Origin of the sequence: Kribbella alba, from assembly GCF_039529635.1 — a bacterium.
In the GTDB taxonomy this organism is placed as follows: domain Bacteria; phylum Actinomycetota; class Actinomycetes; order Propionibacteriales; family Kribbellaceae; genus Kribbella; species Kribbella alba.
This window is the reverse complement of the sequence record NZ_BAAANE010000004.1, coordinates 835,604-892,288: the sequence shown is the minus strand read 5'-3', so window position 1 is coordinate 892,288 and position 56,685 is coordinate 835,604. Positions and strand designations below refer to the sequence as shown.

Below are 56,685 nucleotides of genomic sequence, written 5' to 3'. Positions count from 1 at the left end.
AAGAAGTTCAACTCCACCATCGATGTCGCGATGCGCCTCGGGGTCGACCCCCGCAAGGCCGACCAGATGGTGCGCGGCACCGTTCTCCTTCCGCACGGCACCGGCAAGACGGCACGGGTCCTCGTCTTCGCCACCGGTGAGAAGGCCGAGGCCGCCAAGGCCGCCGGCGCCGACTTCGTCGGCGACGACGACATGATCAAGAAGGTGACCGACGGCTGGCTCGACTTCGACGCCGTCGTCGCCACCCCCGACCTGATGGGCAAGGTCGGCCGGCTGGGCCGCGTGCTCGGCCCGCGTGGTCTGATGCCGAACCCGAAGACCGGAACGGTCACCCCGGACGTGACGAAGGCCGTCACCGACATCAAGGGCGGCAAGATCGAGTTCCGGGTCGACCGGCACGCGAACCTGCACTTCATCATCGGCAAGGCCTCCTTCGACGAGGCCCAGCTGGTGGAGAACTACAGCGCCGCACTGGAGGAGATTCTCCGGCTGAAGCCCTCCAGCTCGAAGGGTCGCTACATCAAGAAGACCGTGTTCTCGACCACGATGGGTCCGGGCGTCCAGGTGGACCCCAACCTCACCCGCAACCTGCTCGAGGAGCCGGTCGAGGCCTGAGCCTCACCCCTCCGGCGGCTGCCCGGCCGCCCGCACGATCCGGCGGCTCCCAGCCGCCTGAACGATCCGGCGGCCCCCGTGCCGCCGGCAGGACAGACGAAGAGCCCCGGTCGGCGGACCGGGGCTCTTCGCGTTTCCGCGTCCCCAGCGCAAAGGCACGGCCACGCGGTAGCGGCGCCCGTGGTCAACGATACGACCGTCCCGGTCAGCCGGGCCCAGGTCTGCCCAGCGCCCGATCGGGCCAGCGGGTCCACAGACCGGCCAGCGGATCAGCGCGTGATGAGGTCCGGGGAAAGGTCGGCCACGCGGGGGCAGCCGACGAGCCGGATGGCGTGCTCGAGCTCGTCACCGAGGTCGCGGATCAGCCGCGTCACGCCTGCCGAACCGGCTACGCTCAGCGCCCAGAGCGCCGGCCGGCCGACGAACACCGCGCGGGCACCGAGAGCCAGTGCCGCCAGCACATGCTCCCCGCGCCGGATCCCGCCGTCGACGTACAGCTCGACGTCGGTCCCGACCAGTGCCTCGGCAACCTCCGGCAGGGCTCGCGCGGTCGAGATCGAGCCGTCGAGCTGCCGACCGCCGTGGTTGGAGACGATCACCCCGGCCGCACCCGCATCCGCACAGCGCTTGGCGTCGTCGCCGCGCAGTACACCCTTCACCACGACAGGCAGACCTGTGCGCTCGGACAGCCAGCCGATCACGTCAGGTGTGAGGTCATCCGCCTTCGCAAGATCCTCCGGCAAATAGTCGTCCTCCTCCAGATTCGCCAGCAGGTGACCCGGCTGAACTGCCTCCCACACCGTCGGCCCGTCGTCCTCTTTGCGGCCCACCACAGGAGTGTCTGCAGTCAGGACAATGGCCCGCGCTCCTGCCGCGACCGCCGCGTCCAGCATGTGCAGGGTCACGTTCCGGTTCTTGACCACGTAGATCTGCAGCCACCAGGGGGCACCGGCCGCGCCGATGTCGGCGAACGTAGTACCGGCGTTGCTGGAGACTCCAAGCAGGGAGTTGGCCGCGGCGACTCCGGCGGCCATCGCGGCCTCGCCGCCCGGATCCGCCTGCCGCTGCAAGGTCGAGGGAGCCACCAGAACCGGTACGTCGACCGGCGTACCGAGCACGGTGGTTCGCAGGTCGACAGTCGACACATCCGTCAGGATGCGCGGCCGGAACCGGTACGAACTCCAGGCCGCGGTGGCTTCGCCGACGCTGATCCCGCCGGCGGAACCCTGCTTGAAGTAGCGGTGCAGGGGCTCCGGCAGCTTATCGGCTGCCGCGTCTTCCAAGGTGTCGATCCATCGCATGGGCCTGATCGTGCCATTGAGCGCGCTGCCCGAATTCACCAGGCGTGTCTTGGTGGGCGCCCGGTACAGTGGACGACGTGAAGCAGCACGCGCAGCGATTTCCGCGCCCCGGCCGGCACAGTGGTGCCGACGGGGTGAGCTGCTGCTGCGCTCTCTCCTGAGGTGACCGCGGCCGGTCGGGGTGTCTGTCCCCTAGACCGCTGCTCACCTGAGAGAGAAGCACCTCATGTCTGTCCTGACGTCTGAAGAACTGCACGCCGCCCTGTCCCTGCGCGACCTCGCCGACCCGGCCCAAGGTCCGCACGCGATCCAGCTGATCGTCGACTCCATCCGTACTGCGCTGGGCCAGGCCTGGCCGTACACCGAGATCTGGACCAGACGGGACCATCCGGTCGTCCCGCTGGCCGACAACTACGACAACCTCGGTTATGCCGCGGGGGCTGTCACCCGTGAGGCTCGGTACACCCGGTACGCCTCGGCCGGGGAAGTCCTGCGGAGCCACACGTCCGCGATGATCCCGCCGGCGCTGCGCGAGCTGGCCGCGTCCGACTCGTCCGACGTGCTGATGGTGTGCGCCGGGATCTGCCACCGCCGGGATTCCGTCGACTGGCAGCACACGGGCACCCCGCAGCAGCTCGATCTTTGGCGGATCAGCCGCAATGTCACCCTCGGGGAGCCCGAGCTGGAGGAGCTGATCGCCCGGCTGGTCGAGACCGTCCTGCCCGGCCAGACCTATCGGACCGTGCCGGCGGTCCATCCGTACACGACGCATGGCCGGCAGATCGACGTACTCCTGGACGACCAGTGGATCGAGATCGGCGAGTGCGGGGTCGCGGCGCCGCACGTGCTCCGCAAGGCCGGGCTCGATGAGAGGTGGACGGGCCTTGCGATGGGGCCTGGCCTCGACCGGTTGCTGATGCTGCGCAAGGGGATCCGGGACATCCGGTTGCTCCGCTCGCCGGATCCCCGGGTGGCGGAGCAGATGCTGGACCTTTCGGCGTACAAGCCCGTATCGGCGATGCCGGCGGTTCGGCGTGATCTGTCGGTCGTGGTCGGGCCCGAGGTCGACGTGTCGGCGGAGGTGCTCGGTGACCGGGTCCGCCAGGCGCTCGGCCAGGACGCGGATGCCGCTGAGTCCGTCGAGGTCCGCGGCGAGACCTCGTACGACGAGCTGCCCGAAGCCGCGCGGGCCCGTCTCCAGCTGCGCCCGGGCCAACGAAACGTGCTCATCAGGTTGATCCTCCGCCCGCTCGACCGAACCCTCACCGACGCCGAGGCGAACCAGCTCCGAGACCTGGTCTACACCGCTCTCCACGAAGGACCGGTCCTCGAACTGATCGGCATCAACGCCTCGTGAGTGCTCGGCCGGCGACGACGAAGGCGCAGATCGCCAGCGGGACTTCGAGGAGCAAAGCCTCCGCCAGGGAGAGCGCGTGGCCCCCGCCGGGGTCCGACGTGCTGACGTCGAACCACGCGTCGGCCAACAACAGGGTGCCGGTAGCGACCGCGGTCAACGAAGCCCGCGCGTCCTTCCTGTGCAGCAGGTAGGCAGTGAGGCCAGATGTGGTGGCGATGCCACAGTCGAGGCCGACCCAGGCGAGGTTCCAATGGGTCGCGTCGTACGACGAGGGCAGCGTCGCAGCCAGGACCACGGACCACGGGAGCAGGACAGTTGCGACTCCCGCGGCGACCAGGATGGCGATACCACCGGGGGAGCGGCGTGGACGGATCTTGCCATCCAGCCGTTCCTCCGCGCGGAAGTCGTCGGCGATCCGCTGGTCGACGGCATCGCCCTGCCCGACGGGGATGGGGTCGCCATGGCCGGGCCGGTTGGTACGGAGATCGCGGGTCGCCGGTCGATCCGGCACGGTTGCCGTCATAGTTCCAGCGTTCCGGCAGCCGACCATCGGCACGATCCCGCTAGCCCGTCAATCGAGTGGGGGATAACCCCCGCTGCTGGGGGATCAGCGCAGGGCGGCGCAGAAGGTGGTGGCCTTGGCGGTGATGTCGGCCCAGCGGCCGGCTGCCACGTCGGCCGGGGAGACCACGTCGGTTCCGGCACTGACCGCCAGGGCGCCGGCGTCGAGGAACTGACGTGCGTTGCCGGCGTTCACACCGCCGGAGGGGACCAGCGGTACGCCGGGGAACGGACCACTGAGGTCTTTCAGGTACTTCGGCCCCAACTGGTGGGCCGGGAAGATCTTCACCGCATCCGAGCCGAGCGCCGTCGCGGTCATCACCTCGGACGGGGTGAACGCGCCGAGCACGATCGGGATCCCCGCGTCGTGCGCGGCCGCCACGATCTCCGCCGCTTCCAGTCCCTGGCCTGGCGTCACCAGGAACTGCGCGCCCGCCTCGACCGCCTGCTTCGCCTGCGCGGCGGTCTGCACGGTCCCCGCGCCCACCACTGCTCCGGTTTCGGCCGCGGTCGACGCGGCCCGCTCCAGATGCCGCGGCAGGTCCGGGGTGGTGAAGGTCAGCTCGATCACATGGATGCCGCCCGCAACCAACGCCGCGCACAGGTCCTTCGCGTCGTCGATCGCCGGCGCTCGCACGACACTCAGCACACGGTCGCTCCGGAGCAGCTCCAGGGTGGTCATTCGGTTTCCTCTCTCGGTACGTCGGTTCGCGGCCCGGCGGCCGGTTCGGTCCTCCGGATCGCTCGCCCGGGCAGTGCGTCGGTACGCCGGCCATCAGCGATCACAGGGACGCCACCGACCAGCACCCAGGGGATGCCCTCGGCCTGCTGACGAGGGTTGTCGAAGGTCGCTGCGTCCCGCACCCCGTCCGGGTCGAAGAGCACCAGGTCCGCGTGGTATCCCGCCCGGACCAGTCCACGCTCGGTCAGCCGTAGCCGTTTCGCCGGACGACCGGTCAGGTGATGGATGCAGTCGGCCAGTTCGAGGACGCCGAGCTCGCGGACGTAGTGCGCGAGGTAGCGGGGGAAGGTGCCCCAGGCCCGGGGATGGGGCTTGCCGCCGACCAGGATCGCGTCCGAACCGCCCGTGTGGGTCGGGTGTTTCATGATCGCCTGAACGTTCTCCTCATGGCCGACGTGCTGCAGGATCGTGGTCGCCAGGTTGTCGCGGATCAGCAGGTCGAAGAACACCTCGGCGGGCGGCTTCTCGATCCCGGCCGCGATCGCCGCGACGGTGTTGCCGACCGCGCCGCTGAGCGTCTCGTTCTTCACGCCGGCGATCTCGATCGTGTTCCAGTCCGTGACGCAGCCGTGGCAGCCGTCGGTGCCGACCTGCTCCAGCTCGTAGCTGATCCGCTCGCGGTCCGCGGGGTCCGCGAGCCGGGCCAGCAGGGCGTCGGGTCCGCCCTCGGCGGTCCAGTTCGGCAGGATCGCCGCCAGAGTCGTTGCCCCCGGCAAATAGGGATAGGTGTCGATGGTGATGTCGACGCCGTCGGCCAGACCCTGGTCGATCATCGCGAGCAGGTCGACGCCGCGGCCGCGGTTCGGCTCGAAGTTCATCACGGCGTGGGTGAGGTGCAGCGCGCAGCCGGCCTGCCGGGCCACCTCGATCATCTCGCCGTACGCCTCCAGTGCGCCTTTGCCGTAGGAACGCTGGTGCGGGCCGTAGTAGCCGCCGTACCGGGCGACCACGCGGCACAGCTCGACCAGTTCAGCCGTGTCCGCGAACATGCCAGGCGTGTAAGTGAGCCCGCTGCTCATCCCCGCGGCACCTTGCTCCAGACCCTCGGCGAGCAACCGCTTCATCTCGGCGAGCTCGGAAGGCGTGGCCGGGCGGTTCGCAGTACCGACGACCATCATCCGCAGCGTGCCCTGCGGGACCAGGTACGCCGCGTTGCAGGCGATGCCCTGGTCGAGCCGGTCCAGATATCCGGCGACGGAGTCCCAGGAGAAGTCGAAATCGTCGGGTTCGCCGTTCCAGCCGGCGATCTGGCGGCGGACCGTTGCCCGGGTGGGGTCGTCGATCGGCGCGAACGACAGCCCGTCCTGGCCGAGCACCTCCAGCGTCACACCCTGGCTCACCTTGGCCGTGTGGTCCGGATTCGCCAGGAGCTGCAGGTCGGAGTGCGCGTGCATGTCGATGAACCCCGGGCACAACACCAGCCCGGCGGCATCGATCACCTGCGCGGTCGCGGACAGGTCGGAGCCGATGCTCGTGATCCGGCCACCCTCGACCAGGACGTCGGCTGCGAAACCGGGAGCGCCCGCGCCGTCCAGGACGGTGGCGCCCTTGATCAGCAGGTCGGTCATGGCGGTCATCAGAAGAAGGTGCGGATCAGGTCCACCACGACGGGGTCGTCGGCATCCGGGTCGTCGATGACCGGGATCAGCCCCCATTTGTCGAACGCCGTACACGGGTGCGACAGCCCGACCCGCAGCTCGTCCCCGATCACCAGCGGCGCGACCCCGTCGGCCTCGAAAGCGAGGAATCCGTGCTGGTCGTTCACCTTGGTCACCGTCATGCCCCCGAGTTTGGAGACCGCCTCCCCGGCCGATCGCGGCCGGAGCAGTTGCGGCTCGGGCAGACCCTCGTCGAACGGCAGGTCCCGCTTGCCCGCATCGAAGATGGCCAGTCCCGGTTCGGGCTGGGACGTGATCCGGATCCATCCGTGCATCGCCGGGACCAGCCGGTCGCCGTCGGTCCGCGGCGTCGCGCCGAGTGGTGAGACCTCCCGGTAGTAGCCGTCGTCGTGGGCGATGTAGGCGCCCGACCGCAGCACCACCCGCGCACCGGACTTGCCGAGCGGGCCGAGCACCTCCGCGACCTGCTCGAAGTACGCGCTGCCGCCAGCGCTGACCACAGGCACCACGTCAGCGTCGTACAGGTTGTCCGCCTGCAGCCTGGTGTGGACCTCAGCGAGATCGCGGAGGTACGCCCGCACGTGTTCGAGCCCGGCCTCGTCCGCCCCGTGCGCGATCGCCCCTTCGTAGCCGGCGACTCCGGCGAGCCGAAGGGTCGAGGAGTCGGCGATGGCCCGTCCGACGGCCAACGCGGTCCCGGCATCCCGTGCACCGGTCCGACCGCCCTTGCCCCCGACCTCGACCAGTACGTCGAGTTGCCGGGCGCCGGGTTCGACGTACGCGGCTCGGGCGGCCTCGAGGAGTTCGACCGTGCGGACTGAGTCGGCCCAGACCGTCACCTCGAACGCCTCGTCCGCCGCGAGCTCGTCCGCGATCCACCGGAGCTGGAGCGGGGAGATCACCGAGTTCGCGATCATCACCCGGCTCACCCCGTAGGCGCGGGCGACGCCGAGCTGGAAGACGTTCGCGAGCGTGATCGCCCAGGCGCCCGCCTCCAGTTGGCTCGCCCAGAGCGCGGGGGCCATCGTGGTCTTGCCGTGCGGGGCCAGCTCGACACCGTGCTCCGCACACCACCGGGCCATCGTCGCGACGTTGTGCTCCAGGCCGGGCGCGGACAGGGTGAGCAGAGGAGTCGGCAGGCCGGACAGGCGAGGCTTGTCGGCCAGCACCTCGGCAACGGTCCGCCCCCAGAACGCGGGCGGTAGCGCCTTGTCCTGCCAGCTCACCTGCTGGTCCGCTAGAGCTGCGACGGCGGCGGCATCGTACGAGGCTGTCATGACGACCTTTCTGGGTCCGGTTCGCGCCTGCTGGTCCGGCTGCCTGTTAGCGATCATTGTTAGTGATTGCTGTTAGCAATTGCGCATGCTGCAACGCGCGTTGCGCATTCTGACTAGTCGGTTGTAGCATCGCGCCAGAACTCCCGTCAACGCAGCTGCCCGAGAGGACTCGCCGAATGGTCGATCCAGTACCGCGGGCGGTCTGCCTGGGCGAGGCGATGATCATGCTCGCCGGCGAGACCGGTGCCCCCTTGGAGGATGTCGAGACGTTCCGTCGTTCGGTCGGGGGCGCGGAGTGCAACGTGGCCGGCGGTCTCGCGGCGCTCGGCATCCCGACCGGATGGATCTCGCGGCTCGGCGCCGACGGCTTCGGCCGGCACGTACTGTCCGACCTCGAGGCCCGCGGGGTCGAGGTCGGCGGAGTCGAGGACGATCCACTCCGGCCGACCGGTTTGTATGTGAAGCACACCATCGGCGGCCGGAGCCGGATGCACTACTACCGCTCCGGCTCGGCCGCTGCCGCCATGGATCCGGCCTTCCTCGACCGGCCCGCGGTGCGGAGCCGACTGGTGGGCGCCGAGCTCGTGCACACCACTGGCATCACCGCAGCGATCTCGACGACCGCGGCCGAAATGCTGGACCGCCTTGCCGGCTTACGGGACACCCTGGGTTTCACACTGAGCGTCGACCTCAACTGGCGGCCGGCCCTGTGGCGTGACCGTGACCGTGACACTGACACTGACACTGGGCCGCTCTGGCGCCTGCTGCGTGCGGCCGACGTCGTGCTGATCGGGGCGGACGAGGCGATGCTCTTCGCTGGCACCAGTGACCCGCTTGAGCTGCGGGAACTGCTCGGGCCGCGCTCCACGCTGGTGGTCAAGTCCGATGCACACGCTGCGCTCGCGCTGGAGCCGGACGGGCGTCGTACGGAGGTTCCGGCGCTCGCTGTCGACGTGGTGGAACCAGTCGGAGCCGGCGACGCCTTTGCGGCCGGCTACCTGGCCGGGACGCTGCAGGCCTTGCCGATGGAGCAGCGGCTCAGGCTGGGTCACCTCAGCGCTGCGGCTGTCCTGGCTGTGCCGGAGGATCATGCGGCTCCACCCGAACCTGCTGTCCGGCAAGCCCTGCTCGGCTGCTCGCAGGATGACTGGGCCGGGACACAGGTAGGCCCGGCCGGCATCAGCTCGCCGGCCTTGGTCGGAGGTGTCGTGTGAGTCAGAGTCTGGGCAGAGCCCTGCAGATCCTGGTGAGCCTGGGGGAGGGCGACCGCTCCCTGGACCAGCTCGCGACCGAGCTGGACGTGCACAAGACGACCGTCTTGCGGCTGCTGAGGACGATGGAGGGTGAGCGGTTCGTCCGGCGCGATGACGCCCACCGGTACACGTTGGGCTCGCGCTTGTTCTCGTTGGCGGATGTCGCACGCGAGCAACACGTAGTACGGGCCGTGGCTGCGCCGCATCTACACCAGCTGAACCAGCGGACCGGGCAGACGGTCCACCTCGCGGCGTACGAGAACGGGCAGGTCATCTACATCGACAAGCTCGACAGCGTGCAGTCGGTCCGGATGTACTCGCAGGTCGGTGTCCCGGCGGCATTGCACTGCACGGCCGTCGGCAAGGTGCTGCTGGCGGCCCAACCCAAGCGGCAGCGCGAGGCTCTCCTGAACTCGATCGAGTATCACCAGTTCACGCCGAACACGATCACCGGTCCGGACGACCTGCGCGACGAGCTGGACCGGGTCCGGTCGCAGGGCTGGGCCCACGACCGTGCCGAGCACGAGTCGTTCATCAACTGCATCGCTGCGCCGATCGCGGAACGCTCCGGCCGGGTGGTCGGGGCCGTCTCGATCTCGGTGCCGGACGTTCTGCTCAACTATGAGCAGGTGCTCGAACTGCTGCCAGACCTGCTCAGCACCGCGGCAGCCATCGGTGCCGACTACAACTAGATCCGAACCGACCGAGAGGAAGCCCGAATGTCCGACAAGACCGTCGTGTCCACACCCGAGGCGCCCACGCCGATGCCCGTGTTCTCCCAGGGTGTGCGCAAGGGCAACATCCTGCAGGTGTCGGGCCAGGGCTCGGTCGACCCGGGGAGCAACGAGTTCGTCTTCACCGGAGACGTGAAGGCGCAGACCACGCGGGTACTGCAGAACATCGAGGCGATCCTCACCGCCGGTGGAGCGACCTTCGACGACGTGGTGATGTTGCGGGTCTACCTGACCACCCGGGACCACTTCGCTGCGATGAACGAGGCTTATGCCGAGTTCGTCGGCCCGAAGACGCCGAGCGGCGTGCTGCCGTCGCGTACGACCGTCTTCACCGGCCTCCCGCTCGAGCCGATGCTCGTCGAGATCGACGCACTCGCCGTCCTGGGCTGAGCCGTCCGGCCCGCCGCTCCCACGGCATCAGCAGTGGCAGTACGAGCAGACGCCGGAGTCGTCGGTGTAGTAGCCGCAGTCGTGGGACGGCCGGCGGGGTGGCCCGACCCATTGCTGGGCGGCCTTGGTCTGGTTGCAGTCGCGGCACGACGTCCGCGAGACGATGGTCCCGGAGTCGGGGGTCTCCCAGTACGCGATGGTCTTGGCGTCGTGCTCGGTCTCGCGACCGTCACATTCGGCCGAGTCGCACACCATCAGCACCTGATCGTCGACTGAGGTCTCGATGTTCACCGAGATCACCTGTTCTCTCACCTGCCGAGGGGAGGCAGGTCGCTGGTTTCAGGTCCGGCCGCGGGGGTTCGGCCGGATTGGTCTCCTGGGCCCAGAAGTTCGGGGGCCGGTCGGGGGAGCCGGGGGGCCTCCTGGGCCCAGGAGTGTTGCAGTCCTAATTTCACCCGGTGAAGGACGGGCGTCGTGTCTCACATTCGGACACGATCGTTTCGACCAGTGGTCGCCCCGGCAGACCCCTTCACAGCGCCGATCCCGAGCGCGATCATCGGGAAGGAAGGGGCGGCGGAACCGTGGACCCAACCGACCAGCGACGACGTACTGCGAACGCCCGTGCCGACTTCCTGTCGGCAGGCGCGTCGGTGTCCGGTGCCGTCCCGGAGATCGTGGCCGCGTCCTGGCAACGCTCCCTGCAGGCGGGGGTGGACACCGACGAGGTGCGCGCGCAGTACTTCCAGGACCTCGACACCTCGTCCCGCCTGGTCCGCTCGGCCCAGCCGATCATCGACCGGCTCAGCGGCGAGGCCGCGGACATCCCGCTGAGCATCGCGCTCACCGACAGCAAGGCCCGTGTCCTCAGCAGACTCGACACCAGTTCGGCGGTCGGGGCGCGCCTGGACGGCATCTCGTTCGCCTCCGGCTTCCAGTACGCCGAGGGGAACGTCGGGACGAACGGCGTGGGGACCGTCTTCGAGGCAGGCCAGCCGGTCCATGTCGTCGGCGCCCAGCATTTCCACGAGAGGCTCCAGCCGTTCGCGTGTGCCGGTGCGCCGATCCGGGACCCGCTGACCGGACATATCGAAGGCGTGCTGGACATCAGTTGTCTGGCCGAGGACTCCAACCCGCTGATGCGATCCCTCGTCCGTACGGCGGCCCAGAACATCGAGCGGAGCCTGCTGCTCGACCGCAGCGTGCTCCAGCAGGCGCTGTTCGAGACGTTCGTGAAGACCGATTCACGGACCCGGGGCGCGGTGCTTGCGGTCGGTGGCAGCGTCGTGATGGGGAACTCCGTCGCGCAGGCTCTGTTCGACCCCGCGGAACAGCGCACGATCCAGGAGCACCTGCGATATCTCGGCACTCGCAAGGGGCACGTGGTCGACGAGATCGAGCTCCCCACCGGCAACGTCGTCCGGTTGCACGGCACTCGGGTGATCGTCGGCGACACCGTCGCAGGCGTCGTGGTCGAGGTCGTCCTGCGACATGAGGAGCCCGCAGCCTCCGCGAGGCGACGTTCGGTCGAGGCTGCCCCCGTGACGAGCGTGGACCGGCCAGCGGTCCGCCACCGCTCGGCCGCTACGAGGCCGGTGAGTCAGTCGCCGCTCTGGAAGCGGGCGTGCGCTGAGATCCTGGCCGCACTGGCGCAGCACCAGGCGCTGCTCGTCGTCGGTGAGACCGGCGCCGGGAAGTTCTCGCTCGTGGTCGACCTGTACAAGCGGGCCACGCCGGCCGGCCGGAGCAGGCTCGTCGACGCCGCCGAGCTGGGAAAGGACTCCTTCGGCAGCGAACCGCTGGAGGCGGTCTCCGAGCCGACACTGTGGATCTTCCGCAACATCGACGGGCTGTCCTCCGACGGCACCAAACGGTTGAACGCCATCCTGTTGGCCGTCGCCGACGGTGAGAGCCCTGCGTACATCGCAGCCACGTTGTCGGACGCGAATGTCGACTCGGAACTTCCCTTCCGTGCCGCGCTGGTTCACTTCGAGCACTCGGTCACCGTGCCACCGCTGCGCCACCGGACCGAGGACATCCCGATGGTGGTGGCGCAGGTGCTCAGGAAGCTGTCCGCCCTGCGGGAACGCCGCGTCAGTCCGGCCGCGATGCGAGTGATCTGCGGCTACTCCTGGCCAGGCAATATCCGCCAGTTGGAGGAGGCGCTTCGCGCGGCCCTCGGTAAACGTCCGGTCGGGGAGATCCGGCCGGAGGACCTTCCCGGCTACTGCCACCAGTCGGCGCGGCGGCAGCTCACCGGCCTCGAGGCCATCGAGCGCGACGCTATCGTCCGGGCGCTGCACGATGCGGACGGCAACAGGGTCCAGGCCGCGGCGGCTCTGGGCATCGCCCGGTCGTCGCTCTACCGCAAGCTGAGGACGTTCGGCATCGAGACGATCTGATCGGCAGGGCCCTTCCTGCGGCACGGGCTTCCCGCATCGTGGGAAGGTACTTCGCGCTGTGGGATGGCGCAGGTATTCTGCAGCGGCTCGGTCGGCTGATCTCTTTTGTCCGGAGGACCTCTGCATGTCGGGTGATCCAGCGGCCCCGCGCCGCGTCGCGGTCCAGTCCATCGACCGGGCGGTGGCGATCCTGCGCTGCTTCGACGTCCGGCAGCCGGACCTCGGAATCAGTGATCTGGCCAGGGCGACCGGCCTGTCCACCAGCACCGTGCATCGGCTCCTGCTGGCCATGCAGGCGAACGGCCTGATCCGTCAGACCGCCGATCGCAGATATGCCCTCGGCCCGCTCGTCGCCCAACTGGCCCGCAGCGGTGGCATCCCCGACACCTTGCGCGAGGCAGCCATGCCCGTACTACGGGCGCTGCGTGACGAAACTGAAGAGACCGCCGCGGTGCACGAGTTGCTGCCTTCGGGTGAGCGCGTGGTGGTCGATCAGGTCGAGAGCCACCACCAGTTGCGCCGTACCTATACGGAGTTCGGCATTCCGGTGCCCTTGCCTCAGGGGGCGCCCGGCAAGGTGCTGCTCGCCTTCGCGCCGTGGGAGCAGCAGGTCGCAGTACTGACCGTGCCGCTGGAGCAGGTCCTTCCGCAGACGATCACCGATCCCGAAGTACTGGCAGCACAGCTGGCCGAAGCTCGCCGAAGAGGTTTTGCCAGGTCGATGTCCGAGCGCACGCCGGGCATCCGCAGTGTCGCCGCGGCGGTCTTCGACTTCTCTGGCCAGGCGGTGGGCTGCATCAGCCTCTCTGGACCGGAGCTGCGGATGGCGCCAGAGCGGATGGATCAGCTCGGCAAGCGCGTCGCGCAGGTCGCTTGGTCGGTTTCCGAGGTGCTCGGCGCCACCGCGGCAGCGCGCGACCTTTGCACGATGCGTGCGTCGGCGCCGGATCCTGTTCCAGCCGGCGCGCCGGGCTCGAAGCGGGCTCGGTAGAACGCAGATGGAGAATCAGGTGAGTCTCTGGAAGATAGCGCCCACGGTGTACCTTCCGGCACTGCTCTACGGCATCGGCCAGGGGGCGATCGCTCCCGTCGTCGCGCTGTCCGCCCGAGATCTCGGCGCCTCCGTCGCGATGGCCGGCCTGGTGGTCGCGGCCGCGGGTCTCGGCCAGGTCCTCGGCGACATCCCGGCAGGAGCGATCACCACCCGGATCGGCGAACGCCGCGCGATGCTGCTCGCGACCGTTCTGGTCTCGTTCGCGCTGGTCGCCTGTCTGGTTGTCCCGACCGTCTGGGGTCTGGCCCTCGCCATCACCGCGACCGGGCTCGCCGCGGCCGTCTGGGGCCTGGCCCGACAGGCCTACCTCAGCGAGGCCGTCCCGCTGCAACTGAGGGCGCGGGCCCTGTCCACTCTGGGCGGTGTCCAGCGGATCGGCTCCTTCATCGGGCCGTTCCTGGGCGCCTTCGCGATGAAGTTCCTCGGCACCGACGGCGCGTACTGGGTCCACCTGGTCGCGGCCCTGATGGCCTGCGCAGTCCTGGTGAGCCTGCCGGACATCGAGTCCGTACGCCGGAGTCGCGTGGGCCGGCCGGTCGTCATGCAGTCGACCCGCGCGGTGATCCGGGAACACCTTCCAGTACTGCGAACGCTGGGATTCGGCGCGCTGCTCGTCGGCGCGGTACGGGCGTCCCGACAGGTGGTGATCCCGCTCTGGGCCGAGCACATCGGGCTGGATCCGCAGACCACGAGCCTGATCTTCGGGGTGTCCGGCGCGGTGGACATGCTGCTCTTCTACCCGGCCGGCTCGGTGATGGACCGGTTCGGGCGGAAGTGGGTCGCGGTGCCGTCGATGTTCGTGCTGGGACTGGCTCACTTGCTGCTGCCGCTGACCCACTCGGTCCACTCGCTGACCGCTGTGGCGCTACTGATGGGCATCGGCAACGGGCTCGGCGCCGGGGTGATCATGACGCTCGGCGCCGACGCCTCGCCGCCGGTCGGTCGTGCTCAGTTCCTCGGCGCGTTCCGGCTCTTCGCGGACACAGGCAACGGCGCCGGCCCACTCCTGATCGCTGCCGTGACGGCGCTGTCAGGCCTAGGCCCCGCAGTACTGGTCATGGGCCTCGCAGGCTGGGCCGCCGCCACCGCGATGAACCGCTGGATCCCACCTCATCCCACTCACCCCGACTGAGGCTCGTGACGCAAGGTCCATCGGCCGCGGGCTCATCTCGACTCCTCCCTATCCTGTAGGAGTTGATATCGCGTCGGGACGACCGGATTTGGTCAGGGTCGGTTCTGATGTAACAATGTGTGTTGCCGAAGACCGCTGGTTGTCGCTCCCGGAGTGACTGAAGGTCCCACAAGATCGTGGGCGCCCGCGTAGGTGACTTGGAAGTGACAGCAGTTTGTTCACGCCCTTGCGCCTGCGCAGGGGCGTTTTCGATGTTCGGGGTCCTGACCGGCGTGGCAAGGCGGTATGGCATTTGAGGCCAAACCCTGTGTGAACAGGGCGGAAGGAGACCCATGGCGAGGCCGGACAAGGCAGCCGCCGTCGCAGAGCTCACTGAGAACTTCAAGAGCTCCGCCGGCGCCGTGCTGACCGAGTACCGCGGACTCACTGTGGCGCAGTTGCGGCAGTTGCGCACTACGCTCGGTGACGACGTGAACTACGCCGTGGTGAAGAACACGCTGACCAAGATCGCGGCCAAGGACGCCGGAGTGGAGTCGTTCGACTCGCTGCTGGAGGGTCCGTCGGCCATCGCCTTCATCAAGGGCGACCCGGTGGTCGCGGCCAAGGGGCTGCGTGACTTCGCCAAGGCCAATCCCCTTCTCGTCATCAAGGGTGGTGTGCTGGACGGCAAGGCACTCGGCTCTGACGAGATCAACAGACTCGCTGACCTGGAGTCGCGTGAGGTTCTCCTCTCGAAGCTCGCAGGTGCGATGAAGGCGGCTCCGCAGCAAGCGGTGTCCCTGTTCGCTGCTCCGCTCGCACAGGCCGCGCGCCTGTTCGCGGCGCTGCAGGACAAGCTGCCGGCCCAGGACGCCCCCGTGGCGGACGAGGCTCCGGCCGCGGAGGCCGTGCAGGACGCACCGGCCGAAGCACCTGCCGAGGCGAGCACCGAGGAGACCGCGTCGGCTGACAGCTGACACGTTCGACTCACGCAACACCACATTCAGTGATCCCTAGCAACACACTTACGGAAGGACCGCCACCATGGCGAAGCTCAGCACCGAAGAGCTGCTCGACCAGTTCAAGGAACTCACCCTGCTCGAGCTCTCTGAGTTCGTGAAGGCCTTCGAGGAGGAGTTCGGCGTGACCGCCGCTGCTCCCGTCGCCGTTGCCGCCGCCCCGGGCGCGCCGGCTGCCGCCGCCGAAGAGGCCGCGGAGCAGGACGAGTTCGACGTCGTCCTCGAGGCGGCCGGCGACAAGAAGATCCAGGTCATCAAGGAGGTGCGTGGCCTCACGAGCCTCGGCCTGAAGGAGGCCAAGGACCTCGTCGAGAGCGCGCCGAAGGCCATCCTCGAGAAGGTCGACAAGGCCTCCGCGGAGAAGGCCAAGGAGGCCCTCGAGGGCGCCGGCGCCACCGTCACCCTGAAGTGACCCGTGCGGCTCAGCCGCACACGCAGTACCAGCAGTAAGCGAAGGGCGGTCCACCACGGACCGCCCTTCGGCACGTCCGGGACCGCACAGGGCCCCTGACTCGCACCCCTTGCGATGCCGGCACGCGTGGTCCCGGACGGACGAGCGGCATCGAAGAGTCAGGTATGGAGAGTCGCCGGCCGATGACATAAGCAGACGGCAGCTGGTTATGTCACCTGTTCATGAAGTCTGGATGGATCAGGCGAGCGACACGACGAGGCGTGCGTCGGCGAAGGGGTTAGGTGGGTGCACCCCTTAGGTCTTGGCTGAGGCGGTGCGGCGCTGTTCTAGGCGGCGGGCGATGTTCAGCAGCCGTTGGCGGCCGGGGGCGCCTATGTATCTGTGGGCCCCTTCGCCGATGAGCACGGCGAATCCGATCCAGCCGAGGGCGAGCAGGGCGTTGGAGATCGACCCCGAGCGGACCGGGCCGAATCCGTTCATCACGATCGCGCGGAACAGGAACAGGGCGAAGCCGATCACGCCGAGCCGGACCATCACCTGCGTCGAGAGCAGAGACGACGTCCACGTGACGGTGAGGACGCTGAGGATCACCAGGGCGAGCGGCACGGACCACACTGCGCCGTACCGCACCGCAGTACTGGAGCCGAACGCAACAACCATTGCCAAGGCATAGACGACAGCAACGCCCTGCACTAGGTACGCCGTACGCCGGGACAGCCGCCAACCTCCAGCCACGAGGTAAGACAGCGCCATCCCCAAAACCAGGTCCGGGATCCACGCCAGAGGATTGCGGTAGAGCCAAGCGTCCGAGCCCGTGATGAGCCGCAGGCCGAGCACGATCGCCTGGACGGCAAGAGCGCAAACCACAGCCACGCCAGGTTTGGATGCGACCAACTGCGCCAGCAGTGGGAACACGGCATACAGGACGACCGTAGTACCGACGAACCAGGCGGCGTCGCCGTAGACGTCATCGATCCAGCCGCCGCCGTTGAGCGCGCCGAGCACCAGCACGCCGGCACCCACGCTCAGGAACAACGGCCCGAGCCGTGCGACCCGCGCCATTGCGTAGCGCCCGAGTGCGCGGCGCCCGGCTGACAAGCTGAGCGTCGGATAGTTGTAGGCGAGTACGAACCCGGACAGCAGGAAGAAGAACGGCACCCCCAGCGCCCCGGCGGCCACCAAGTGGTGCAGGACCGGATGAGCGGTCCGCCAGACTCCGACCTGGGACGCGACAACGCCGAGTGCAGCCAGCCCGCGCAAGCCCGTCAGGGCAAGGATTTCCGGGCGCGGGTGGGACAGCGCCGCGCCCTGCTCGATTGATGTGAGTCCTGTCACGCCGACACCTCGGTCGGTCTACGGTCCGTGACCAACTCGGGGGCCGGCCGCCGCTGGACAAACCGCAGCACAGCCCGCCGAGCCGGTACTTCGACCAGTCGGTGCGCGCCTTCCCCGATCAACAGGCAGAACCCGATGATCACCAGCACGGCCACGTAAGGCGCCAAGCCGGCCGGATCCGCCAATGCGTCGACTCTGTCCTTCCCCAGGTAGGGCAGGAGCGGTCGATGCGTCAGGTAGACGGCATAGCTCGCAGTACCGAGTGTCACCAAAGCACGCGTGGCGAAGAAGCGTGACAGCCAGGCAGTAGGCGCGGCAGCCAGCGACAGCAGCAGCACGGCGAACGGCACGGTCCACATCGCGCCATAAAAGGCCGGGAGTTCCCACCTGGCATGACCAGGTCCGGCCGCCGCGACAACCAGCACAACCGCTACGCAAGCAACCTGCAGCCAGCCGGCCACCCGAGCACGCAGGCGGAATCCCCGCAATAGCAGGAAAGCGAGTGACATCCCGATCACGAACTCGGACAACCGGGGCAGCGGATTGCGGTAGAGCCACCGATGCCCGGACGACGGGTCTTTCGCCGACAGGAACGCCCAACCTTCAGCCGTGAACACCGCGACGAGGACTACCTGTACTGCGAACGCGAGTGCCATCAACGCGACCAGCCCGGTGACGCCGAATCGCCTGGAAACAAAGGCGATCACGGGCACCAGCAAGGGAAACAACGCGTACAGGAAGATCTCGACGCAGATCGACCAGCCGGGCGGGTTGTAGCTGCCCTGGCCGATCGCGTAGTCGCCGGACCAGCTCTGGATCGCCAGCAGGTGCCGCCACAACGAGTCCTGCGGCACCCCTCGGGCGGCTCGCTGCACCACCAGGAACAGCAGCACGGCCCAGTAGAGCGGCATCACCCGCGCGATCCGCGCCAGGTAGAACCGCCATAAGCGGGCCCCGGACAGCACGGTCAGCGTCGAGTAGTTCCAGGCCAGGACAACCCCCGACAGCATGAAGAACAGCGGTACGCCGATGTAGCCCGAGGCAGCAAGGTTTCGTAACGGCGCTGGTGCCGAAGTTGGTAACCCGATGTGATGCACCACCACGGCGAGGGCTGCCGCAGCTCGGACCCCGGTCAACGCTAGGATCTCCGAGCGCGGATGTGGGAGCTGGTCTCCGTGCTGCGGCGAGGCGATACCTTGCGGCACGCGGGGCCGCAGTCGGTTCAACCAAGTAGCTGGCCGCGGCACGGTTCCTCCGGCAGAACTGGGGCTCTTCGCCACCTCGAAGGGCGACGCGCAGGACTGTACCCGACCGGTCCGGTCCAGACCGCCGGCGGCGCTCGCACTGTCGGACCGAGCGTGACCGGAGCGTGACTCATCGGTCGCCAACACTTGACACACAGGGGTTACGCAAAAAGGTACTCGTGCGTAACCTAGGGCACCGCCCCTCGTTGAACCGTCGTAAAGTCGTCGGTCGGGGCTGAACGACAAGACCCGTGAGGCAGAGCCGATGAGGAGGGCCAGGTGGGCGTCGAAGTCCGCGTCGAGGGCCTGACGAAATCCTTCGGAAACCAGCTGATCTGGGGCGACGTCTCGCTGACCCTGCCGGCCGGCGAGATCTGCGTGATGCTGGGCCCTTCCGGAACCGGCAAGTCCGTTTTTCTGAAGACCTTGATCGGCCTGCTCAAGCCCGACAAGGGCCACGTGCACATCGAAGGCACGGACATCGCGACCTGCTCCGAGCGCAACCTCTACGAGATCCGCAAGCTGTTCGGCGTGCTGTTCCAGGACGGCGCGATGTTCGGCTCGATGAACCTCTACGACAACGTCGCCTTCCCGCTGCGTGAGCACACCCGCAAGTCGGAGTCCGAGATCCGCTCCATCGTGATGGAGAAGATGGAGATGGTCGGTCTCGTCGGCGCGGAGAAGAAGCTGCCGGCCGAGATCTCCGGCGGGATGCGCAAGCGGGCCGGCCTGGCCCGCGCGCTGGTGCTGGAGCCCGAGATCCTGCTCTTCGACGAGCCGGACTCCGGGCTGGACCCGGTCCGGACGGCGTTCCTGAACCAGCTGATCATCGACCTGAACGAGATGACCCAGGCGACGTGCCTGATCGTCACTCATGACATCAACACCGCGCGCACGGTGCCGGACAACATCGGCCTGCTGTATCACCGGCACCTGGCGATGTTCGGCCCGCGGGAGATGCTGCTGTCCAGCGAGGAGCCGGTGGTCCGCCAGTTCCTGAACGCGCAGCGGGTCGGCCCGATCGGCATGTCGGAGGAGAAGGACGCCGACGAGCTGGCTCGCGAGGCCGACCAGGAACTGCCCCCGCTGCCGCCGATCCCGCTGCAGCAGCTGCCGAGCAGCGGCATGATCCGCCCGACCCAACGTCCGCCGGGGGAGTGGTGTGCGGTCAACGGCGTGACACCCCCGCCAGGCTCCTTCGCCTCTGATGTGGTGGGGGCCACGTGACCGTTTCCGCGACCGCCCCGCTGAAGCACGCAGGATCCCTCTTCGCTTTCGCGCTCGACACCGCCCGGGCCTCGGTCCGGCGGCCGTTCCAGGTGCGCGAGTTCCTGCAGCAGGCGTGGTTCGTCGCCAGCGTGACGATCATCCCGACCGCGCTGGTCGCGATCCCGTTCGGTGCGGTGATCGCGCTCCAGGTCGGCGGGCTGATCAAGCAGTTCGGCGCGCAGGCGTTCACCGGGTCGGCCGCGGTGCTGGCGGTGGTCCGCGAGGCCTCGCCGATCGCGACCGCGCTGTTGATCGCCGGAGCCGGTGGTTCGGCGATCTGTGCGGATCTGGGCGCGCGCAAGATCCGCGAGGAGCTCGACGCGATGATGGTGCTCGGGATCGACCCGATCCAGCGACTGGTGGTGCCCCGGGTGCTGGCCACCATGCTGGTCGCGTTCTTCCTGAACGGGTTCGTCAGCGTGGTCGGCGTGATGGGCGGCTACGTGTTCAACGTGGTCCTGCAGGACGGCACCCCGGGCAGCTACATCGCTTCGTTCACCGCGCTCGCGCATCTACCCGACCTGTGGCAGGGCCAGGTGAAGGCGCTGGTGTTCGGGTTCATCGCCGCAGTGGTCGCGTCGTACAAGGGAGTCAACGCGGGCGGCGGCCCGAAGGGTGTGGGTGACGCCGTGAACCAGTCCGTCGTCATCACCTTCATGCTGCTGTTCGTCGCGAACTTCTCGATGACGGCGATCTACTTCCAGCTCGTCCCGCCGAAGGGGGCCTGACTGTGTCGTCCGCGTCAGCCCTCCAATCACTGGTGAAGAAGCCGCTGAACTCCCTCGACCGGCTCGGTGAGCAGCTCACCTTCTACATCAAGGCGCTCGCCTGGTCCGGCAAGTCGATCACCCGCTACCGCAAGGAGATCCTGCGGCTGCTGGCCGAGGTGACGCTGGGCACCGGCGCGCTCGCGGTGATCGGCGGCACGGTCGGCGTGATCACCTTCCTGGCCTTCTTCACCGGCACCGAGGTCGGCCTGCAGGGGTACTCGGCGCTGAACCAGATCGGCACCTCCGCGTTCGCCGGCTTCGTCTCGGCGTACATCAACACCCGCGAGATCGGCCCGCTGATCGCCGGCATCGCGCTGGCCGCGACGGTCGGCTGCGGCTTCACCGCGCAGCTCGGCGCGATGCGGATCAGCGAGGAGATCGACGCGCTCGAGGTGATGGCGATCCCGTCGTTGCCGTTCCTGGTCACCACCCGGATCATCGCGGGCCTGGTCGCAGTCATCCCCCTGTACGTCGTCGGCCTGCTCGCCTCGTACTTCGCCACCCGGCTGACGGTGACAACGTTCTACGGCCAGAGCACCGGCACGTACGACCACTACTTCCACCTGTTCCTACCTCCCGGGGATGTGCTCTGGTCCTTCGGGAAGGTGCTGGTCTTCTCCGTCCTGGTGATCCTGGTGCACTGCTACCACGGCTACCACGCGTCGGGCGGTCCGGCGGGAGTCGGCGTCGCGGTCGGCCGCGCGGTACGGACCTCCATCGTCGTCATCAACGTGGTCGACCTGCTGCTGTCGATGGCGATCTGGGGTACGACGACCACCGTCAGGCTGGCGGGGTAGCCGATGATCAGACGAGTGCTCGGAACCGCCTTCATCGGGTTGCTCTGCTTCCTGTTGTGGCTCACCTACGCCTTCTACGCCAAGATCTTCGTCGACACGGTGGACGTGCAGCTCAAGACGAGCCACATCGGCCTGCAGTTGAACCGGCACGCGGATGTGAAGCTGCGCGGCATCATCGTGGGCGAGGTCCGCAACGTCTCCACCAACGGCGACGAGGCGACGGTCGACCTGGCGCTGAAGCCGGACCAGGTTCAGGAGATCTCCAGCCAGGTCAGTGCCCGGATCCTGCCGAAGACGCTGTTCGGCGAGAAGTACGTCGCGCTGGTCCCCCCGTCGGGTCAGGAGGGCCGGCCCATCAAGGCCGGCGACGTGATCAGCCGGGACAAGACGGCGGTCGGCATCGAGATCGAGAAGGTCCTGAACGACGCGCTGCCGCTGCTGCAGGCCGTCGACCCGGCGGACCTGAACGCCACCCTGAACACCTTGGCGACAGCGCTGGAGGGTCGCGGCACCGAGATCGCCGCGACGCTGACCCAGCTCGACGGCTACCTGAAGAAGCTCAACCCGAACGTGCCGAACCTGATCGCGGCGTTGAACAAGCTGACCCAGGTCTCGAAGCTCTACGGCGACGTGACGCCGGACCTGGCGCGGGCGCTGCGCAACCTGACCATCACCGGCAACACCGTGGTGGAGAAGGAGCAGCAGTTGCAGAAGTTCTTCACCGACGTGACCACGCTGTCGAACACCGCGGACGGATTCCTGAAGGAGAACGAGGACCGGGTGATCCGCCTCGGCGAGGTCAGCCGGCCGGTGCTCGACCTGCTCGAGCGGTACTCGCCGGAGTTCCCCTGTTTCCTCAAGGTGATGACGGACACCGCGCCGATCCTGAACGACACGTTCCGCGACGGCGCCCTGCACATCAACCTCGAGCTGATCACGAACCAGCCGACGCCGTACACGCCGCCCGAACTGCCGAAATACCTGGATCACAGGGGCCCGGTCTGTGTCGGCAAGAACTACAGCCACCCGGGCTCGAAGCCGGGTCCCTACACCCAGGACAACCCCGCGCCGTACATCACTGGTGCTGACGGTGTGATCGGTGACCACAACAAGGAGACGCGCTTCCCGCTGAACCTGACCCTGAACCGGTCGGCGCCCGGGTTCGCGATGGACACCGGCGGCGCCGGGACCCCCGCGGAGCAGAAGGTGATCGACTCGTTCGCCGGTCCCGCGATGGGCGTGCCCGCCGGCGAGGTCCCGGATCTGACCACCCTGATGATCGGCCCGCTGGTCCGCGGAGGGCAGGTGAACCTCAAGTGAAACTGCTGGACAAGAAGACCTCGATCGACACCGTGCGGCTGGCGATCTTCGTGGTCGTCACCACCATCGCGACCGCGCTGCTGGCCGTCACCATCGGCAACATCAGCTTCAACGCGACCACGAAGTACCGGGCCGTGTTCACCGACGTGGTCGGGCTGAACAAGGGCGACGACATCCGGATCGCGGGTGTGCGTGTCGGCCAGGTCGACAAGATCGCGATCTACCAGGACAAGCTGGCGATGGTCACCTTCAGCGTCGACTCCGACCAGGTGGTCGACACCTCGACGCGGGCGACGATGCGCTACCGGAACCTGGTCGGCAACCGCTACATCGCGCTCACCGAAGGCGTCGGCGGCGGCACCCGGATGAAGAAGAACGGCATCATCGACAAGGACCGGACCGCGCCGGCGCTCGACCTGTCGGTGCTGTTCAACGGGTTCAAGCCGCTGTTCACCGCGCTCACCCCGGCGGACGTGAACCAGTTCGCCTTCGAGGTGATCAAGGTGCTGCAGGGCGAGGGCGGCACGATCGAGAGCCTGCTGGCCCGGACCGCTTCGCTGACCAGCACGCTGGCCGACTCCGACCAGGTGATCGGCGAACTGATCACCAACCTGACTTCGACCCTGCAGATCGTCTCGCAGCGGCAGCAGAACTTCTCCCAGTTGCTGGTGAACCTGCAGCAGTTCATCACCGGGCTGAGCAAGGACATCAACCCGATCCTCGACTCGCTCGGCTCCATCAACTCGCTGAACAACAAGACAGCCGGGCTCCTGCAGCAGACCCGGGTGCCGCTGAAGGCAGACCTGGACCGGCTGCGCACGACGGCCACCACGCTCGACGACACCCAGGCGATCTGGGTCAAGACGCTGCAGAACATGCCCGACAAGCTGAACACGATGACCCGCACCGCGTCGTACGGGTCCTGGTTCAACTTCTTCCTCTGCGGCTTCGACGGCAACGTCACCCTGCCGCTGGGAGCCCGCATCCCCGTCTCCTACGACAACAACTCGGCGAGGTGCGCCAGGTGAAGCCGTTCAGGGAGCAGAACCAGGTCACCATCGGAGTCGTCGGGCTGACGATCATCGGGCTGATCATGCTGGCCGCGTTCAAGGCGCAGGACCTGCCGCTGATCGGCGGCGGGACCAAGTACTCCGCGCAGTTCTCCGAGGCCGGCGGGCTCAAGCCGAACGACGAGATCAGGGTCGCGGGGGTGCGGGTCGGCCAGGTCCGCAAGGTGGAGCTCGAGGGCACCCACGTGCGGGTCGACTTCGTGGTGGACCGCGGCGTGAACCTCGGCGACAAGACCGGCGCCGAGATGAAGATCAAGACCCTGCTCGGGCAGAAGTACCTGAAGCTGAACCCGGCGGGCTCGGGTCGGCTCAAGGAGGGTTCGGAGATCCCGCTGGACCGCACCATCTCGGCGTACGACGTGGTCGACGCGTTCACGGATCTCGCCAACACGGCCGAGCGGATCGACACGGCCCAGCTGGCGAAGGCCCTCGACACCCTTTCCTCGACCTTCAAGAACACGCCAGAGGAGGTCCGGGCGTCGCTCGACGGACTGTCCCGGCTGTCCCGGAACGTGGCCAAGCGCGACGACGAGCTGAAGACGCTGCTGCAGCACTCCAACGTCGTCACCAAGATCCTCGCCGACCGCAACCAGGAGCTGGTCAAGCTGCTGAAGGACGGCAACTCGGTGTTCCAGGCGGTGCAGGCCCGGCGGGCGCTGGTCCACGAGTTGCTCGTGTCCACGCAGAAGCTGGCCGCGCAGGTCAGCGCGCTGGTCCGGGAGAACCGCAAGGACCTCACCCCGACCCTGCAGAAGGTGAATGCCGTGCTGGCGACCCTGCTGGCGAACCAGAACGCGCTGGACGCGAGCATCCGCGGGCTCGCCCCGTTCGCCCGGGTGTTCACGAACACTCTCGGCACCGGCCCGTGGTTCGACACGTATGTGCAGAACCTCGTCCCGGTGCCGGAGGTCCCGCTGCCGGCGGTGCCGATCCCCGGTCTGCCGATCCTGGGAGGTGGCCGATGAAGGTGGCCGCGTTGTCCCGGCTGGTCGCGATCGGCGTCGTGCTGGTGGTGCTCGCCGTCAGTGTCGTCTCGCTGTGGCCGCATCCCCAGCGGGTGACCGCCACGGCCTACTTCCCGCGCGCGGTCTCGGTCTACCCGGGTTCGGACGTGCGGATCCTGGGGATCAAGGTCGGCGAGATCGAAAGTGTCACCCCGGCCGGTCGCGCAGTACGGGTGAAGTTCTGGTGGGAGGCCAAGCACAAGGTTCCGGCCGACGCGAAGGCGGTGATCGCGTCCCCTTCGATCGTTGCCGACCGCTACCTCCAGCTCACCCCGGCCTACTCCAAGGGCGACGTGATGGCCAGCGGGGCGGAGATCCCGCTGGACCGGACCGCCGTACCGCTGGAGCTGGACCAGATCTACCAGAGCCTGAACGACCTGTCCGTCGCGCTCGGCCCCAGGGGGGCGAACGACCAGGGTGCGTTGTCGCGCCTGCTGGATGTCTCGGCCGCGAACCTGAACGGTCAGGGCGCCAAGCTGAACCAGACCATTACCGATGTGTCGACCCTGACCCAGACACTCGCGGGCAACTCCAAGAGCCTGTTCAGCACGATCCGGCAGTTGCAGACGTTCGTGTCCGCGCTGGCCGCCAACGACACGCTGGTGAAGCAGTTCAACACCAACTTCTCCGCGGTCTCCACCACGCTGGCCGGCGAGCGCAAGGATCTGTCGGCGGCCCTGTCGACCCTCGCGGCGGCTCTCGGTGAGGTCGCGTCGTTCGTGAAGGACAACCGCGCGGTGCTGAAGACGACGATCTCCGGCGCCACCGACGTCTCGCAGATCCTGGTCAAGGAGAAGGCCGCGCTTGCGGAGGTCATCGACACCGCGCCGCTTGGCCTGGGCAACCTGGCCCGGGTCTACAACCCGCAGTTCGGCACGCTGGACCAGCGGATCAACCTGGCCCAGCTGGACAAGCCGGCGAACTTCATCTGTTCCCTGCTGCTCCAGGCGAACCAGCCGCTGTCCACCTGCTCGGCCCTGAAGGGCGTAGTCGATCTGCTGCCGAAGCTCCCGCTGCTGAGCTCGATCACCGGCTCCGGCGGACCAGCCGGTACTCCGTGGGCTCCCGCTCCGGCTCCGAAGCTGCCGAGTCCGGACAATGTCGACGCGACCCTCGGCGGACTGGTCCCCGGAGGTGCCCGATGATCCGGCGTACTGCGCTGGTCGCGGGCGTGGTCGCGATGGCGACGCTGCTGACCGGATGCGACTTCAGCGTCTACTCGTTGCCGTTGCCCGGCGGCGCCAAGATCAAGGGTCCGTCGTACACGGTCACGGTCGAATTCGCCGACGTGCTGGACCTGGTCCCCAAGTCCTCGGTGAAGGTGGACGACGTCACCGTCGGCACGGTGGAGAAGGTCTGGCTGGACGGCTACGTGGCCAAGGTCCGGGTGAAGCTGCCGAAGAGCCTCGACCTGCCGGACAACGCCCGGGCCACGATCCGGCAGACCAGCCTGCTGGGCGAGAAGTTCGTCTCGCTGGCACCGCCGACGGGTGACGAGAAGCCGCGCGGCCGGCTGGAGAACGGCGAACTGATCCCGCTCTCGCGGACCACCAGCAACGTCGAGGTCGAGCAAGTGCTGTCCGCACTGTCGCTGCTGCTGAACGGCGGCGGCGTCGCGCAACTGCAGATCATCACCCAGGAGCTGAACAAGGCGCTGACCGGCAACGAGCCGGCCATCCGCAGCGTGCTGACCCAGCTGAACACCTTCGTCGGCACCCTGGACAAGAACAAGCAGCAGATCGTCACGGCGATCACCGCGGTCGACCAGCTGGCCAAGAAGCTGAATGCCCAGAAGACGACGCTGGCGACCGCGATCGACTCGCTGCCGAAGTCGATCGCCACCCTGGACAAGCAGCGGGCCGCGCTGGTGAGCACGCTGCAGGCGCTGGCCAAGCTGGGCAACACAGCGACCCGGGTGATCACGGCTTCGCAGAAGGACCTGGTCGCCAACCTGCAGTCGCTCTACCCAGTGCTGACCAAGCTGGCCGAGGCGGGGGCGAACCTGCCGAAGTCGCTGGAGCTGCTGTTCACCTACCCGTTCCCCGACGCGGCGGCGAAGGCGGTCAAGGGCGACTTCACCAACCTGGACATCACCCTCGACGTGAACACCCAGAAGGCGCTGCAGGGCCTGCTCGGCCTCAACCTGCCTTCGGTGCTGCCCGCGCTGCCGACGAACAACGTGAGTCTGCCGCTGCACAACTCGCCGCAGTTCCCCGCCAACGGGCAGACCGCGAAGCTGCCGCCGCTGCCGCTCCCGACTGGGACGGCGACGAGCTGCATCACGCTGCTGGGGATGCCGGTCTGCACCCCGACGCTGAACCGGTCCGCGTTCGATCCCGAGCTGGCGAAGGTCCTGATGCCGGGGGTGGCCAAGTGATCACCAGAACGGTCCGGATCCAGCTGATGGTGTTCCTGCTGATCACCGTCGTAGGCGTGGCCTACGTCGGCGGCAAGTACGCCCAGGTGGACCAACTGTTTTTCAAGAGCAGCTACACCGTCAGCGCGAGCTTCGCCGAGTCCGGCGGGATCTTCACCGGCGCCGAGGTGACGTACCGCGGCCAGCCGGTCGGCCGCGTCGGCCAGCTCAAGCTGCTCAACGACGGTGTCGAGGTCAACCTGGACATCGACAAGAAGACCAAGATCCCCAACGATCTGCTCGCCGTGGTGGCGAACCGGTCCGCGATCGGCGAGCAGTACGTCGACCTGCAGCCGCGTCGCGACAGTGCTCCTTATCTGCAGGACAACTCCAGGATCGACCGCAAGGACACCGCCCTCCCGATCGACACCACCGAGCTGCTGCTGAACCTGGACCAGCTGGTGAACTCGGTCGACCGGAACAGCCTGCGCACCACCGTCAAGGAGCTCGGCGACGCGCTCCGCGGCAAGGGCACCGACCTGCAGAAGATCATCGACAGCTCCGGGCTGCTGATCAACGACGCGGACGCGAACATCCTGCAGACGATCAAGCTGATCAACGACGGCAACACCGTGCTCGCCACTCAGGTGGCCAGCGGCGACGCGATCAGGACCTGGTCGAAGAACCTCGCACTGCTGTCCGACACCCTGGTCAGCTCGGACGCGAGCCTGCGCTCGGTGATCGACAACGGATCTGGTGCATCGGAGCAGGTGACTGCCCTGATATCGGAGAACCGGGCCGACATCGCGGTGCTACTGGGTAACCTCCTCACGGTGGGAGAGATGACCGCGGTACGGCTGGACGCCGTCGAGCAGCTGCTGGTGGTGTATCCGGCCGTGTCGATGGGCGGTTACGTAGTACCGGCCAAGGACAAGGGGACCGGGCACTACGACGCGCACTTCGGTCTGGTGCTCGGCTTCAGCCCGCCGGCCTGCCGTGCCGGCTACCAGGGCACGGACTGGCGGGTCCCGCAGGACACCACCGGCAAGGCCGCGAACAGCAAGGCCGCCTGTACTGCGTCGCCGAGCACCGGCGTCGACGTGCGAGGCTCGCAGAACAAGCCGTCGCCCTCGTCGCGCTCGCTCAACCGGACCGGCTACGGGGTCGGGTATGACCCGGCCACCGGCGACGCGGGCGGTTCCGGCGGCATGCCGGAGCTGGTTCTCGGCTCGACCGGCGGCCAGGCGGACCTGCTCGGACAGGATTCCTGGAAAGCCCTGATCCTCGGACCGGTGAGTGGTCAGTGATTTCTCGAATTTCCCGGCGGGGCACGACCGTCGTGGCGTGGTCGCTGAGCGTCCTGCTGCTGGTGGCGCTCGTCGCCGCGACACTCTCGGTGCTGGCGCTGCGCCGCCAGCACACCCGCGACGAGGACCGCGCGGCCGCGATGCAGGCGGCCCGGCAGTTGGCGCTGGACTTCACCACCTACGACTACGGGACCTGGGACGCCGACGCGAAGCGGGTGCTGGACGACTCCACCGGGCAGTTCAAGGAGGAGTTCGCGTCCGGCTCGAACTCGGTGAAGACCGAGGTGGTGACGAACAAGGCGACCTCCAAGGGCGACGTGAAGGAGGCCGCGGTGGTGTCCAACGACAAGGACTCGGCCCAGGTGCTGGTGATCGTGAACGCGGTGGTGACGAACACCGCCGCCAAGGACGGCGTCGAGCGGCGCTACCGGATCAAGCTCGACATGGTCCGGGAGAGCAACCGCTGGCTCACCGCCGACTTCCAGGTGGTCGGCTGATGGCCCGCCCGAACCGTCCCCGCATCGCCGGCCAACGCCGCCGCCCCGAAGACACCCGCCCCGAAGACGTCCGCCCCGAAGACGTCCGCCCGGACGAGATCACGGTCGAGGGCGCCTCCCGCCCGCAGGACACAGTCACGCGCCCGCCCGGAACTGGTACGCCGACCCCGTCCGGGGCGGTCCCTCAGATGCCTGAGGTGGCCGAATCCGAGGTGACTCAGGACACATCCGGTGATTCTCCGGGCGCCTTTCGGCTGATCACGCACGATGAACCGGCTACTCTGAGTGACGAAAAGGTCGGTCGGGTCAGCGTGCTCTCGGCGACAGACGCCGAAGCCGACCCGACGCCTGCTCGCGGCTCCGGCCGGAACCTGGGCGTGATCCTGTCCGCCACTCTGGCGGTGCTGATCGTGCTGATCCTGGCCCTGGCCGGGATCCTCGGGTTGAAGGCCTGGAAGGGTCAGCAGGCCGAGGACGCCAGGAGCGCTGCCGCCACGGCCGGCCGGAAGGCCGCCGAGACCGCGCTCAGCTATGACTACCGCTCGCTCGACAAGAATTTCGCGGCCGCCCGGGCCACCATGACCCCCGACTTCGCGGCCAAGTTCGACGCCACGGCCAAGGTCGCCGGCGAGCTCGCCACCAAGAGCAAGGCAACCGTGCGGGCCGAGGTGCGGGAGGTCGGTGTCCGCGACGGCGACGCCAACCGGGTCACGCTGGTCATCTTCGTGAACCAGACCACCACCAGCACGATCACACAGGGTAAGCCCCGGGTCGATCTGAACCGGACCAGATTCACGATGGTCCGAAACGGCGATCAATGGCTGGTCCAGGAGATCTCCGGACTGTAGTCTCTTTGTGACTCCGGACAGGACGGACCGGGCGGCTCGCGGGTGCTCACCCGCTGGAGAACCCGGGTCGATCCTTGACGGAGTGGGTGGTCCGAAGGCATAGTATCGGACCCCATTGGACAGGCTTGCCCTGATCGGGTAGCCTATTGCTTTGCGCTGCCTTTAACCCCACCCTGGTTCGGCTCAAAACTTGACTAGGGCGGTTCGGCGTGCGCTCCCAGCACCGAAGTGATTTCTGCGAGCCCGTGGAAGGACGCCCCTTGGTCGCCTCGCGCAACCCCCAGTCCGACAGCATTAACAACGTTTCCGGCTCCCGCCGCATCTCCTTCGCAAAGATCTCCGAGCCTCTCGAGGTTCCGGATCTCCTTGCGCTGCAGGTCGACAGTTTCGACTGGCTGGTCGGGAACGAAACCTGGCAGGCCCGGGTGGCCGCCGCCGAGGCGGAGGGACGGACTGATCTGTCCTCCCCGTCCGGTTTGGAGGAGATCTTCGAAGAGATCTCTCCGATCGAGGACTTCAGCGGCACCATGTCGCTGTCGTTCCGTGACCACCGGTTCGAGCCCCCGAAGAACACGGTCGACGAGTGCAAGGAGCGTGACGTCACCTACTCGGCGCCACTGTTCGTCACCGCCGAGTTCATGAACAACGAGACCGGCGAGATCAAGAGCCAGACCGTCTTCATGGGAGATTTCCCGTTGATGACGCGCAAGGGCACGTTCGTGATCAACGGCACCGAGCGTGTCGTCGTGTCCCAGCTGGTCCGCTCGCCCGGTGTGTACTTCGAGCGCACGCCGGACAAGACGTCGGACAAGGACATCTTCACCGCCAAGATCATCCCGTCGCGCGGTGCGTGGCTGGAGTTCGAGGTCGACAAGCGTGACATGGTGGGCGTGCGGCTGGACCGCAAGCGCAAGCAGAACGTCACCGTGCTGCTCAAGGCGCTCGGCTGGACCGACGCGCAGATCCTCGAGGAGTTCGGCGAGTACGAGTCGATCCGCCTCACCCTGGAGAAGGACCACACCTCCGGGCAGGACGACGCGCTGCTCGACATCTACCGCAAGCTCCGCCCGGGCGAACCGCCGACGCGCGAGGCTGCCCAGGCGCTGCTGGACAACTACTACTTCAACGGCAAGCGCTACGACCTCGCCAAGGTCGGCCGCTACAAGATCAACAAGAAGCTCGGCCGTGACGAGGCGCACGACACCGCGGTGCTGACGATCGACGACATCGTCGCCACGATCAAGTACCTGGTCGCCCTGCACGAGGGCAAGACCGAGCTGACGGCGCCGCAGGGCGAGATCGTCGTCGAAGAGGACGACATCGACCACTTCGGCAACCGTCGCCTGCGCACCGTGGGCGAGCTGATCCAGAACCAGTTGCGCACCGGCCTGGCCCGGATGGAGCGCGTGGTCCGGGAGCGGATGACGACCCAGGACGTCGAGGCGATCACGCCGCAGACCCTGATCAACATCCGCCCGGTGGTCGCGGCGCTGAAGGAGTTCTTCGGCACCTCGCAGCTGTCGCAGTTCATGGACCAGACCAACCCGATCGCGGGTCTGACCCACAAGCGCCGCCTGTCGGCACTTGGCCCGGGTGGTCTGAGCCGTGAGCGGGCCGGCTTCGAGGTTCGCGACGTGCACCCGTCCCACTACGGCCGGATGTGCCCGATCGAGACCCCGGAAGGCCCGAACATCGGTCTGATCGGGTCGCTGGCCACCTACGGCCGGGTGAACCCGTTCGGTTTCGTCGAGACGCCGTACCGCAAGGTCGTCGACGGTCGGGTCACCGACCAGGTCGACTACCTGACCGCGGACGAGGAGGACAGGTTCGTCATCGCTCAGGCCAACGCGGCGCTGACCGAGGACGACGTGTTCGCCGAGGACCGGGTGCTGGTCCGCCGGCGCCACGGTGAGGTCGAGCTCGTACTGGTCGAGGACGTGGACTACATGGACGTCTCGCCGCGCCAGATGGTGTCGGTCGCGACGGCGATGATCCCGTTCCTCGAGCACGACGACGCCAACCGCGCCCTGATGGGCTCCAACATGCAGCGCCAGGCCGTTCCGCTGATCACCGCGGACGCCCCCCTGGTCGGTACCGGCATGGAGTTCCGCGGTGCGGTCGACGCCGGTGACGTGCTGGTGTCGGAGAAGGGCGGTGTGATCAAGGAGGTCTCGGCCGATCTGATCGAGGTCGCCGCCGACGACGGCACGTACCAGACCTACCGGCTGCAGAAGTTCCGTCGCTCGAACCAGGGCACCTGCATCAACCAGCGCCCGCTGGTCGACGCGGGGCAGCGGGTCGAGGTCGGCTCGCCGCTGGCCGACGGTCCGTGCACCGACGAGGGCGAGATGGCTCTCGGCCGGAACCTGCTCGTGGCGTTCATGCCGTGGGAGGGTCACAACTACGAGGACGCGATCATCCTCAGCCAGCGCGTCGTGCAGCAGGACCTACTGACCTCGATCCACATCGAGGAGCACGAGGTCGACGCCCGCGACACCAAGCTGGGCCCGGAGGAGATCACCCGCGACATCCCCAACGTCTCCGACGAGATGCTGGCGGACCTGGACGAGCGGGGCATCATCCGGATCGGCGCCGAGGTCACCACCGGTGACATCCTGGTCGGCAAGGTCACCCCCAAGGGCGAGACCGAGCTGACCCCGGAGGAGCGGCTGCTGCGCGCGATCTTCGGTGAGAAGGCCCGTGAGGTGCGCGACACCTCGCTGAAGGTGCCGCACGGTGAGAACGGAACCGTCATCGGGGTCCGCGTCTTCGACCGCGACAACGGCGACGAGCTGCCGCCGGGCGTGAACCAGTTGGTCCGCGTCTACGTCGCGCAGAAGCGCAAGATCTCCGTCGGTGACAAGCTCGCCGGACGCCACGGCAACAAGGGCGTCATCTCGAAGATCCTGCCGGTCGAGGACATGCCGTTCATGGAGGACGGCACCCAGGTCGACATCATCCTCAACCCGCTGGGCGTGCCCGGCCGGATGAACGTCGGTCAGGTGCTCGAGACCCACCTGGGCTGGGTTGCCAGCCGGGGCTGGAAGGTCGACCCGGACAGCAAGGAAGAGTGGGCACAGCGACTGATCAAGATCGGTGCCGGCGAGGCCGCGCCGTTCACGAACGTCGCCACCCCCGTCTTCGACGGAGCGCGCGAGGAAGAGGTCACCGGCCTGCTCGGCTCGACCCTGCCGAACCGCGACGGCGACCGGATGGTCGACAGCACCGGCAAGGCCAACCTGTTCGACGGCCGCTCGGGTGAGCCTTTCCCGCAGCCGGTCGGCGTCGGCTACATGTACATGCTGAAGCTGCACCACCTGGTGGACGACAAGATCCACGCCCGCTCGACCGGTCCGTACTCGATGATCACGCAGCAGCCGCTGGGTGGTAAGGCGCAGTTCGGTGGTCAGCGGTTCGGCGAGATGGAGGTGTGGGCCCTGGAGGCCTACGGTGCCGCCTTCGCGCTGCAGGAGTTGCTGACGATCAAGTCGGACGATGTGGTCGGTCGCGTCAAGGTGTACGAGGCGATCGTCAAGGGCGAGAACATCCCGGAGCCGGGTATCCCGGAGTCCTTCAAGGTTCTGGTCAAGGAAATGCAGTCCCTGTGTCTGAATGTCGAGGTCCTCTCGTCCGACGGAAGTCGGGTCGAGATGCGCGACAGCGAAGAGGACGTCTTCCGCGCAGCGGAGGAACTGGGAATCGACCTGTCGAGGCGCGAGCCGAACAGCGTCGAGGAGGTCTGAGCGGGTTGCCGCTTGAGATCAACAACCAACTCACTCAGACCATCTTTACTATCGGGAGATAACACATCGTGCTCGACGTGAACTTCTTCGACGAGCTTCGGATCGGCCTGGCGACCGCGGATGAGATCCGCCAGTGGTCGCACGGCGAGGTCAAGAAGCCCGAGACGATCAACTACCGGACGCTCAAGCCGGAGCGTGACGGTCTTTTCTGCGAGAAGATCTTCGGTCCCACCCGGGACTGGGAGTGCTACTGCGGCAAGTACAAGCGCGTCCGCTTCAAGGGCATCATCTGTGAGCGGTGTGGCGTCGAGGTCACCCGTTCCAAGGTGCGCCGCGAGCGGATGGGCCACATCGAGCTGGCCGCGCCGGTCACCCATATCTGGTACTTCAAGGGTGTCCCGTCGCGACTCGGCTACCTGCTCGACCTCGCCCCGAAGGACCTGGAGAAGGTCATCTACTTCGCGGCGTACATGATCACCGACGTCGACGAAGAGGCGCGGCACCGCGACCTCTCGTCGCTGGAGGGCCGGACCGATGTCGAGCGCAAGCAGCTCGAGGGCCGGCGCGACAACGACATCGAGACGCGGATGAAGAAGCTCGAGGAGGACCTGGCGCAGCTCGAGGCCGAGGGCGCCAAGGCCGATGTCCGCCGCAAGGTGAAGGAAGGCGCCGAGCGTGAGGTCAAGCAGCTGCGCGACCGTGCGCAGCGCGAGATCGACCGCCTCGACGAGGTCTGGAGCCGGTTCAAGAACCTCAAGGTCCAGGACCTTGAGGGCGACGAGATCCTGTACCGCGCCATGAAGGAGCGGTTCGGCAAGTACTTCGAGGGTGCGATGGGTGCCGCCGCGATCCAGCGGCGGCTGGAGACCTTCGACCTGAAGGCCGAGGCGGCCAGCCTGCGGGAGACCATCAAGACCGGCAAGGGCCAGCGCAAGACCCGCGCCCTGAAGCGGCTCAAGGTCGTCACCGCGTTCCTGGCCACCAACAACAGCCCGATGGGCATGGTGCTCGACTGCGTCCCGGTGATCCCGCCGGACCTGCGGCCGATGGTTCAGCTCGACGGTGGCCGGTTCGCCACCTCCGACCTGAACGACCTGTACCGCCGGGTGATCAACCGGAACAACCGGCTCAAGCGGCTGCTCGACCTGGGCGCGCCCGAGATCATCGTCAACAACGAGAAGCGGATGCTGCAGGAGGCCGTCGACGCACTGTTCGACAACGGCCGCCGCGGTCGTCCGGTCACCGGCCCGGGCAACCGGCCGCTGAAGTCGCTGTCCGACATGCTCAAGGGCAAGCAGGGTCGTTTCCGTCAGAACCTGCTGGGCAAGCGCGTCGACTACTCGGGCCGTTCGGTCATCGTGGTCGGCCCGCAGCTGAAGCTGCACCAGTGCGGTCTGCCGAAGGCGATGGCGCTGGAGCTGTTCAAGCCGTTCGTGATGAAGCGGCTGGTCGACCTCAACCACGCGCAGAACATCAAGTCCGCCAAGCGGATGGTCGAGCGTCAGCGCGCCCAGGTCTGGGACGTGCTGGAAGAGGTGATCACCGAGCACCCGGTCCTGCTCAACCGTGCACCTACGCTGCACCGGCTGGGTATCCAGGCGTTCGAGCCGCAACTGATCGAGGGCAAGGCGATCCAGATCCACCCGCTCGTCTGCTCCGCGTTCAACGCGGACTTCGACGGTGACCAGATGGCGGTGCACCTGCCGCTGTCGGCCGAGGCCCAGGCCGAGGCGCGGATCCTGATGCTGTCGACGAACAACATCCTGAAGCCGGCCGACGGCCGGCCGGTCACGATGCCGACGCAGGACATGATCATCGGCATCTACTTCCTGACCATGCTGAAGGAAGGCGCCCTCGGTGAGGGCCGCGCTTTCACCTCGCTGGCCGAGGCGCTGATGGCCTTCGACCGTGGCGAGCTGTCGCTGCAGGCGAAGGTCACGCTGCGGCTCGACCAGGCCGGTGCGCCGGCCGACTCGACCGAGCGCCCGCACGGTGGGTTCTCGCTGGAGACCACGCTGGGCCGCGCCCTGTTCAACGAGGCGCTGCCGAGCGACTACACCTTCGTGGACACCGAGGTCGGCAAGAAGCAGCTGGGCTCGATCGTCAACGACCTGGCCGAGCGGTACTCCAAGGTCCAGGTGGCCTACTGCCTGGACGCGCTGAAGGACCTCGGTTTCCGCTGGGCCACCCGCTCGGGTGTCACGGTGTCGATCGACGACTTCAGCACGCCGCCGAGCAAGCCGGAGATCATGGCTCGCTACGAGTCGCAGGCCGAGAAGGTCCAGAAGCAGTTCGAGCGGGGTCTGATCACCTCGTCCGAGCGGCGGCAGGAGCTGATCGAGATCTGGACCGGCGCGAACGCCGAGGTCGGTAAGGCGATGGAGGAGAACTTCGCCAAGGAGAACCCGATCTGGATGATGGTCCACTCGGGTGCGCGAGGCAACATGATGCAGATCCGGCAGATCGCCGGTATGCGTGGCCTGGTGGCGAACCCGAAGGGCGAGATCATCGCCCGGCCGATCAAGTCCAACTTCCGCGAGGGCCTGTCGGTGGTCGAGTACTTCATCGCCACCCACGGTGCGCGGAAGGGTCTGGCCGACACCGCGCTGCGGACCGCCGACTCGGGGTACCTCACCCGTCGTCTGGTGGACGTCTCGCAGGACGTCATCATCCGCGAGGAGGACTGCGGTACCGAGCGCGGCCTGCCGAAGAAGATCGGCGAGCCGGGTCCGGACGGCAAGATCGTGCACGCGGAGAACGTCGAGACGAGCGCGTACGCCCGCACCCTGGCCACGGACGTGACCGGTGCGGACGGCAAGATCGTCCTGACGGCGGGCAGCGACCTGGGCGACGTGTCCATCGCGGCCCTGGTCGCGGCCGGTGTCGAGGAGGTCAAGGTCCGCTCCGTGCTGACCTGTGACGCCAAGACCGGGACCTGCGCGAAGTGCTACGGACGTTCGCTGGCGACCGGCAAGCCGGTCGACATCGGTGAGGCCGTCGGCATCATCGCGGCGCAGTCCATCGGTGAGCCGGGTACGCAGCTGACGATGCGGACCTTCCACACCGGTGGTGTCGCGGGTGATGACATCACCCACGGTCTGCCGCGTGTGGTCGAGCTCTTCGAGGCTCGCCAGCCCAAGGGCAAGGCGCCGATCGCCGAGGCCGCGGGCCGGATCTCGATCGAGGACACCGACAAGACCCGGAAGCTGGTGCTCACCCCGGACGACGGTTCCGAGGAGGTCGCCTACCCGGTGTCGAAGCGGACCCGGTTGCTGATCGAGGAAGGCCAGCACGTCGAGGTCGGTCAGCAGCTGACGCAGGGTACGCCGGACCCGCAGGAGGTTCTGCGGATCCTGGGTGTCCGCAAGGCGCAGGAGCACCTGGTGGACGAGGTCCAGGCGGTGTACCGGTCGCAGGGTGTGGCCATCCACGACAAGCACATCGAGATCATCGTCCGGCAGATGCTGCGCCGGGTCACGGTGATCGAGTCCGGCGAGGCGAACCTGCTGCCGGGCGAGCTGGCGGACCGCCTGATGTTCGAGGCGGAGAACCGGCGTGTGGTTGCCGAGGGCGGTACGCCGGCCTCCGGACGTCCGGTCCTGATGGGTATCACCAAGGCGTCGCTCGCGACCGAGTCGTGGCTGTCGGCCGCCTCCTTCCAGGAGACGACCCGCGTCCTCACCGAGGCCGCGATCCACGGCAAGAGCGACTCGCTGGTGGGCCTGAAGGAGAACGTCATCATCGGAAAGCTGATCCCGGCGGGTACCGGCATGGACCGTTACCGCAACATCCGGGTGGAGCCCACCGAGGAGGCGAAGGCCGCGATGTACTCGATGGTCGGCTACGAGTCGTACGACTACGACTTCGGCCCGTCCGCGGGTCAGTCGGTCCCGCTCGACGACTTCGACCTCGGTTCCTACAAGAACTGATTCGCAGTACCGAGCAACTCCGCCGAGGGCGGCACTCCCACTGGGGGGTGCCGCCCTCGCGGCATTCCGGGGAGACCTCGGACGGCAACCGGGGACCTCGGACAACAACCGGGGACCTCGGACGACAACCGGGGACCTCGGACAACAACGGGGTACCTCGGACAGGTCATATCCCGGCCGCGGTCCCGACGTCCTGACCGAGGTCCCGGGAAGCTGACCGAGGTCCTGGGACGCCTGCCGGAGACTCTTGTTGCTTCGGGCAACGAGGGTCGATGCGGCGGGATCGATGCTCCGGAAGGGCTTGTGGCGACGACCCGCTGATCGACACGCCGAGCGTGTTCGAGCCGCTGCAGAGTGTCGCGTGGGGTCGTCGTGGAAGTGTCGGGGGGATGCGCGAGGATGACGCCCATGAAGGATCTCCCGCCCTACCTGCAACCGTTCGTGCTGAACGTGGAAGGGGTCGCGGACCGACGCGTCGACCGGGTCGGCGAGCTGGACTTCTACCGGCCCGTGAGTACTGCGCGGACGGGGGCGATCCTCTTCGTCCACGGGGGTCCGGGGCCCGCCCACCTGGAGGTGCGACCGCGTGACTGGCCCGTCTACCAGGGCTATGCCACAGCTGCCGCGCAGCGCGGTCTGGTGGGTGCTCTGGTCGACCACAGCCTGATCCATGGGTTCGACCGGCTGTCCGCCGCAGCCGACGACGTAGAGGCCGCCATCGGCGTACTGCGGGCCGACCCGCAGGTGGATCCGAACCGCATCGCCCTGTGGTTCTTCTCCGGTTCAGGACTGCTCGCAGGGGAGTGGCTGGACAGTCGCCCCGACTGGCTGTGCTGTCTCGCCCTGACCTATCCCCTCCTCGCCGCCCCGCCCGGTGTCGACGAGCTCGTTTCCGCCGCCGAAGTGATCGGCAAACACAAGGACCTGCCGGTGCTGCTGACCAGGGTCGGCCGGGAACGCGAGGAGCTCGCCGGACCGGTGGCGGAGTTCGTCTCCGCCGGTGGCACCGCGCTGGACATCATCGACGTACCGAAAGGGCAACACGGCTTCGACATGCTCGACCACACCGACGAATCCCGCGCCGCGGTGACCAAGGCACTGGACTGGGCGATCGCCCACCTGGGCGAAGACCCCGCCGGCCAGCTCCCCATCCCGGCCGCCACTGCTCCCACGACGACCACCCCGACCTCGACCCCGACCTCGACCCAGACCTCGACCCAGACCTCGACCCGCAGTACCACCACAACCCCTCCGGCCCCGGCCGCGAGTGCCACAGCCCCGGCTGCGGCAGCCGCCACTCTGCCACCGGCGCCGGTGGCTCCTGTGGTGATTCCGGCGCCTGCTTCAGTGGCCCCGGCTGTGCCCGCCAGCCAGCCGGTCGCCGCCGCTCAGACGTCATTCGACCAGCTGCCGGTCCGGGCCGATACCCCCGCAGCCCGGGTGATCGGTCGGGAGCACGCTGCGTATGAGGCGCACGACCTGGAGGCGTTCCTCGCCATGTACTCGCCGACCGCGCAGCTGCAGCTGGCTGACGGTTCGGTGATGCGCGGCCGCCGGTCGTTGCGTGAGTACTACCAGCCACGCTTCGAAGCCGGGCAGTGCAAGACCGAGCTGATCCAGCGGATGACTTTGGGGGAGTGGGTGGTGGACCAGACGATCGTCCACGACTCCGACCAGGGCCCGGCACCGGTGATCGCCCTCTACCGCGTCCAGGACGGACTGATCGTCGAGGTCCGTCTGCTCGGCGAAGAGTAGAGCCTTGCTCGACCATCTGGCGGAGTTCGAGCGCACCGCGGCGGAGCTGGCAGCGGCCTTCGAGGCCGTCCCCCCGACCGCCGTGGTGCCGAGCTGCCCAGGCTGGACCCTCGCGGACCTGGCCCTGCACGTCGGCGCCGGCGAGCGCTGGGCAGCCGCGATCCTGCTCAGCAGCCAACGCCAGAGGGTCCCGGACGTACTGCGGACGACCATCTCCTGGTCCGACTGGTACGCCGGGACCTCGGCGGCCCTGGTCGCCGCGATCAAGGCGGTGGATCCGGAAGAACCGTGCTGGAACTTCTCACCGGTCCAGCAGTTCGCGGGCTTCTGGACCCGCCGGCGCCTGCATGAGACGGCGATTCACCTGGTGGACGCCCTCCAGGCCGGTGCCGGTCCTGCGCTCGCGGCGGATCCCGACACCCTGGTGGACGGGGTCATTCGTCCCGCTGTGGCCGCGGACGGGGTCGATGAGGTGTTCACGGTCTTCCTGCCCCGGATGCTGGCCCGCGGGCACCCGCCGGCGGTCACCCGGCAGGTCGGCGTACGGGCAGTCGATACCGGGGACGAGTGGACCCTGACGCCTGTGGCCGAAGGGGAACCGCCGCGGGCGGAGCGGTCCGTCGCGATGGGGGAGGCAGTGATCGAGGGGACGGCTCTGGAGTTGGATCTCTGCCTCTGGAAGCGGCTGCCGGCCGGGGTGCTGACGGTGACGGGCGACCTCCGGGCGGCGGCGGGACTCCTCGATGCCAGAGTTACTCCCTAGACCCTGTAAACTGGTCTAGCGGCTGAGCCTCAGCCCTGCGCGGTCAGTTGTTTTGACCGTGCTTGAGGCAGCCGCTAGTCTTAACGATCGTGCCCGGGTCATCCTGGGCCGTCATGCGTGCCCCTCGTAGAACGGGACAGCGCGCGTGGCACGGGACTTCTGCCGACAGTCAGAAAGTTTATGGCTCCGGCGTGCCCGTGCCCACGCGACACACCCGACCGCGGGGGTCAGGCGCGCAGCAACCGACCGGACGACAGAAAGAGACCTACGCGGTGCCCACCATCCAGCAGTTGGTCCGCAAGGGCCGCCAGGACAAGGTGTCCAAGAACAAGACGCCGGCCCTGAAGGGTTCCCCTCAGCGTCGTGGTGTGTGCACGCGCGTCTACACGACGACCCCGAAGAAGCCGAACTCGGCGCTTCGCAAGGTTGCCCGTGTCCGCCTCACCAGCGGTATCGAGGTCACGGCCTACATCCCGGGTGTCGGCCACAACCTGCAGGAGCACTCGATCGTGCTCGTGCGCGGCGGCCGTGTGAAGGACCTCCCCGGTGTCCGGTACAAGATCATCCGCGGTTCGCTCGACACCCAGGGTGTGAAGAACCGGAAGCAGGCTCGCAGCCGGTACGGCGCGAAGAAGGAGAAGAGCTAATGCCGCGCAAGGGTCCCGCCCCGAAGCGGCCGGTCATCATCGACCCGGTCTACAGTTCCCCGCTCGTCACCCAGTTGATCTCCAAGATCCTGGTCGACGGCAAGAAGCAGATCGCGCAGAGCATCGTCTACACGGCGCTCGAGGGCACCCGGACGAAGACCGGCACCGACCCGGTCATCACGCTGAAGCGCGCGCTCGACAATGTGAAGCCCAGCATCGAGGTGAAGAGCCGCCGCGTCGGTGGCGCCACCTACCAGGTGCCGATCGAGGTCAAGCCCGGTCGCTCGACCACGCTCGCCCTGCGCTGGCTCACGTCGTACTCCCGTGCGCGTCGCGAGAAGACCATGTCCGAGCGCCTGATGAACGAGATCCTGGATGCGTCCAACGGTCTCGGCGCGTCGGTGAAGCGTCGCGAGGACACGCACAAGATGGCCGAAGCCAACAAGGCTTTCGCCCACTACCGCTGGTGATCCGGGGTCCGCTCCGGACCCCCACATCACCCTTTTTGAAGCACGACAGAAGCGAGAGGTAGACCACCGAGGTGGCCGTACAAATCACCACCGACCTGGCGATGGTCCGCAACATCGGGATCATGGCCCACATCGACGCCGGCAAGACGACGACGACCGAGCGGATCCTCTTCTACACCGGTATCACTTACAAGATCGGTGAGGTCCACGACGGCGCTGCCACGATGGACTGGATGGAGCAGGAGCAGGAGCGCGGCATCACCATCACGTCCGCCGCGACGACCTGCACCTGGAAAGACCACACCATCAACATCATCGACACCCCGGGCCACGTCGACTTCACCGTCGAGGTGGAGCGCTCGCTGCGCGTCCTCGACGGTGCTGTCGCGGTGTTCGACGGTGTCGCCGGTGTGGAGCCCCAGTCCGAGACGGTGTGGCGCCAGGCGGACCGGTACGGCGTACCGCGGATCTGCTTCGTGAACAAGCTGGACCGGACCGGCGCGGAGTTCATGCGCTGCGTCGACATGATCGTGGACCGGCTGGCCGCGGTGCCGCTGGTGCTGCAGCTGCCGATCGGCGCCGAGTCCGACTTCATCGGCGTGGTCGACCTGATCGGGATGCGCGCGCTGACCTGGCGTGGCGAGACCACGATGGGTGAGGACTACACCGTCGAGGAGATCCCGGCCACCCACACCGAGGCCGCCGTCGAGTGGCGCGACAAGCTGATCGAGACGCTGGCCGAGGCCGACGACGAGATCATGGAGATGTACCTGGAGGGCGAGGACCCGACCCAGGAGCAGATCGTCGCGGGCATCCGACGGGCGACCATCGCCAGCAAGCTGACCCCGGTCCTGACCGGTACGGCGTTCAAGAACAAGGGCGTCCAGCCGCTGCTCGACGCGATCAACGAATTCCTGCCGAGCCCGCTCGACGTGCCCGACATCGAGGGCCACGACGTCAAGGACCCCGAGGTCGTCGTCACCCGCAAGCCGGCCGAGTCCGAGCCGTTCTCCGCGCTGGCGTACAAGATCGCGGCCGACCCGCACCTGGGCAAGCTGACCTTCCTGCGCGTCTACTCGGGCAAGCTCGAGACCGGCACCCAGGTCCTGAACCCCACCAAGGGGCGCAAGGAGCGGATCGGCAAGATCTACCGGATGCACGCCAACAAGCGTGAGGAGATCGCGTCGGTCGGCGCCGGCCACATCGTGGCCGTGATGGGCCTGAAGGACACCACCACCGGTGAGACCCTGTGCGACCCGGCCAAGCCGATCGTGCTGGAGTCGATGCAGTTCCCCGCTCCGGTGATCTCGGTCGCGATCGAGCCGAAGTCGAAGGCCGACCAGGAGAAGCTGGGAGTCGCGATCCAGCGGCTCGCCGACGAGGATCCGACCTTCCAGGTCCGGACCGACGAGGACACAGGCCAGACGATCATCGCCGGTATGGGTGAGCTCCACCTGGAGATCCTGGTCGACCGGATGAAGCGCGAGTTCCGCGTCGAGGCCAACGTCGGCAAGCCCCAGGTCGCCTACCGCGAGACCATCAAGAAGAAGGTCGAGAAGGTCGACTACACGCACAAGAAGCAGACCGGTGGTTCGGGTCAGTTCGCGCGTGTGATCATCGACATCGAGCCGACCAGCGCCGAGACCGGTGGTGAGGGCGGGTACGAGTTCGTCAACGCCGTCACCGGTGGCCGCATCCCCCGGGAGTACATCCCGTCGGTGGACGAGGGTGCTCAGGAGGCGATGGAGTTCGGCGTGCTCGCCGGCTACCCGATGGTGGACGTCAAGGTGACGCTGCGCGACGGCGCGTACCACGACGTCGACTCGTCCGAGCTCGCCTTCAAGATCGCCGGTTCGATGGCCTTCAAGGACGCCGCCCGCCGGGCGACTCCGGTCATCCTCGAGCCGATGTTCTCGGTCGAGGTCACCACCCCCGAGGACTACATGGGTGAAGTGATCGGCGACCTCAACTCACGCCGCGGCCAGATCCAGTCGATGGACGAAGGCCCCGGTGGCAGCCGGGTCGTCAAGGCCCTGGTGCCGTTGTCGGAGATGTTCGGGTATGTCGGTGACCTGCGGTCGAAGACCCAGGGTCGCGCGTCGTACTCGATGCAGTTCGATTCCTACGCCGAGGTTCCGAAGAACGTGGCGGAAGAGATCATCAAGAAGGCTCGCGGCGAGTAATCTCTCGCCCCGGACCAACCAACCCACAGCGTCGTACGGCGTAGTCAACATTTTCCAGGAGGGCCCCAGTGGCTAAGGCGAAGTTCGAGCGGACTAAGCCGCACGTCAACATCGGCACCATCGGTCACATCGACCACGGTAAGACCACTCTTACCGCGGCGATCACCAAGGTGCTGCACGACAAGTACCCGACGCTCAACGAGGCGTCGGCCTTCGATCAGATCGACAAGGCGCCGGAAGAGCGCCAGCGCGGTATCACCATCTCCATCGCGCACGTCGAGTACCAGACCGAGGCCCGGCACTACGCCCACGTTGACTGCCCGGGGCACGCGGACTACATCAAGAACATGATCACCGGCGCGGCCCAGATGGACGGTGCGATCCTGGTCGTGGCCGCCACCGACGGCCCGATGCCGCAGACGCGTGAGCACGTGCTGCTCGCCCGTCAGGTCGGCGTGCCGGCGATGGTCGTCGCGCTGAACAAGTGCGACATGGTCGACGATGAGGAGATCCTGGAGCTCGTCGAGCTCGAGGTCCGCGAGCTGCTCTCCGAGCAGGAGTTCGACGGCGACAACGCGCCGGTCATCAAGGTCGCGGCGCACCCGGCACTGCAGGGTGACGCCAAGTGGGGCGAGTCGATCATCGAGCTGATGGACGCCGTCGACTCCTACATCCCGCAGCCGGAGCGCGAGATCGACAAGCCGTTCCTGATGCCGGTGGAGGACGTCTTCACCATCACGGGTCGCGGCACGGTCATCACCGGCCGGATCGAGCGCGGTGTCGTCAAGGTCAACGAGACCGTCGACCTGATCGGCATCCGCCCGGAGAAGCAGACCACCACGGTCACCGGTATCGAGATGTTCCGCAAGCTGCTGGACGAGGGCCAGGCCGGTGAGAACGTCGGTCTGCTGCTTCGTGGCACCAAGCGCGAGGACGTCGAGCGCGGCATGGTCGTCATCAAGCCGGGCACCACGACCCCGCACACCAACTTCGACGCCTCGGTCTACATCCTGTCGAAGGAGGAGGGCGGCCGTCACACGCCGTTCTTCCAGAACTACCGGCCCCAGTTCTACTTCCGCACCACGGACGTCACCGGCGTCGTCACGCTGCCCGAGGGCACCGAGATGGTCATGCCGGGCGACAACACCGACATGTCGGTCGAGCTGATCCAGCCGATCGCCATGGAAGAGGGCCTGAAGTTCGCGATCCGTGAAGGTGGCCGCACCGTCGGCGCCGGCCGGGTCACCAAGATCCTCAAGTGATTCCACGAGGTCCGCGAGGGCTCGCTCCCTGAGCCCCGCGGACCTCTGCTTTGCGGCCGGTCCGGCCCTGATTCGTCACAGAACCGGGGCCGGATCGACCGTGAGGCCCCCGATTGGCATTCCGATGCCGATCTCTGGCACAATATTCAGGTTGCTCAGGCTAGGCCGCCGGGGTGCGCCGCAGACGTGTGTCTGGCAGGTGCGCCGGACCGGAGACCATGCCGAGGTTCCGGTCCGAGACCGAACCCCGATCACCATCCCAGGGTCGAAGGTTGTGTACTGACGCGCGTGCCGCGTCCGCGACACACCCGACCGCGGGGGTCGGAGCAACGCAACGAAGACGAAGAGAAGGACGAAGCGAAGCGATGGCGGGACAAAAGATCCGCATCCGGCTGAAGGCCTACGACCACGAGGTCATCGACAGCTCGGCGCGCAAGATTGTCGACACGGTGACGCGTACTGGTGCGAAGGTTGCTGGCCCGGTGCCGTTGCCGACGGAAAAGAACGTGTTCTGCGTCATCCGCTCGCCGCACAAGTACAAGGACAGCCGCGAGCACTTCGAGATGCGCACCCACAAGCGGCTCATCGACATCATCGACCCCACGCCGAAGACCGTCGACTCGCTGATGCGTCTCGACCTGCCGGCCGGTGTCGACATCGAGATCAAGCTCTGAGGGAAACGCGAAACCAATGAGCAATCACAAGAACACGCGCGGTCTGCTGGGCACCAAGCTCGGCATGACCCAGACCTGGGACGAGAACAACAGAGTCGTCCCCGTCACCGTGATCCAGGCCGGCCCCTGCGTGGTGACCGAGGTGCGTACCTCGGACAGCCACGGGTACGACGGCGTCCAGATCGCGTTCGGCGACATCGACCCCCGCAAGGTGACCAGCCCGATGCGCGGCCACTTCGAGAAGGCCGGGGTGACGCCGCGGCGGCACCTGCTGGAGCTGCGCACCGCTGACGCCAGCGAGTACACGCTCGGCCAGGAGATCAAGGCCGAGGCGTTCGCCGCGGGCGAGATCGTCGACGTGTCCGCCACCAGCAAGGGCAAGGGCTTCGCCGGTGTGATGAAGCGCCACGGCTTCCACGGTCTGCGCGCCACCCACGGTGTGCACAAGAAGCACCGCTCGCCGGGCTCCATCGGCGGCTGCGCCACCCCCGGCCGGGTCTTCAAGGGCATGCGGATGGCCGGCCGGATGGGCAACGAGAAGGTCACCACGCAGAACGTCACGGTCCACGCGATCGACGTCGAGCGCGGCCTGGTCCTGCTCAGAGGCGCCGTCCCCGGTCCCAAGGGCGGCCTCGTGCTGATCCGCAACGCCGCGAAGGGAGCTACCAAATGAGCACCGTTGACGTCGTCGTCGTGAAGGGCGACAAGGTCAGCAAGAAGGGTTCCGCGGAGCTCCCCGCCGAGCTGTTCGACGTACAGGTCAACATCCCGCTGATCCACCAGGTCGTGGTGGCCCAGCTGGCCGCGGCCCGTCAGGGCACCCACAAGGTGAAGTCGCGCGGTGAGGTCTCCGGTGGTGGCGCCAAGCCGTACCGCCAGAAGGGCACCGGCCGCGCCCGCCAGGGTTCGACCCGCGCACCGCAGTTCGTCGGCGGTGGCGTAGTCCACGGCCCGACCCCCCGCGACTACAGCCAGCGGACCCCGAAGAAGATGATCGCCGCCGCGCTCCGCGGCGCGTTGTCCGACCGGGCCCGCGACGGCCGGGTGCACGTGGTCGAGTCGTTCGTGGAGGGCGACACGCCCTCCACCAAGGCGGCCCTGAAGGTGCTGGCCGAGGTCACCGAGCACGTCAAGGTGCTCGTGGTCGTGGCTCGCGCCGACGACCAGACCTGGCTGAGCCTGCGCAACGTGCCGACCGTGCACCTGCTCGCGGCCGACCAGCTGAACGCGTACGACGTGCTCTGCAACGACGCTGTGATCTTCACCAGCGCCGCGCTGGAGTCGTTCGTCGCCGGTGCGCCGAAGGGCAAGTCCGTCAAGGCCGTCGCAACGTCGACTGAGGCCGACGAGGAGGTCGAAGCATGAGCCACGGAGTCAACAAGGACCCGCGGGACGTGCTGCTGCGTCCGGTCGTGAGCGAGAAGAGCTACGGCCTGCTGGACGAGCAGAAGTACACGTTCGAGGTCGCCCCGGACGCCAACAAGACCGAGATCAAGCTCGCGGTCGAGAAGGTGTTCTCTGTCCGGGTCAAGGACGTCAACACGATCAACCGCAAGGGCAAGCGCCGCCGGACCCGTTCGGGCTGGGGCAAGCGTCCTGACACCAAGCGAGCGATCGTCAGCCTCGCCGGCGACGACCGCATCGACATCTTCGGAGGCCAGTCGTAATGGGTATCCGCAAATACAAGCCGACGACGCCGGGCCGCCGTGGCTCGAGCGTGGCCGACTTCGTCGAGCTCACCCGTTCGACCCCTGAGAAGTCGCTGCTCCGTCCGCTGCCCAAGAAGGGCGGCCGGAACAACTCCGGCAAGATCACCACCCGGCACCACGGTGGCGGTCACAAGCGGGCGTACCGGCTGATCGACTTCAAGCGGTACGACAAGGACGGCGTGCCGGCCAAGGTCGCCGAGATCGAGTACGACCCGAACCGCACCGCGCGGATCGCGCTGCTGCACTACGTCGACGGGGAGAAGCGCTACATCCTCGCCCCGTCGAACCTGAAGCAGGGCACGATCGTCGAGAACGGCCCGGCCGCGGACATCAAGGTCGGCAACAACCTGCCGCTGCGCAACATCCCGGTCGGCTCCACGGTGCACGCCGTCGAGCTGCGCCCGGGCGGTGGCGCCAAGATGGCCCGCTCCGCCGGTGCCAGCGTTCAGCTGGTCGCCAAGGAGGGCCGGATGGCCACCCTGCGGATGCCGTCCGGCGAGGTCCGGATGGTCGACGTGCGCTGCCGCGCCACCCTCGGTGAGGTGGGCAACGGCGAGCAGTCGAACATCAACTGGGGCAAGGCCGGCCGGATGCGCTGGAAGGGCAAGCGCCCGACCGTCCGTGGTGTCGCGATGAACCCGGTCGACCACCCGCACGGTGGTGGTGAGGGCAAGACCTCGGGTGGACGTCACCCGGTGTCCCCGTGGGGCAAGCCTGAGGGCCGCACCCGCACCAGCAAGGAAAGCGACCGCATGATCGTCCGGCGCCGCAAGGCCGGCAAGAAGCGCTGATAGGGAGCCGGACAGAGATGCCACGCAGCCTCAAGAAGGGCCCGTTCGTCGACCACCACCTGATGAAGAAGGTGGAGGTGCAGAACGAGAAGGGCACCAAGAACGTCATCAAGACCTGGTCCCGCCGATCGATGATCGTGCCGGACATGATCGGCCACACGCTCGCGGTGCACGACGGTCGCAAGCACGTGCCGGTGTTCGTGACGGACGCGATGGTCGGGCACAAGCTCGGCGAGTTCGCCCCGACCCGGACGTTCAAGGGCCACGAGAAGGACGACCGCAAGGCACGGCGCCGCTGACATGAAGACCAGCGGAAAGCAACCGGCCATGTACAAGACGGAGATTCGAACATCATGAGCGTAATGGAGCGTAGGGCCGTCAGCGCCCGTCGCGAGAGCCTGCTGGGCGAGGAGCCCGGGGCCTTCGCGGTCGCGCGCTTCGTCCGCGTGACGCCGATGAAGGCGCGTCGCGTGGTCGACCTGGTGCGCGGCCTGGGCGTCGACGACGCACTCGCCACTCTGAAGTTCGCCCCGCAGGCCGCTGCCGCGACCGTGTACAAGGTCGTCGACAGCGCCGCGGCGAACGCCGAGGGCACCGAGCACCTGAGCCGGGCCGACCTGATCGTGGTGCAGGCCTTCGTGGACGAGGGACCGACGCTGAAGCGTCACCGCCCGCGTGCGCAGGGCCGGGCCACCCGGATCGACAAGCGGACCAGCCACATCACCGTGGTCGTGGGCCCGAAGGTCGAGCAGGAGCCCGCCAAGCCGGCCGCGAAGAACGCAGGCGGCAAGAAGTCTGCTGACACTTCCGCCAAGAAGGCCGACGGCAAGAAGGCCGCTGAGAAGAAGGGCAGGACCCGCTAGTGGGCCAGAAGGTAAACCCGCACGGGTTCCGACTCGGCATCAGCACCGACCACAAGAGCCGTTGGTACGCCGACAAGCTCTACAAGGACTACGTGGGCGAGGACGTCAAGATCCGCCGCCTGCTGAGCAAGGGCATGGAGCGCGCCGGTATCTCCCGGGTGGAGATCGAGCGCACCCGTGACCGCGTCCGGGTCGACATCCACACCGCCCGTCCGGGCATCGTGATCGGTCGCCGCGGCGCCGAGGCGGACCGGATCCGGGGCAGCCTGGAGGAGCTCACCGGCAAGCAGGTGCAGCTGAACATCCTCGAGGTCAAGAACGCCGAGGTCGACGCCCAGCTCGTCGCCCAGGGTGTGGCCGAGCAGCTGTCCGGCCGCGTGGCGTTCCGCCGCGCGATGCGCAAGGCGATGCAGACCACCATGCGTGGCGGCGCCCTGGGCATCCGGATCCAGTGCTCTGGCCGTCTCGGTGGCGCTGAGATGTCGCGGTCTGAGTTCTACCGCGAGGGCCGGGTGCCGCTGCACACGCTCCGTGCGGACATCGACTACGGCTTCTACGAGGCACGTACGACCTTCGGCCGGATCGGTGTGAAGGTCTGGATCTACAAGGGCGACGTCGCCGGCACCCGCGCCGAGCGCGAGGCGCAGGCAGCGGCCCGGGCCGCTACCCAGCAGCGTGGCCGTCCGGCCCGCCGCGACGGTGGCGACCGCGGTGACCGTGGTGGCCGCGGCGGCGACCGTGGCGGTCGTCGTGACGACCGTCGTGACGGTGGCGCCCGCAACGAGGCTCCGAAGACTGAGGCCCCGGCTGCTCCGGCTGCCGACAAGCCCGCTGAGACGACCGGAACGGAGAGCTGAACAGTGCTCATCCCCCGCAAGGTCAAGCACCGCAAGCAGCACCACCCGAAGCGCTCCGGCGCTGCCAAGGGCGGTACGACGCTGGCGTTCGGTGAGTTCGGCATCCAGGCACTGGAGAACCACTACGTCACCAACCGGCAGATCGAGTCCGCTCGTATCGCGATGACCCGGCACATCAAGCGTGGCGGAAAGGTCTGGATCAACATCTACCCGGACCGCCCGCTGACCAAGAAGCCGGCCGAGACCCGGATGGGTTCCGGCAAGGGTTCGCCGGAGTGGTGGATCGCCAACGTCAAGGCCGGCCGGGTGATGTTCGAACTGTCGGGCATCCCGGAGGACATTGCTCGCGAGGCCATGCGCCGCGCGATCCACAAGTTGCCGATGAAGTGCCGCTTCATCACCCGAGAGGCAGGTGAGAACTGATGGCCATCCTGACCGCCGCCGAACTGCGGAACCTGGGAAAGGACGAGCTTCTGGAGAAGCTCGGTGACGCCAAGGAGGAGCTGTTCAACCTCCGGTTCCAGGCTGCTACGGGTCAGCTGGAGTCCCACGGCCGGCTGCGCGCCGTCCGCAAGGACATCGCCCGCATCTACACGGTGCTGACCGAGCGGGCGCTCGGCATCACCGACGAGGTCGATTCCGCACCTGTGGCCGAGGCTGACGCCGAGGCAGAGGTCGAGGAGACCGCGGACGACAGCGAGAAGGCCGGGAGTAAGGCATGACCGAGAACGCAGCGAAGGACGACACCGTGAGCACGACCCCAGACGTCAAGCGAGGCAGCCGGAAGACCCGTGAGGGTCTGGTGCTGAGCGACAAGATGGACAAGACCGTCACCGTCGAGGTCGAGGACCGGGTCAAGCACAAGCTGTACGGCAAGGTCATCCGCCGCACCAGCAAGCTCAAGGCGCACGACGAGCAGAACGCCGCCGGCATCGGCGACCGTGTCCTCCTGATGGAGACCCGGCCGCTGTCGGCCACCAAGCGTTGGCGCATCGTGGAGATCCTCGAGAAGGCGAAGTAGTAGTCCCTCGAGGACGCAGCAACGCCCGGCTGTACCCAATCGAAATCATTCGTTCCGCAAGGCTCACGCGAGTGAGAACCAGCGAGACAACCAGGAGATCAACAGATGATCCAGCAGGAGTCGCGACTGAAGGTCGCCGACAACACGGGTGCCAAGGAGATCTTGTGCATCCGCGTGCTCGGTGGCTCCGGTCGGCGCTACGCCGGTGTCGGTGACACGATCGTCGCCACCGTCAAGGACGCGATCCCGGGCGGCGGCGTCAAGAAGGGCGACGTCGTCAAGGCCGTTGTCGTCCGTACCGTGAAGGAGCGCCGGCGTCCGGACGGCTCCTACATCCGGTTCGACGAGAACGCCGCCGTGATCTTGAAGGCCGACGGTGAGCCGCGCGGTACCCGTATCTTCGGGCCGGTCGGCCGGGAGCTGCGCGAGAAGCGCTTCATGAAGATCATCTCGCTCGCTCCGGAGGTGCTCTGAGATGGCCCAGAAGACGGCACAGAAGCCGGCAACGCAATCGCAGCGCAAGCTGCACGTGAAGAAGGGTGATCTCGTGCGCGTGATCACCGGCAAGTCCAAGGGTCTCGAGGGCAAGATCATCTCGGTCCTGCCCGAGGTCGAGAAGGTCATCGTCGAAGGCGTCAACCGGGTCAAGAAGCACACCAAGGTGCAGCAGGCCCAGCGCGGCGGCACCACGGGTGGCATCGTCACCCAGGAAGCCCCGATCCACGTCTCCAACGTGATGCTGCTCGTCGAGATCACCGACGCGGATGGCAAGAAGCAGAAGGTCACCACCCGGGTCGGCTACAACCGCGTCGAGGTGCAGAAGCGGCGCCCCGACGGTTCGACGTACACCGGTTACCGCAGCGTGCGTATCTCGCGCCGTACCGGCGAGGAGATCTGATGAGTGCACCAGCGACCGAGGCTTCGGCCACCACGGTCCAGCCCCGGCTGAAGACCAAGTACCGCGAGGAGATCGTCGCCAAGCTGCGCGACGAGTTCCAGTTCGAGAACGTCATGCAGGTGCCCGGCCTCACCAAGATCGTGGTGAACATGGGTGTCGGCGAGGCGGCTCGTGACTCGAAGCTGATCGACGGCGCGATCAAGGACCTGGCGGCGATCACCGGCCAGAAGCCGTCGGTGACCAAGGCCCGCAAGTCGATCGCGCAGTTCAAGCTGCGCGAGGGCATGCCGATCGGTGCGCACGTCACGCTGCGCGGCGACCGCATGTGGGAGTTCCTGGACCGGCTGCTGGCGCTCGCGCTGCCCCGCATCCGTGACTTCCGTGGCCTGTCGCCGAAGCAGTTCGACGGCAACGGGAACTACACCTTCGGCCTGACCGAGCAGGTGATGTTCCACGAGATCAACCAGGACCGGATCGACCGGGTCCGCGGGATGGACATCACCGTGGTGACCACCGCCAAGAACGACGACGAGGGGCGCGCGCTGCTGCGGCAGCTCGGCTTCCCGTTCAAGGAGAACTGACGTGGCGAAGACAGCACTCAAGGTCAAGCAGGCCCGGAAGCCGAAGTTCGCGGTGCGCGGTTACACCCGTTGCCAGCGCTGCGGCCGGCCCAAGGCCGTCTTCCGCAAGTTCGGCCTGTGCCGGATCTGCCTGCGAGAGATGGCGCACCGGGGCGAGCTGCCCGGCGTCACCAAGTCCAGCTGGTGACCGTTCGCTGCTCCAGCACTGATCTTTTCTCCAACCACCATCTAGTCACCGTAGGTCGCCAAGTGGCGAAACCACGGCGGGAAAGAGGCCCCAGGCCATGACGATGACCGACCCGATCGCAGACATGCTGACACGTCTGCGCAACGCCAACCAGGCGTATCACGAGTCGACCCAGATGCCGTACAGCAAGATCAAGCAGGGTATCGCCGACATCCTCCAGCAGGAGGGCTACATCTCGTCCTACAAGGTCGAGGAGCCCAAGGAGGGCACCGTCGGGAAGACCCTGGTGGTCGACCTGAAGTTCGGTCCGAGCCGGGAGCGTTCGATCGCCGGCGTGCGGCGGATCAGCAAGCCCGGTCTGCGGGTGTACGCGAAGTCGACCAACCTGCCCAAGGTGCTCGGTGGCCTCGGCGTCGCGATCATCTCGACGTCGCAGGGGCTGCTCACGGACCGGCAGGCCAAGAACAAGGGCGTTGGCGGGGAAGTCCTCGCCTACGTCTGGTGACGAAGAACCGGAAGGAGGACCTTTTTCATGTCTCGCATCGGTAAGCTCCCGATCACGGTCCCGTCCGGCGTCGACGTCACGATCGACGGCCAGACGGTCACCGTGAAGGGCCCCAAGGGTCAGCTCTCGCACAGTGTTGCGGAGCCCATCGTGGTCGCACGCGACGAGGACGGCACCATCGCCGTCACGCGTCCGGACGACCAGCGCAAGAGCAAGGAACTGCACGGACTGTCCCGCACCCTGATCGCCAACCTGGTGACCGGCGTGACGGACGGCTACGAGAAGAAGCTCGAGATCGTCGGCGTCGGTTACCGCGTCCTGGCCAAGGGCCCGACCACGCTGGAATTCTCGCTCGGCTACAGCCACACCATCACGGTGGAGGCGCCGGACGGCATCACCTTCGTGGTGGAGGCGCCGACCAGGTTCTCGGTGCAGGGCATCGACAAGCAGTCGGTCGGCGAGGTCGCCGCGAACATCCGCAAGCTGCGCAAGCCCGAGCCGTACAAGGGCAAGGGTGTGCGGTACGCGGGCGAGCAGGTGCGCCGCAAGGTCGGAAAGGCTGGTAAGTAACCATGGCGATCGGATTGCGTCCGAACAAGCACTCCGCCAAGAAGACCTCTTCCCGGCTGCGTCGCCAGATCCGCGTCCGGAAGAAGATCAACGGCACGGCCGACCGGCCGCGCCTGGTGGTCACCAGGTCGTCGAAGCACCTGTTCGCTCAGGTCATCGACGACGTGGCCGGTGTCACGCTGGTCTCGGCTTCCACCATGGAGGCCGACCTGCGCGGCGCGGAGGCGAACAAGACCGACAAGGCCAAGACCGTGGGCGGCCTGATCGCCGACCGCGCCAAGGCAGCCGGCATCGACTCGGTCGTCTTCGACCGGGCCGGGAACAAGTACCACGGCCGCATCGCGGCACTGGCCGACGCCGCCCGTGAGGGCGGCCTCGGCTTCTGACATGGCGACACAAAAGGAAGAAGGTAGTTCGAAATGAGCGGAGGCCAGCAGCGTCGCGGAGGCGGCGCCGGTGGTGAGCGCCGTAACCGCGACGGTGGTCGTGGTGCGGCAGCTGACAAGACCGCCTACATCGAGCGCGTGGTAGCCATCAACCGTGTCGCCAAGGTCGTGAAGGGTGGTCGTCGCTTCAGCTTCACCGCCCTCGTGGTCGTCGGCGACGGTGACGGCACCGTCGGTGTGGGTTACGGCAAGGCCAAGGAGGTGCCCGCGGCGATCGCCAAGGGTGTCGAGGAGGCCAAGAAGGCATTCTTCAAGGTGCCGAGGATCCAGGGGACCATCCCGCACCCGGTCCAGGGCGAGAAGGCCGCAGGCGTTGTGATGCTGCGTCCGGCCGCTCCCGGTACCGGTGTGATCGCGGGTGGCTCGGCGCGCGCCGTACTGGAGTGCGCGGGGATCCACGACATCCTCAGCAAGTCGCTGGGTTCCTCCAACGCGATCAACGTGGTTCACGCCACGGTGGCCGCGCTGCAGGCCCTGGAGACTCCGGAGGCCGTGGCCGCGCGCCGTGGTCTGCCGGTCGAGCACGTCGCCCCGGCGGCACTGCTGAAGGCGCGGGCGGAGGTGGCTTCCTGATGGCACGCCTGAAGGTGACCCAGACCCGTTCCGGCATCGGTGGCAAGCAGAACCAGCGCGACACCCTGCGCACGCTGGGCGTGAAGCGGATCGGCGACGTCGCCGTTCACGACGACCGTCCGGAGATCCGTGGCATGGTCCGTGCGGTTCGCCACCTCATCACCGTCGAAGAGGTTGACTGACATGGCGCTCAAGGTTCACCACCTGCGCCCGGCACCCGGCGCCAAGACCGCCAAGACCCGCGTGGGTCGCGGTGAAGGCAGCAAGGGCAAGACCGCCGGTCGCGGTACGAAGGGCAGCAAGGCCCGTAACAACATCCCCGAGAACTTCGAGGGTGGCCAGATGCCGCTGCACATGCGGCTGCCGAAGCTGAAGGGCTTCAAGAGCAGGAACCGAGTGGAGTTCCAGGTCGTTAACCTGGACAAGCTCGGACAGCTGTTCCCCGACGGGGGCGAGGTCGGCGTCGCCGACCTGGTCGCCAAGGGTGCTGTCCGTGACAGTCTCCCGGTGAAGGTGCTGGGCGACGGCGAGCTCACGGTTGCTCTGCAGGTTTCGGTGCACAAGTTCTCCAAGTCCGCCAAGGAGAAGATCGCGGCGGCCGGAGGATCCACCACCGAGGTGTGAGTACCAGGGCTCGTGCGAGCCGGCGCTTGATATTGTGCGCTGGAGTTCGGACGAGCCCTGGTTCGTCTCTTGCCCAGCTGCTTTGCTAGGCCCCTGCCCTGACCGGGCAAGGGAAAATTGTGGGAGGACAGGGTGTTAGGCGCCTTTGCCAACGCGTTCAAGACTCCGGACCTGCGCCGGAAGATCTTGTTCGTGCTCTTCATCGTCGTGATCTTCCGGATCGGATCGGTCGTTCCGGCTCCTGGCGTCAACGTCCAGTCGCTGAACACCTGCCTCAAACAGGCCACGACAGGTCAGAACGCGAATCTGTACAACCTGATCAACCTGTTCTCCGGTGGGGCACTGCTGCAGCTCGCGATCTTCGCGCTCGGCATCATGCCGTACATCACCGCCAGCATCATTCTGCAGCTGCTCACCGTGGTGATCCCGCGGCTGGAGTCGCTGAAGAAGGAGGGCCAGGCGGGGCAGACCAAGATCACCCAGTACACCCGGTTCCTGACCGTCGGTCTGGCGATCCTGCAGGCGACCGCGTTCGTCGCGCTCGCCCGGACCCCCGGCCGGCTGTTCCAGGGCTGCAACGAGCCGCTGCTGCACAGTGACAAGTGGTTCCCGGTCGTCGTCATGGTGCTGACCATGACCGCGGGCACCGGCGTGGTGATGTGGCTCGGCGAGCTGATCACCGACCGTGGTGTCGGCAACGGCATGTCGATCCTGATCTTCACCCAGATCGTCGCCACCTTCCCGACCCAGCTGTGGAGCATCCGCAAGCAGAAGGGCATCGGCACCTTCATCGTCGTGCTCGCCATCGGCCTGGTGATCATGGCCGCGGTCATCTTCATCGAGCAGGCGCAGCGCCGGATCCCGGTCCAGTACGCCAAGCGCATGGTCGGCCGGAAGATGTTCGGCGGCACCTCCACCTACATCCCGCTGAAGGTGAACCAGGCCGGTGTGATTCCGGTCATCTTCGCCTCGAGCCTGCTCTATCTTCCGGTCCTGGTCAGCCAATTCCGGCAAAACGAAGGCTGGGCGCAGTGGATCCAGGGAAATCTGGTGAAGGGTGACCACCCGATCTACATGGTGACGTATGTCGCCCTCATCATCTTCTTCACGTACTTCTACGTCTCGATTACCTTCAATCCGAAGGAAGTTGCAGACAACATGAAGAAGTACGGCGGCTTCATCCCCGGGATCCGGGCGGGAAGGCCGACCGAGGAGTACCTCTCCTACGTCCTGTCCCGCATCACGCTGCCGGGGGCGATCTACCTCGCGGTGATCTCGATGATCCCGTTGGTCGCCCTGGTGCTCTTGAACGCCAGCCAGAACTTCCCGTTCGGTGGAACGTCGATCCTGATCATGGTCGGCGTCGGACTGGACACGGTGAAGCAGATCGAGAGTCAGCTGCAGCAGCGTAACTACGAAGGGTTCCTACGCTGATGAGAATGTTGCTGATGGGTCCCCCCGGGGCGGGCAAGGGAACGCAGGCAAAGGTGCTTGCGGACCGTCTCGGCATCCCCGCTGTGTCCACCGGCGACATCTTCCGCGCGAACGTCAAGGACGAGACGGCGCTCGGACTCGAAGCGAAGCGGTACATGGACGCAGGTGACTACGTCCCCGACGAGGTCACCAACGCGATGGTCCGCGACCGGCTCTCCGAGGCGGACGCGGGCGAGGGTTTCCTGCTCGACGGCTATCCCCGGACGCTGGCCCAGGTCGGCACGCTGGACGACATCCTCGCCGAGCACGGACACAAGCTGGACGCGGTGGTGGCGTTGGTGGCCGACATCGAGGTGCTGGTCGACCGGATGCTGCGCCGGGCCAAGGTGGACGGCCGCAGCGACGACTCCGAAGAGGTCATCCGGCACCGCCAGGAGGTCTACACCGCCGAGACCAAGCCGTTGCTGCGGGTCTACGCGCAGCGCGGCCAGCTGGTCGAGGTGGACGGCGTCGGTGAGATCGACGAGGTCAGCGAGCGG

60 protein-coding genes (2 of these 60 only partly in view) are annotated in these 56,685 nt (G+C 67.3%); 52 read left to right on the top strand and 8 right to left on the bottom strand.

What is annotated here, in order from left to right:
- Positions 1–615, top strand: partial view of a 50S ribosomal protein L1 gene (gene rplA / locus ABD210_RS11040; RefSeq protein ID WP_344110966.1) — the 3' portion only. The gene continues 108 nt to the left of window position 1, outside the view; 615 of the gene's 723 nt are visible here — the last part of the coding sequence; its start codon lies off the left edge, out of view; its stop codon occupies positions 613–615.
- Between the two features lie 269 nt (positions 616–884).
- Here rplA and ABD210_RS11035 read toward each other — a convergent pair whose 3' ends face one another.
- Complete coding sequence (locus ABD210_RS11035; protein ID WP_344110964.1) at positions 885–1,916, bottom strand: alpha-hydroxy acid oxidase; 1,032 nt, start codon at positions 1,914–1,916, stop codon at positions 885–887.
- Positions 1,917–2,142: 226 nt separating this feature from the next.
- Between ABD210_RS11035 and srmL the strand changes: the two genes are divergently transcribed.
- The gene (srmL, locus tag ABD210_RS11030; protein ID WP_344110963.1) at positions 2,143–3,273 is read left to right on the top strand and encodes a PheS-related mystery ligase SrmL; all 1,131 of its coding nucleotides are present in this window, start codon (positions 2,143–2,145) and stop codon (positions 3,271–3,273) included.
- Here the strand turns inward: srmL and ABD210_RS11025 are convergent.
- The 4 genes from ABD210_RS11025 to ABD210_RS11010 form a co-directional block, all read right to left on the bottom strand.
- Complete coding sequence (locus tag ABD210_RS11025; RefSeq protein ID WP_344110961.1) at positions 3,260–3,796, bottom strand: hypothetical protein; 537 nt, start codon at positions 3,794–3,796, stop codon at positions 3,260–3,262. The two genes, srmL and ABD210_RS11025, sit on opposite strands and share 14 nt — an antisense overlap.
- A gap of 84 nt (positions 3,797–3,880) precedes the next feature.
- Positions 3,881–4,516 carry a bifunctional 4-hydroxy-2-oxoglutarate aldolase/2-dehydro-3-deoxy-phosphogluconate aldolase gene (locus tag ABD210_RS11020; RefSeq protein ID WP_344110960.1) on the bottom strand — a complete coding sequence of 212 codons (636 nt, stop codon included), beginning with the start codon at positions 4,514–4,516 and terminating at the stop codon, positions 3,881–3,883.
- On the bottom strand, positions 4,513–6,153 hold the full coding sequence (locus ABD210_RS11015; RefSeq protein ID WP_344110959.1) for an N-acyl-D-amino-acid deacylase family protein: 1,641 nt from the start codon (positions 6,151–6,153) through the stop codon (positions 4,513–4,515). Before ABD210_RS11015 ends, ABD210_RS11020 begins: the two co-directional genes overlap by 4 nt.
- Positions 6,153–7,472, bottom strand: coding sequence for a type III PLP-dependent enzyme domain-containing protein (locus tag ABD210_RS11010; protein WP_344110957.1), 1,320 nt, complete (start codon positions 7,470–7,472; stop codon positions 6,153–6,155). The genes ABD210_RS11015 and ABD210_RS11010 overlap by 1 nt, the downstream gene beginning before the upstream one ends.
- Positions 7,473–7,648: 176 nt before the next feature.
- Between ABD210_RS11010 and ABD210_RS11005 the strand changes: the two genes are divergently transcribed.
- Genes ABD210_RS11005 through ABD210_RS10995 form a run of 3 tightly spaced genes read left to right on the top strand, consistent with a single transcriptional unit; the run spans position 7,649 to position 9,849 of the window.
- Positions 7,649–8,686 (top strand): sugar kinase, encoded by a 1,038-nt coding sequence (locus ABD210_RS11005; protein ID WP_344110956.1) that lies wholly within the window; start codon positions 7,649–7,651, stop codon positions 8,684–8,686.
- Positions 8,683–9,417: an IclR family transcriptional regulator gene (locus ABD210_RS11000; protein WP_344110955.1), complete on the top strand. Its 735-nt coding sequence runs from the start codon at positions 8,683–8,685 to the stop codon at positions 9,415–9,417. Before ABD210_RS11005 ends, ABD210_RS11000 begins: the two co-directional genes overlap by 4 nt.
- A 27-nt stretch (positions 9,418–9,444) precedes the next feature.
- Entirely contained in the window at positions 9,445–9,849 is a 405-nt protein-coding gene (locus ABD210_RS10995; protein WP_344110954.1) for a RidA family protein, read from the top strand.
- Positions 9,850–9,876: 27 nt separating this feature from the next.
- Here the strand turns inward: ABD210_RS10995 and ABD210_RS10990 are convergent, their stop codons facing one another.
- Positions 9,877–10,161 (bottom strand): hypothetical protein, encoded by a 285-nt coding sequence (locus tag ABD210_RS10990; protein ID WP_344110953.1) that lies wholly within the window; start codon positions 10,159–10,161, stop codon positions 9,877–9,879.
- Between the two features lie 269 nt (positions 10,162–10,430).
- Here ABD210_RS10990 and ABD210_RS10985 point away from each other — a divergent pair, with 269 nt between their 5' ends.
- From ABD210_RS10985 to rplL, 5 genes are all read left to right on the top strand, one after another.
- On the top strand, positions 10,431–12,248 hold the full coding sequence (locus tag ABD210_RS10985) for a sigma-54-dependent Fis family transcriptional regulator (RefSeq protein WP_344110952.1): 1,818 nt from the start codon (positions 10,431–10,433) through the stop codon (positions 12,246–12,248).
- Positions 12,249–12,372: 124 nt separating this feature from the next.
- The gene (locus ABD210_RS10980; protein ID WP_344110951.1) at positions 12,373–13,239 is read left to right on the top strand and encodes an IclR family transcriptional regulator; all 867 of its coding nucleotides are present in this window, start codon (positions 12,373–12,375) and stop codon (positions 13,237–13,239) included.
- Positions 13,240–13,258: 19 nt separating this feature from the next.
- A complete protein-coding gene (locus tag ABD210_RS10975) occupies positions 13,259–14,434 on the top strand; it encodes an MFS transporter (RefSeq protein WP_344110950.1) in 1,176 nt (391 codons plus the stop codon).
- Positions 14,435–14,766: 332 nt separating this feature from the next.
- Positions 14,767–15,390, top strand: a complete 624-nt coding sequence (gene rplJ / locus ABD210_RS10970; RefSeq protein ID WP_344110949.1) for a 50S ribosomal protein L10 — start codon at positions 14,767–14,769, stop codon at positions 15,388–15,390.
- A 67-nt stretch (positions 15,391–15,457) separates the two neighbouring features.
- Positions 15,458–15,844, top strand: a complete 387-nt coding sequence (gene rplL, locus ABD210_RS10965; RefSeq protein WP_344110948.1) for a 50S ribosomal protein L7/L12 — start codon at positions 15,458–15,460, stop codon at positions 15,842–15,844.
- 294 nt (positions 15,845–16,138) lie between these two features.
- Here the strand turns inward: rplL and ABD210_RS10960 are convergent, their stop codons facing one another.
- Complete coding sequence (locus tag ABD210_RS10960) at positions 16,139–17,179, bottom strand: acyltransferase family protein (RefSeq protein ID WP_344110947.1); 1,041 nt, start codon at positions 17,177–17,179, stop codon at positions 16,139–16,141.
- Positions 17,176–18,315 carry an acyltransferase family protein gene (locus ABD210_RS10955; RefSeq protein ID WP_344110946.1) on the bottom strand — a complete coding sequence of 380 codons (1,140 nt, stop codon included), beginning with the start codon at positions 18,313–18,315 and terminating at the stop codon, positions 17,176–17,178. Before ABD210_RS10955 ends, ABD210_RS10960 begins: the two co-directional genes overlap by 4 nt.
- A 387-nt stretch (positions 18,316–18,702) precedes the next feature.
- Between ABD210_RS10955 and ABD210_RS10950 the strand changes: the two genes are divergently transcribed.
- The 42 genes from ABD210_RS10950 to ABD210_RS10745 all read left to right on the top strand — a co-directional run.
- Positions 18,703–19,650: an ABC transporter ATP-binding protein gene (locus ABD210_RS10950; protein WP_344110944.1), complete on the top strand. Its 948-nt coding sequence runs from the start codon at positions 18,703–18,705 to the stop codon at positions 19,648–19,650.
- Complete coding sequence (locus tag ABD210_RS10945; RefSeq protein ID WP_344110943.1) at positions 19,647–20,420, top strand: MlaE family ABC transporter permease; 774 nt, start codon at positions 19,647–19,649, stop codon at positions 20,418–20,420. The genes ABD210_RS10950 and ABD210_RS10945 overlap by 4 nt, the downstream gene beginning before the upstream one ends.
- 2 nt (positions 20,421–20,422) lie before the next feature.
- Positions 20,423–21,259, top strand: a complete 837-nt coding sequence (locus tag ABD210_RS10940) for an MlaE family ABC transporter permease (RefSeq protein ID WP_344110942.1) — start codon at positions 20,423–20,425, stop codon at positions 21,257–21,259.
- 3 nt (positions 21,260–21,262) lie between these two features.
- Complete coding sequence (locus ABD210_RS10935; protein ID WP_344110941.1) at positions 21,263–22,579, top strand: MCE family protein; 1,317 nt, start codon at positions 21,263–21,265, stop codon at positions 22,577–22,579.
- On the top strand, positions 22,576–23,607 hold the full coding sequence (locus ABD210_RS10930; protein WP_344110940.1) for an MCE family protein: 1,032 nt from the start codon (positions 22,576–22,578) through the stop codon (positions 23,605–23,607). Before ABD210_RS10935 ends, ABD210_RS10930 begins: the two co-directional genes overlap by 4 nt.
- Positions 23,604–24,614 (top strand): MCE family protein, encoded by a 1,011-nt coding sequence (locus tag ABD210_RS10925; protein WP_344110939.1) that lies wholly within the window; start codon positions 23,604–23,606, stop codon positions 24,612–24,614. Before ABD210_RS10930 ends, ABD210_RS10925 begins: the two co-directional genes overlap by 4 nt.
- Entirely contained in the window at positions 24,611–25,798 is a 1,188-nt protein-coding gene (locus tag ABD210_RS10920; protein WP_344110937.1) for an MCE family protein, read from the top strand. The genes ABD210_RS10925 and ABD210_RS10920 overlap by 4 nt, the downstream gene beginning before the upstream one ends.
- Positions 25,795–27,030 (top strand): MCE family protein, encoded by a 1,236-nt coding sequence (locus tag ABD210_RS10915; RefSeq protein ID WP_344110936.1) that lies wholly within the window; start codon positions 25,795–25,797, stop codon positions 27,028–27,030. Before ABD210_RS10920 ends, ABD210_RS10915 begins: the two co-directional genes overlap by 4 nt.
- Positions 27,027–28,316, top strand: a complete 1,290-nt coding sequence (locus ABD210_RS10910; RefSeq protein WP_344110935.1) for an MCE family protein — start codon at positions 27,027–27,029, stop codon at positions 28,314–28,316. Before ABD210_RS10915 ends, ABD210_RS10910 begins: the two co-directional genes overlap by 4 nt.
- Entirely contained in the window at positions 28,313–28,813 is a 501-nt protein-coding gene (locus ABD210_RS10905) for a hypothetical protein (RefSeq protein ID WP_344110933.1), read from the top strand. The genes ABD210_RS10910 and ABD210_RS10905 overlap by 4 nt, the downstream gene beginning before the upstream one ends.
- The gene (locus tag ABD210_RS10900; RefSeq protein ID WP_344110932.1) at positions 28,813–29,661 is read left to right on the top strand and encodes a nuclear transport factor 2 family protein; all 849 of its coding nucleotides are present in this window, start codon (positions 28,813–28,815) and stop codon (positions 29,659–29,661) included. Before ABD210_RS10905 ends, ABD210_RS10900 begins: the two co-directional genes overlap by 1 nt.
- A gap of 260 nt (positions 29,662–29,921) precedes the next feature.
- The gene (rpoB, locus tag ABD210_RS10895; protein WP_344110931.1) at positions 29,922–33,404 is read left to right on the top strand and encodes a DNA-directed RNA polymerase subunit beta; all 3,483 of its coding nucleotides are present in this window, start codon (positions 29,922–29,924) and stop codon (positions 33,402–33,404) included.
- 68 nt (positions 33,405–33,472) lie between these two features.
- The gene (locus tag ABD210_RS10890) at positions 33,473–37,333 is read left to right on the top strand and encodes a DNA-directed RNA polymerase subunit beta' (protein WP_344110930.1); all 3,861 of its coding nucleotides are present in this window, start codon (positions 33,473–33,475) and stop codon (positions 37,331–37,333) included.
- A 408-nt stretch (positions 37,334–37,741) separates the two neighbouring features.
- Positions 37,742–39,088, top strand: a complete 1,347-nt coding sequence (locus ABD210_RS10885; protein ID WP_344110929.1) for a nuclear transport factor 2 family protein — start codon at positions 37,742–37,744, stop codon at positions 39,086–39,088.
- Positions 39,089–39,092: 4 nt separating this feature from the next.
- Positions 39,093–39,851, top strand: coding sequence for a maleylpyruvate isomerase N-terminal domain-containing protein (locus ABD210_RS10880; RefSeq protein WP_344110928.1), 759 nt, complete (start codon positions 39,093–39,095; stop codon positions 39,849–39,851).
- Positions 39,852–40,123: 272 nt separating this feature from the next.
- Positions 40,124–40,498: a 30S ribosomal protein S12 gene (gene rpsL / locus ABD210_RS10875; protein ID WP_012923692.1), complete on the top strand. Its 375-nt coding sequence runs from the start codon at positions 40,124–40,126 to the stop codon at positions 40,496–40,498.
- Positions 40,498–40,968: a 30S ribosomal protein S7 gene (gene rpsG / locus ABD210_RS10870; protein ID WP_112243231.1), complete on the top strand. Its 471-nt coding sequence runs from the start codon at positions 40,498–40,500 to the stop codon at positions 40,966–40,968. Before rpsL ends, rpsG begins: the two co-directional genes overlap by 1 nt.
- Before the next feature lie 71 nt (positions 40,969–41,039).
- A complete protein-coding gene (gene fusA / locus ABD210_RS10865; RefSeq protein ID WP_344110926.1) occupies positions 41,040–43,151 on the top strand; it encodes an elongation factor G in 2,112 nt (703 codons plus the stop codon).
- Positions 43,152–43,219: 68 nt separating this feature from the next.
- Positions 43,220–44,413 carry an elongation factor Tu gene (gene tuf / locus ABD210_RS10860; protein WP_344110925.1) on the top strand — a complete coding sequence of 398 codons (1,194 nt, stop codon included), beginning with the start codon at positions 43,220–43,222 and terminating at the stop codon, positions 44,411–44,413.
- Positions 44,414–44,778: 365 nt separating this feature from the next.
- The gene (gene rpsJ / locus ABD210_RS10855) at positions 44,779–45,087 is read left to right on the top strand and encodes a 30S ribosomal protein S10 (RefSeq protein WP_012923688.1); all 309 of its coding nucleotides are present in this window, start codon (positions 44,779–44,781) and stop codon (positions 45,085–45,087) included.
- 16 nt (positions 45,088–45,103) lie between these two features.
- Positions 45,104–45,760: a 50S ribosomal protein L3 gene (rplC, locus tag ABD210_RS10850; protein WP_344110924.1), complete on the top strand. Its 657-nt coding sequence runs from the start codon at positions 45,104–45,106 to the stop codon at positions 45,758–45,760.
- A complete protein-coding gene (rplD, locus tag ABD210_RS10845) occupies positions 45,757–46,452 on the top strand; it encodes a 50S ribosomal protein L4 (RefSeq protein ID WP_344110922.1) in 696 nt (231 codons plus the stop codon). The genes rplC and rplD overlap by 4 nt, the downstream gene beginning before the upstream one ends.
- On the top strand, positions 46,449–46,754 hold the full coding sequence (rplW, locus tag ABD210_RS10840; RefSeq protein WP_344110921.1) for a 50S ribosomal protein L23: 306 nt from the start codon (positions 46,449–46,451) through the stop codon (positions 46,752–46,754). Before rplD ends, rplW begins: the two co-directional genes overlap by 4 nt.
- The gene (gene rplB / locus ABD210_RS10835; protein WP_344110920.1) at positions 46,754–47,587 is read left to right on the top strand and encodes a 50S ribosomal protein L2; all 834 of its coding nucleotides are present in this window, start codon (positions 46,754–46,756) and stop codon (positions 47,585–47,587) included. The genes rplW and rplB overlap by 1 nt, the downstream gene beginning before the upstream one ends.
- 17 nt (positions 47,588–47,604) lie before the next feature.
- Positions 47,605–47,886, top strand: a complete 282-nt coding sequence (rpsS, locus tag ABD210_RS10830) for a 30S ribosomal protein S19 (protein WP_012923683.1) — start codon at positions 47,605–47,607, stop codon at positions 47,884–47,886.
- Positions 47,887–47,949: 63 nt separating this feature from the next.
- Positions 47,950–48,450, top strand: a complete 501-nt coding sequence (gene rplV, locus ABD210_RS10825; protein WP_344110919.1) for a 50S ribosomal protein L22 — start codon at positions 47,950–47,952, stop codon at positions 48,448–48,450.
- Positions 48,450–49,307, top strand: coding sequence for a 30S ribosomal protein S3 (rpsC, locus tag ABD210_RS10820; protein WP_344110918.1), 858 nt, complete (start codon positions 48,450–48,452; stop codon positions 49,305–49,307). The genes rplV and rpsC overlap by 1 nt, the downstream gene beginning before the upstream one ends.
- A gap of 3 nt (positions 49,308–49,310) precedes the next feature.
- Positions 49,311–49,730, top strand: coding sequence for a 50S ribosomal protein L16 (gene rplP / locus ABD210_RS10815; RefSeq protein WP_344110917.1), 420 nt, complete (start codon positions 49,311–49,313; stop codon positions 49,728–49,730).
- Positions 49,730–50,029 carry a 50S ribosomal protein L29 gene (rpmC, locus tag ABD210_RS10810; protein ID WP_344110916.1) on the top strand — a complete coding sequence of 100 codons (300 nt, stop codon included), beginning with the start codon at positions 49,730–49,732 and terminating at the stop codon, positions 50,027–50,029. Before rplP ends, rpmC begins: the two co-directional genes overlap by 1 nt.
- On the top strand, positions 50,026–50,328 hold the full coding sequence (rpsQ, locus tag ABD210_RS10805) for a 30S ribosomal protein S17 (protein WP_344110915.1): 303 nt from the start codon (positions 50,026–50,028) through the stop codon (positions 50,326–50,328). The genes rpmC and rpsQ overlap by 4 nt, the downstream gene beginning before the upstream one ends.
- 105 nt (positions 50,329–50,433) lie before the next feature.
- Positions 50,434–50,802 carry a 50S ribosomal protein L14 gene (rplN, locus tag ABD210_RS10800; RefSeq protein ID WP_012923677.1) on the top strand — a complete coding sequence of 123 codons (369 nt, stop codon included), beginning with the start codon at positions 50,434–50,436 and terminating at the stop codon, positions 50,800–50,802.
- Between the two features lies 1 nt (position 50,803).
- The gene (gene rplX / locus ABD210_RS10795; protein ID WP_425552650.1) at positions 50,804–51,226 is read left to right on the top strand and encodes a 50S ribosomal protein L24; all 423 of its coding nucleotides are present in this window, start codon (positions 50,804–50,806) and stop codon (positions 51,224–51,226) included.
- Positions 51,226–51,807: a 50S ribosomal protein L5 gene (rplE, locus tag ABD210_RS10790; RefSeq protein WP_344110914.1), complete on the top strand. Its 582-nt coding sequence runs from the start codon at positions 51,226–51,228 to the stop codon at positions 51,805–51,807. Before rplX ends, rplE begins: the two co-directional genes overlap by 1 nt.
- 1 nt (position 51,808) lies before the next feature.
- Complete coding sequence (locus ABD210_RS10785; RefSeq protein WP_012923674.1) at positions 51,809–51,994, top strand: type Z 30S ribosomal protein S14; 186 nt, start codon at positions 51,809–51,811, stop codon at positions 51,992–51,994.
- Between the two features lie 97 nt (positions 51,995–52,091).
- Positions 52,092–52,499: a 30S ribosomal protein S8 gene (gene rpsH / locus ABD210_RS10780; protein ID WP_020388096.1), complete on the top strand. Its 408-nt coding sequence runs from the start codon at positions 52,092–52,094 to the stop codon at positions 52,497–52,499.
- A 27-nt stretch (positions 52,500–52,526) separates the two neighbouring features.
- Positions 52,527–53,069: a 50S ribosomal protein L6 gene (gene rplF / locus ABD210_RS10775; protein WP_344110913.1), complete on the top strand. Its 543-nt coding sequence runs from the start codon at positions 52,527–52,529 to the stop codon at positions 53,067–53,069.
- A gap of 2 nt (positions 53,070–53,071) precedes the next feature.
- On the top strand, positions 53,072–53,455 hold the full coding sequence (gene rplR, locus ABD210_RS10770) for a 50S ribosomal protein L18 (protein WP_344110912.1): 384 nt from the start codon (positions 53,072–53,074) through the stop codon (positions 53,453–53,455).
- A 33-nt stretch (positions 53,456–53,488) separates the two neighbouring features.
- The gene (gene rpsE / locus ABD210_RS10765) at positions 53,489–54,088 is read left to right on the top strand and encodes a 30S ribosomal protein S5 (RefSeq protein ID WP_344110910.1); all 600 of its coding nucleotides are present in this window, start codon (positions 53,489–53,491) and stop codon (positions 54,086–54,088) included.
- Positions 54,088–54,270, top strand: coding sequence for a 50S ribosomal protein L30 (gene rpmD, locus ABD210_RS10760; protein WP_185448308.1), 183 nt, complete (start codon positions 54,088–54,090; stop codon positions 54,268–54,270). The genes rpsE and rpmD overlap by 1 nt, the downstream gene beginning before the upstream one ends.
- Before the next feature lies 1 nt (position 54,271).
- Complete coding sequence (rplO, locus tag ABD210_RS10755; RefSeq protein ID WP_344110907.1) at positions 54,272–54,712, top strand: 50S ribosomal protein L15; 441 nt, start codon at positions 54,272–54,274, stop codon at positions 54,710–54,712.
- Between the two features lie 132 nt (positions 54,713–54,844).
- The gene (secY, locus tag ABD210_RS10750; RefSeq protein ID WP_344110906.1) at positions 54,845–56,146 is read left to right on the top strand and encodes a preprotein translocase subunit SecY; all 1,302 of its coding nucleotides are present in this window, start codon (positions 54,845–54,847) and stop codon (positions 56,144–56,146) included.
- Positions 56,146–56,685 carry the 5' portion of an adenylate kinase gene (locus ABD210_RS10745; RefSeq protein WP_344110905.1) on the top strand. 30 nt of this gene lie beyond the right edge of the window, so 540 of the gene's 570 nt are visible here — the first part of the coding sequence; it begins with the start codon at positions 56,146–56,148; the stop codon falls past the right edge of the window. The genes secY and ABD210_RS10745 overlap by 1 nt, the downstream gene beginning before the upstream one ends.

Excerpts from the sequence above, each read along its gene's own strand:
- ABD210_RS11035 (WP_344110964.1), bottom strand. The coding sequence starts at position 1,916 with ATGCGATGGATCGACACCTTGGAAGACGCGGCAGCCGATAAGCTGCCG.
- srmL (WP_344110963.1), top strand. The coding sequence starts at position 2,143 with ATGTCTGTCCTGACGTCTGAAGAACTGCACGCCGCCCTGTCCCTGCGC.
- ABD210_RS11025 (WP_344110961.1), bottom strand. The coding sequence starts at position 3,796 with ATGACGGCAACCGTGCCGGATCGACCGGCGACCCGCGATCTCCGTACC.
- ABD210_RS11020 (WP_344110960.1), bottom strand. The coding sequence starts at position 4,516 with ATGACCACCCTGGAGCTGCTCCGGAGCGACCGTGTGCTGAGTGTCGTG.
- ABD210_RS11015 (WP_344110959.1), bottom strand. The coding sequence starts at position 6,153 with ATGACCGCCATGACCGACCTGCTGATCAAGGGCGCCACCGTCCTGGAC.
- ABD210_RS11010 (WP_344110957.1), bottom strand. The coding sequence starts at position 7,472 with ATGACAGCCTCGTACGATGCCGCCGCCGTCGCAGCTCTAGCGGACCAG.
- ABD210_RS11005 (WP_344110956.1), top strand. The coding sequence starts at position 7,649 with ATGGTCGATCCAGTACCGCGGGCGGTCTGCCTGGGCGAGGCGATGATC.
- ABD210_RS10995 (WP_344110954.1), top strand. The coding sequence starts at position 9,445 with ATGTCCGACAAGACCGTCGTGTCCACACCCGAGGCGCCCACGCCGATG.
- ABD210_RS10980 (WP_344110951.1), top strand. The coding sequence starts at position 12,373 with ATGTCGGGTGATCCAGCGGCCCCGCGCCGCGTCGCGGTCCAGTCCATC.
- rplJ (WP_344110949.1), top strand. The coding sequence starts at position 14,767 with ATGGCGAGGCCGGACAAGGCAGCCGCCGTCGCAGAGCTCACTGAGAAC.
- rplL (WP_344110948.1), top strand. The coding sequence starts at position 15,458 with ATGGCGAAGCTCAGCACCGAAGAGCTGCTCGACCAGTTCAAGGAACTC.
- ABD210_RS10935 (WP_344110941.1), top strand. The coding sequence starts at position 21,263 with ATGATCAGACGAGTGCTCGGAACCGCCTTCATCGGGTTGCTCTGCTTC.
- ABD210_RS10920 (WP_344110937.1), top strand. The coding sequence starts at position 24,611 with ATGAAGGTGGCCGCGTTGTCCCGGCTGGTCGCGATCGGCGTCGTGCTG.
- ABD210_RS10915 (WP_344110936.1), top strand. The coding sequence starts at position 25,795 with ATGATCCGGCGTACTGCGCTGGTCGCGGGCGTGGTCGCGATGGCGACG.
- ABD210_RS10900 (WP_344110932.1), top strand. The coding sequence starts at position 28,813 with ATGGCCCGCCCGAACCGTCCCCGCATCGCCGGCCAACGCCGCCGCCCC.
- ABD210_RS10885 (WP_344110929.1), top strand. The coding sequence starts at position 37,742 with ATGAAGGATCTCCCGCCCTACCTGCAACCGTTCGTGCTGAACGTGGAA.
- rpsG (WP_112243231.1), top strand. The coding sequence starts at position 40,498 with ATGCCGCGCAAGGGTCCCGCCCCGAAGCGGCCGGTCATCATCGACCCG.
- rpsJ (WP_012923688.1), top strand. The coding sequence starts at position 44,779 with ATGGCGGGACAAAAGATCCGCATCCGGCTGAAGGCCTACGACCACGAG.
- rplC (WP_344110924.1), top strand. The coding sequence starts at position 45,104 with ATGAGCAATCACAAGAACACGCGCGGTCTGCTGGGCACCAAGCTCGGC.
- rplD (WP_344110922.1), top strand. The coding sequence starts at position 45,757 with ATGAGCACCGTTGACGTCGTCGTCGTGAAGGGCGACAAGGTCAGCAAG.
- rplW (WP_344110921.1), top strand. The coding sequence starts at position 46,449 with ATGAGCCACGGAGTCAACAAGGACCCGCGGGACGTGCTGCTGCGTCCG.
- rplB (WP_344110920.1), top strand. The coding sequence starts at position 46,754 with ATGGGTATCCGCAAATACAAGCCGACGACGCCGGGCCGCCGTGGCTCG.
- rpsS (WP_012923683.1), top strand. The coding sequence starts at position 47,605 with ATGCCACGCAGCCTCAAGAAGGGCCCGTTCGTCGACCACCACCTGATG.
- rplV (WP_344110919.1), top strand. The coding sequence starts at position 47,950 with ATGGAGCGTAGGGCCGTCAGCGCCCGTCGCGAGAGCCTGCTGGGCGAG.
- rpmC (WP_344110916.1), top strand. The coding sequence starts at position 49,730 with ATGGCCATCCTGACCGCCGCCGAACTGCGGAACCTGGGAAAGGACGAG.
- rpsQ (WP_344110915.1), top strand. The coding sequence starts at position 50,026 with ATGACCGAGAACGCAGCGAAGGACGACACCGTGAGCACGACCCCAGAC.
- rplN (WP_012923677.1), top strand. The coding sequence starts at position 50,434 with ATGATCCAGCAGGAGTCGCGACTGAAGGTCGCCGACAACACGGGTGCC.
- rplX (WP_425552650.1), top strand. The coding sequence starts at position 50,804 with ATGGCCCAGAAGACGGCACAGAAGCCGGCAACGCAATCGCAGCGCAAG.
- rplE (WP_344110914.1), top strand. The coding sequence starts at position 51,226 with ATGAGTGCACCAGCGACCGAGGCTTCGGCCACCACGGTCCAGCCCCGG.
- rpsH (WP_020388096.1), top strand. The coding sequence starts at position 52,092 with ATGACGATGACCGACCCGATCGCAGACATGCTGACACGTCTGCGCAAC.
- rplF (WP_344110913.1), top strand. The coding sequence starts at position 52,527 with ATGTCTCGCATCGGTAAGCTCCCGATCACGGTCCCGTCCGGCGTCGAC.
- rplR (WP_344110912.1), top strand. The coding sequence starts at position 53,072 with ATGGCGATCGGATTGCGTCCGAACAAGCACTCCGCCAAGAAGACCTCT.
- rpsE (WP_344110910.1), top strand. The coding sequence starts at position 53,489 with ATGAGCGGAGGCCAGCAGCGTCGCGGAGGCGGCGCCGGTGGTGAGCGC.
- rpmD (WP_185448308.1), top strand. The coding sequence starts at position 54,088 with ATGGCACGCCTGAAGGTGACCCAGACCCGTTCCGGCATCGGTGGCAAG.
- rplO (WP_344110907.1), top strand. The coding sequence starts at position 54,272 with ATGGCGCTCAAGGTTCACCACCTGCGCCCGGCACCCGGCGCCAAGACC.